Source organism: Haladaptatus sp. DJG-WS-42 (assembly GCF_037198285.1).
Lineage (GTDB): Archaea > Halobacteriota > Halobacteria > Halobacteriales > Halococcaceae > QDMS2.
The window spans coordinates 2,431,959-2,486,705 of record NZ_CP147243.1; the positions used below are offsets into that span (position 1 = coordinate 2,431,959).

General features: G+C 61.6%; 57 protein-coding genes and 1 tRNA gene (1 of these 58 cut by a window edge). 19 read left to right on the forward strand and 39 right to left on the reverse strand.

Annotation, left to right across the window (positions count from 1 at the left end):
• From V5N47_RS13205 to V5N47_RS13220, 4 genes are all read left to right on the forward strand, one after another.
• On the forward strand, positions 1-301 hold the 3' portion of the coding sequence (locus tag V5N47_RS13205) for an acyl-CoA dehydrogenase (protein ID WP_338728155.1). Its footprint begins 842 nt before the window's first position; 301 of the gene's 1,143 nt are visible here — the last part of the coding sequence; the start codon falls outside the window, past its left edge; the stop codon is at positions 299-301.
• 45 nt (positions 302-346) lie between these two features.
• Positions 347-622 (forward strand): hypothetical protein, encoded by a 276-nt coding sequence (locus V5N47_RS13210; RefSeq protein ID WP_338728156.1) that lies wholly within the window; start codon positions 347-349, stop codon positions 620-622.
• A 77-nt stretch (positions 623-699) separates the two neighbouring features.
• Positions 700-1,866 (forward strand): thiolase domain-containing protein, encoded by a 1,167-nt coding sequence (locus tag V5N47_RS13215; RefSeq protein ID WP_338728157.1) that lies wholly within the window; start codon positions 700-702, stop codon positions 1,864-1,866.
• Positions 1,863-2,249: an OB-fold domain-containing protein gene (locus V5N47_RS13220; RefSeq protein ID WP_338728158.1), complete on the forward strand. Its 387-nt coding sequence runs from the start codon at positions 1,863-1,865 to the stop codon at positions 2,247-2,249. Before V5N47_RS13215 ends, V5N47_RS13220 begins: the two co-directional genes overlap by 4 nt.
• On the opposite strand, the gene V5N47_RS13225 is transcribed toward V5N47_RS13220, so the two are convergent.
• From V5N47_RS13225 to V5N47_RS13235, 3 genes are read right to left on the reverse strand one after another with little or no spacing between them, the layout of a single operon-like run.
• Positions 2,246-3,148 carry an alpha/beta fold hydrolase gene (locus V5N47_RS13225; RefSeq protein ID WP_338728159.1) on the reverse strand — a complete coding sequence of 301 codons (903 nt, stop codon included), beginning with the start codon at positions 3,146-3,148 and terminating at the stop codon, positions 2,246-2,248. The two genes, V5N47_RS13220 and V5N47_RS13225, sit on opposite strands and share 4 nt — an antisense overlap.
• Before the next feature lie 25 nt (positions 3,149-3,173).
• Entirely contained in the window at positions 3,174-4,145 is a 972-nt protein-coding gene (gene meaB, locus V5N47_RS13230) for a methylmalonyl Co-A mutase-associated GTPase MeaB (RefSeq protein WP_338728160.1), read from the reverse strand.
• Position 4,146: 1 nt separating this feature from the next.
• Positions 4,147-4,566, reverse strand: a complete 420-nt coding sequence (locus V5N47_RS13235; protein WP_338728161.1) for a cobalamin B12-binding domain-containing protein — start codon at positions 4,564-4,566, stop codon at positions 4,147-4,149.
• A 173-nt stretch (positions 4,567-4,739) separates the two neighbouring features.
• Here V5N47_RS13235 and V5N47_RS13240 point away from each other — a divergent pair, with 173 nt between their 5' ends.
• Together V5N47_RS13240 and V5N47_RS13245 are read left to right on the forward strand one after the other, a co-directional pair.
• The gene (locus V5N47_RS13240; RefSeq protein ID WP_338728163.1) at positions 4,740-5,369 is read left to right on the forward strand and encodes a DUF420 domain-containing protein; all 630 of its coding nucleotides are present in this window, start codon (positions 4,740-4,742) and stop codon (positions 5,367-5,369) included.
• A gap of 81 nt (positions 5,370-5,450) precedes the next feature.
• Positions 5,451-6,428, forward strand: a complete 978-nt coding sequence (locus V5N47_RS13245) for a trypsin-like peptidase domain-containing protein (RefSeq protein WP_338728164.1) — start codon at positions 5,451-5,453, stop codon at positions 6,426-6,428.
• Positions 6,429-6,432: 4 nt separating this feature from the next.
• On the opposite strand, the gene V5N47_RS13250 is transcribed toward V5N47_RS13245, so the two are convergent.
• Genes V5N47_RS13250 through V5N47_RS13270 form a run of 5 tightly spaced genes read right to left on the reverse strand, consistent with a single transcriptional unit; the run spans position 6,433 to position 10,480 of the window.
• Complete coding sequence (locus V5N47_RS13250; protein WP_338728165.1) at positions 6,433-7,194, reverse strand: ABC transporter permease; 762 nt, start codon at positions 7,192-7,194, stop codon at positions 6,433-6,435.
• Positions 7,191-8,108: an ABC transporter ATP-binding protein gene (locus V5N47_RS13255; RefSeq protein WP_338728166.1), complete on the reverse strand. Its 918-nt coding sequence runs from the start codon at positions 8,106-8,108 to the stop codon at positions 7,191-7,193. Before V5N47_RS13255 ends, V5N47_RS13250 begins: the two co-directional genes overlap by 4 nt.
• A gap of 39 nt (positions 8,109-8,147) precedes the next feature.
• Positions 8,148-8,381, reverse strand: a complete 234-nt coding sequence (locus V5N47_RS13260) for an Rdx family protein (protein ID WP_338728167.1) — start codon at positions 8,379-8,381, stop codon at positions 8,148-8,150.
• 30 nt (positions 8,382-8,411) lie between these two features.
• Positions 8,412-9,086, reverse strand: a complete 675-nt coding sequence (locus V5N47_RS13265; RefSeq protein ID WP_338728168.1) for a hypothetical protein — start codon at positions 9,084-9,086, stop codon at positions 8,412-8,414.
• Positions 9,083-10,480 (reverse strand): heme o synthase, encoded by a 1,398-nt coding sequence (locus V5N47_RS13270; protein ID WP_338728169.1) that lies wholly within the window; start codon positions 10,478-10,480, stop codon positions 9,083-9,085. The genes V5N47_RS13265 and V5N47_RS13270 overlap by 4 nt, the downstream gene beginning before the upstream one ends.
• A gap of 116 nt (positions 10,481-10,596) precedes the next feature.
• Between V5N47_RS13270 and coxB the strand changes: the two genes are divergently transcribed.
• A complete protein-coding gene (gene coxB / locus V5N47_RS13275) occupies positions 10,597-11,406 on the forward strand; it encodes a cytochrome c oxidase subunit II (protein ID WP_338728171.1) in 810 nt (269 codons plus the stop codon).
• 566 nt (positions 11,407-11,972) lie between these two features.
• Here coxB and V5N47_RS13280 read toward each other — a convergent pair.
• On the reverse strand, positions 11,973-12,827 hold the full coding sequence (locus V5N47_RS13280; protein ID WP_338728172.1) for a heme-copper oxidase subunit III: 855 nt from the start codon (positions 12,825-12,827) through the stop codon (positions 11,973-11,975).
• 100 nt (positions 12,828-12,927) lie between these two features.
• Here V5N47_RS13280 and V5N47_RS13285 point away from each other — a divergent pair, with 100 nt between their 5' ends.
• From V5N47_RS13285 to V5N47_RS13310, 6 genes are all read left to right on the forward strand, one after another.
• Entirely contained in the window at positions 12,928-14,322 is a 1,395-nt protein-coding gene (locus V5N47_RS13285; RefSeq protein ID WP_338728173.1) for a hypothetical protein, read from the forward strand.
• Complete coding sequence (locus tag V5N47_RS13290) at positions 14,319-14,558, forward strand: C2H2-type zinc finger protein (protein ID WP_338728174.1); 240 nt, start codon at positions 14,319-14,321, stop codon at positions 14,556-14,558. The genes V5N47_RS13285 and V5N47_RS13290 overlap by 4 nt, the downstream gene beginning before the upstream one ends.
• A gap of 46 nt (positions 14,559-14,604) precedes the next feature.
• On the forward strand, positions 14,605-15,009 hold the full coding sequence (locus tag V5N47_RS13295; RefSeq protein WP_338728175.1) for a cox cluster protein: 405 nt from the start codon (positions 14,605-14,607) through the stop codon (positions 15,007-15,009).
• A gap of 50 nt (positions 15,010-15,059) precedes the next feature.
• On the forward strand, positions 15,060-15,329 hold the full coding sequence (locus V5N47_RS13300; RefSeq protein WP_338728177.1) for a DUF6684 family protein: 270 nt from the start codon (positions 15,060-15,062) through the stop codon (positions 15,327-15,329).
• A gap of 178 nt (positions 15,330-15,507) precedes the next feature.
• Positions 15,508-17,286, forward strand: coding sequence for a cytochrome c oxidase subunit I (gene ctaD / locus V5N47_RS13305; RefSeq protein WP_338728178.1), 1,779 nt, complete (start codon positions 15,508-15,510; stop codon positions 17,284-17,286).
• 230 nt (positions 17,287-17,516) lie between these two features.
• Positions 17,517-17,777 (forward strand): cox cluster protein, encoded by a 261-nt coding sequence (locus tag V5N47_RS13310; protein WP_338728179.1) that lies wholly within the window; start codon positions 17,517-17,519, stop codon positions 17,775-17,777.
• A 1-nt stretch (position 17,778) separates the two neighbouring features.
• Here V5N47_RS13310 and V5N47_RS13315 read toward each other — a convergent pair whose 3' ends face one another.
• The 19 genes from V5N47_RS13315 to V5N47_RS13405 form a co-directional block, all read right to left on the reverse strand.
• Entirely contained in the window at positions 17,779-19,389 is a 1,611-nt protein-coding gene (locus V5N47_RS13315; protein ID WP_338728180.1) for a long-chain-fatty-acid--CoA ligase, read from the reverse strand.
• Between the two features lie 111 nt (positions 19,390-19,500).
• Positions 19,501-21,495, reverse strand: coding sequence for an acetate--CoA ligase (acs, locus tag V5N47_RS13320; protein WP_338728181.1), 1,995 nt, complete (start codon positions 21,493-21,495; stop codon positions 19,501-19,503).
• A 226-nt stretch (positions 21,496-21,721) separates the two neighbouring features.
• Complete coding sequence (locus V5N47_RS13325) at positions 21,722-23,422, reverse strand: methylmalonyl-CoA mutase family protein (protein ID WP_338728182.1); 1,701 nt, start codon at positions 23,420-23,422, stop codon at positions 21,722-21,724.
• A gap of 60 nt (positions 23,423-23,482) precedes the next feature.
• Positions 23,483-24,283, reverse strand: a complete 801-nt coding sequence (locus V5N47_RS13330; RefSeq protein WP_338728183.1) for a CBS domain-containing protein — start codon at positions 24,281-24,283, stop codon at positions 23,483-23,485.
• Positions 24,284-24,322: 39 nt separating this feature from the next.
• Positions 24,323-25,801, reverse strand: a complete 1,479-nt coding sequence (locus V5N47_RS13335) for a DHH family phosphoesterase (protein WP_338728184.1) — start codon at positions 25,799-25,801, stop codon at positions 24,323-24,325.
• Positions 25,802-25,905: 104 nt separating this feature from the next.
• The gene (locus V5N47_RS13340) at positions 25,906-27,381 is read right to left on the reverse strand and encodes an NADH-quinone oxidoreductase subunit N (RefSeq protein WP_338728185.1); all 1,476 of its coding nucleotides are present in this window, start codon (positions 27,379-27,381) and stop codon (positions 25,906-25,908) included.
• Positions 27,382-28,905, reverse strand: a complete 1,524-nt coding sequence (locus V5N47_RS13345) for a NuoM family protein (RefSeq protein WP_338728187.1) — start codon at positions 28,903-28,905, stop codon at positions 27,382-27,384.
• A complete protein-coding gene (gene nuoL / locus V5N47_RS13350; protein ID WP_338728188.1) occupies positions 28,906-30,921 on the reverse strand; it encodes an NADH-quinone oxidoreductase subunit L in 2,016 nt (671 codons plus the stop codon). It lies immediately after the preceding gene.
• A 2-nt stretch (positions 30,922-30,923) separates the two neighbouring features.
• Complete coding sequence (gene nuoK, locus V5N47_RS13355) at positions 30,924-31,226, reverse strand: NADH-quinone oxidoreductase subunit NuoK (protein WP_332898648.1); 303 nt, start codon at positions 31,224-31,226, stop codon at positions 30,924-30,926.
• Complete coding sequence (locus V5N47_RS13360) at positions 31,226-31,573, reverse strand: NADH-quinone oxidoreductase subunit J (protein ID WP_338728190.1); 348 nt, start codon at positions 31,571-31,573, stop codon at positions 31,226-31,228. Before V5N47_RS13360 ends, nuoK begins: the two co-directional genes overlap by 1 nt.
• Positions 31,570-31,836, reverse strand: coding sequence for an NADH-quinone oxidoreductase subunit J (locus tag V5N47_RS13365; protein ID WP_332898650.1), 267 nt, complete (start codon positions 31,834-31,836; stop codon positions 31,570-31,572). The genes V5N47_RS13360 and V5N47_RS13365 overlap by 4 nt, the downstream gene beginning before the upstream one ends.
• A gap of 52 nt (positions 31,837-31,888) precedes the next feature.
• Complete coding sequence (locus tag V5N47_RS13370) at positions 31,889-32,350, reverse strand: NADH-quinone oxidoreductase subunit I (protein ID WP_276247853.1); 462 nt, start codon at positions 32,348-32,350, stop codon at positions 31,889-31,891.
• On the reverse strand, positions 32,347-33,411 hold the full coding sequence (locus tag V5N47_RS13375; protein ID WP_338728191.1) for a complex I subunit 1 family protein: 1,065 nt from the start codon (positions 33,409-33,411) through the stop codon (positions 32,347-32,349). The genes V5N47_RS13370 and V5N47_RS13375 overlap by 4 nt, the downstream gene beginning before the upstream one ends.
• The gene (locus tag V5N47_RS13380; protein WP_338728192.1) at positions 33,411-35,081 is read right to left on the reverse strand and encodes an NADH-quinone oxidoreductase subunit D; all 1,671 of its coding nucleotides are present in this window, start codon (positions 35,079-35,081) and stop codon (positions 33,411-33,413) included. The genes V5N47_RS13375 and V5N47_RS13380 overlap by 1 nt, the downstream gene beginning before the upstream one ends.
• On the reverse strand, positions 35,078-35,776 hold the full coding sequence (locus V5N47_RS13385) for an NADH-quinone oxidoreductase subunit B (RefSeq protein ID WP_338728194.1): 699 nt from the start codon (positions 35,774-35,776) through the stop codon (positions 35,078-35,080). Before V5N47_RS13385 ends, V5N47_RS13380 begins: the two co-directional genes overlap by 4 nt.
• Positions 35,776-36,183, reverse strand: coding sequence for an NADH-quinone oxidoreductase subunit A (locus V5N47_RS13390; protein ID WP_332898655.1), 408 nt, complete (start codon positions 36,181-36,183; stop codon positions 35,776-35,778). Before V5N47_RS13390 ends, V5N47_RS13385 begins: the two co-directional genes overlap by 1 nt.
• A 106-nt stretch (positions 36,184-36,289) precedes the next feature.
• Positions 36,290-36,910, reverse strand: coding sequence for a 5-(carboxyamino)imidazole ribonucleotide mutase (gene purE / locus V5N47_RS13395; protein WP_338728196.1), 621 nt, complete (start codon positions 36,908-36,910; stop codon positions 36,290-36,292).
• Positions 36,907-38,064 (reverse strand): 5-(carboxyamino)imidazole ribonucleotide synthase, encoded by a 1,158-nt coding sequence (gene purK / locus V5N47_RS13400; RefSeq protein WP_338728198.1) that lies wholly within the window; start codon positions 38,062-38,064, stop codon positions 36,907-36,909. Before purK ends, purE begins: the two co-directional genes overlap by 4 nt.
• A 101-nt stretch (positions 38,065-38,165) precedes the next feature.
• Complete coding sequence (locus V5N47_RS13405; RefSeq protein ID WP_338728199.1) at positions 38,166-39,890, reverse strand: flippase activity-associated protein Agl23; 1,725 nt, start codon at positions 39,888-39,890, stop codon at positions 38,166-38,168.
• Positions 39,891-40,014: 124 nt separating this feature from the next.
• Here V5N47_RS13405 and ribH point away from each other — a divergent pair, with 124 nt between their 5' ends.
• Positions 40,015-40,419, forward strand: coding sequence for a 6,7-dimethyl-8-ribityllumazine synthase (ribH, locus tag V5N47_RS13410; RefSeq protein WP_338728200.1), 405 nt, complete (start codon positions 40,015-40,017; stop codon positions 40,417-40,419).
• Positions 40,416-41,561 (forward strand): pyridoxal phosphate-dependent aminotransferase, encoded by a 1,146-nt coding sequence (locus V5N47_RS13415; RefSeq protein WP_338728202.1) that lies wholly within the window; start codon positions 40,416-40,418, stop codon positions 41,559-41,561. The genes ribH and V5N47_RS13415 overlap by 4 nt, the downstream gene beginning before the upstream one ends.
• An 89-nt stretch (positions 41,562-41,650) precedes the next feature.
• On the opposite strand, the gene V5N47_RS13420 is transcribed toward V5N47_RS13415, so the two are convergent.
• The 4 genes from V5N47_RS13420 to V5N47_RS13435 form a co-directional block, all read right to left on the reverse strand.
• On the reverse strand, positions 41,651-42,190 hold the full coding sequence (locus V5N47_RS13420) for a PH domain-containing protein (RefSeq protein ID WP_338728204.1): 540 nt from the start codon (positions 42,188-42,190) through the stop codon (positions 41,651-41,653).
• Complete coding sequence (locus V5N47_RS13425; RefSeq protein WP_338728205.1) at positions 42,187-42,714, reverse strand: PH domain-containing protein; 528 nt, start codon at positions 42,712-42,714, stop codon at positions 42,187-42,189. The genes V5N47_RS13420 and V5N47_RS13425 overlap by 4 nt, the downstream gene beginning before the upstream one ends.
• 371 nt (positions 42,715-43,085) lie before the next feature.
• Positions 43,086-43,514, reverse strand: a complete 429-nt coding sequence (locus V5N47_RS13430) for an adenylyltransferase/cytidyltransferase family protein (RefSeq protein ID WP_338728207.1) — start codon at positions 43,512-43,514, stop codon at positions 43,086-43,088.
• Positions 43,511-43,990 carry a Mov34/MPN/PAD-1 family protein gene (locus tag V5N47_RS13435; protein ID WP_338728209.1) on the reverse strand — a complete coding sequence of 160 codons (480 nt, stop codon included), beginning with the start codon at positions 43,988-43,990 and terminating at the stop codon, positions 43,511-43,513. The genes V5N47_RS13430 and V5N47_RS13435 overlap by 4 nt, the downstream gene beginning before the upstream one ends.
• A 102-nt stretch (positions 43,991-44,092) precedes the next feature.
• Between V5N47_RS13435 and V5N47_RS13440 the strand changes: the two genes are divergently transcribed.
• Both V5N47_RS13440 and V5N47_RS13445 read left to right on the forward strand, forming a co-directional pair.
• A complete protein-coding gene (locus V5N47_RS13440; RefSeq protein ID WP_338728211.1) occupies positions 44,093-45,229 on the forward strand; it encodes an acyl-CoA dehydrogenase family protein in 1,137 nt (378 codons plus the stop codon).
• A 78-nt stretch (positions 45,230-45,307) separates the two neighbouring features.
• A complete protein-coding gene (locus V5N47_RS13445; protein ID WP_338728213.1) occupies positions 45,308-47,221 on the forward strand; it encodes an OB-fold nucleic acid binding domain-containing protein in 1,914 nt (637 codons plus the stop codon).
• On the opposite strand, the gene V5N47_RS13450 is transcribed toward V5N47_RS13445, so the two are convergent.
• The 3 genes from V5N47_RS13450 to V5N47_RS13460 are packed head-to-tail and all read right to left on the reverse strand — an operon-like array spanning position 47,218 to position 50,858.
• A complete protein-coding gene (locus V5N47_RS13450; protein ID WP_338728214.1) occupies positions 47,218-48,804 on the reverse strand; it encodes a phospholipase D-like domain-containing protein in 1,587 nt (528 codons plus the stop codon). The two genes, V5N47_RS13445 and V5N47_RS13450, sit on opposite strands and share 4 nt — an antisense overlap.
• 42 nt (positions 48,805-48,846) lie before the next feature.
• Positions 48,847-50,127, reverse strand: a complete 1,281-nt coding sequence (locus V5N47_RS13455; RefSeq protein WP_338728216.1) for a HEAT repeat domain-containing protein — start codon at positions 50,125-50,127, stop codon at positions 48,847-48,849.
• Between the two features lie 47 nt (positions 50,128-50,174).
• Positions 50,175-50,858, reverse strand: a complete 684-nt coding sequence (locus V5N47_RS13460; protein ID WP_338728217.1) for a protein sorting system archaetidylserine synthase — start codon at positions 50,856-50,858, stop codon at positions 50,175-50,177.
• Positions 50,859-50,949: 91 nt separating this feature from the next.
• Here V5N47_RS13460 and V5N47_RS13465 point away from each other — a divergent pair, with 91 nt between their 5' ends.
• Entirely contained in the window at positions 50,950-51,378 is a 429-nt protein-coding gene (locus V5N47_RS13465) for a plastocyanin/azurin family copper-binding protein (RefSeq protein ID WP_338728218.1), read from the forward strand.
• Positions 51,379-51,425: 47 nt separating this feature from the next.
• On the opposite strand, the gene V5N47_RS13470 is transcribed toward V5N47_RS13465, so the two are convergent.
• The 4 genes from V5N47_RS13470 to V5N47_RS13485 are packed head-to-tail and all read right to left on the reverse strand — an operon-like array spanning position 51,426 to position 53,951.
• Positions 51,426-52,097, reverse strand: a complete 672-nt coding sequence (locus V5N47_RS13470; RefSeq protein ID WP_338728219.1) for a 30S ribosomal protein S3ae — start codon at positions 52,095-52,097, stop codon at positions 51,426-51,428.
• Positions 52,090-52,323 (reverse strand): KEOPS complex subunit Pcc1, encoded by a 234-nt coding sequence (locus V5N47_RS13475; RefSeq protein WP_338728220.1) that lies wholly within the window; start codon positions 52,321-52,323, stop codon positions 52,090-52,092. Before V5N47_RS13475 ends, V5N47_RS13470 begins: the two co-directional genes overlap by 8 nt.
• Complete coding sequence (locus tag V5N47_RS13480) at positions 52,320-53,483, reverse strand: exonuclease RecJ (RefSeq protein ID WP_338728221.1); 1,164 nt, start codon at positions 53,481-53,483, stop codon at positions 52,320-52,322. Before V5N47_RS13480 ends, V5N47_RS13475 begins: the two co-directional genes overlap by 4 nt.
• A gap of 3 nt (positions 53,484-53,486) precedes the next feature.
• A complete protein-coding gene (locus tag V5N47_RS13485; RefSeq protein WP_338728222.1) occupies positions 53,487-53,951 on the reverse strand; it encodes a 30S ribosomal protein S15 in 465 nt (154 codons plus the stop codon).
• A 236-nt stretch (positions 53,952-54,187) separates the two neighbouring features.
• Here V5N47_RS13485 and V5N47_RS13490 point away from each other — a divergent pair.
• A tRNA-Ala gene (locus V5N47_RS13490) sits at positions 54,188-54,259 on the forward strand.
• The last annotated feature ends 488 nt before the right edge of the window (positions 54,260-54,747 follow it).

Consider the following 54,747-nt stretch of genomic DNA (forward strand, 5'->3'; position numbering starts at 1 on the left):
GATTCAGCACAAACTCGCGGACATGGACACCAAGATTTCTGCCGCACGGATGCTCATGCACCTCGCCGCAGATAAGAAGATTCGCGGCGAGAACTTCATCAAGGAAGCCGCACAGGCGAAACTCTACGCCAGCGAAATTTCCCGCGAAGTCGCAAACGAAGGCATCCAAATCCACGGCGGCTACGGCTACACCAAGGACTTCCCCGCAGAGCGCTTCTACCGCGACGCAAAGCTGAACGAAATCTACGAAGGCACCTCTGAGGTGCTTCGCAACACCATCGCCGCCCAGTTGCTCAACTGAGGCAGAACCGATAGCTTCGACTGGGTTCGGCCGTAGCGTTTCACAATGACCGAAACGGAACTCACGGAAAACGAGATTACGGCGCAGTACTTCGAAACTGACCACGAGCGCGTGCTCACCTTCGAGAAAGGCGGCGTCACGGCCGCGATAGCCCAGAACAGAGAGGGCTACGCCATGCTCAAAGTGCGACCAACAGCGGACGGCGACGAACTCGAACGTTACTACGGCTTCGACATGGCGTTAGACCACGCCGCAGAGCTGCTCTCGGTGTCGCCCCACGACCTGCCGATTCCCGAGGCGGCGGCCGACATGGGGATGTAACGCGGCCTCTCACGATTCCTTTTCAGATATTGGGGCCTCCGGCAGGGCTTTATCTCGAACAGCGCATATGTCAACATATGACAACCGTTCGTGTTGCAGGGGTGGGTCTGACGCCGTTTGGCGAACAGCCAGAACGAACCGCCCGCGACCTGTTTGCTGAAGCCGGTCTCGCCGCAATCGACGATGCTGGGGTCGATTCCGGAGACATCGAAGCGCTCTTTTATGGCAATTTCATGGGCGAAATGGCAGAACATCAGGGTCACCAAGGCCCGCTGATGGCAGAAGCCGTCGGCCTCGACGTGCCAGCCACTCGCTACGAAGCCGCGTGTGCGTCGTCGGGCGTCGCCATGCGACAGGCCGTGCGAACCCTCAGAAACGGCGAAGCAGACGTGCTGCTCGTTGGTGGGGCAGAGCGTATGAACAACCTCGGGACGGCGGGCGCGACGGAGGCACTCGCCATCGCCGCAGACGACCTGTACGAAGTGCGCGCAGGGATGACGTTCCCCGGCGCGTACGCCCTCATGGCGCGCGCATACTTCGACGAGTTCGGCGGGACGCGCGAAGACCTCGCACACATCGCGGTGAAAAACCACGAAAACGCCCTCCCGAACGAGTACGCCCAGTTCAGAAAGGCGATTTCCGTAGACCAAGCCCTTACGGCACCCATGATCGCCTCGCCGCTTGGCTTGTTTGACGCCTGCCCAATCACCGACGGCGCAAGCGCGGTCGTCCTCGCAAGCGAGGATTACGCGAAGAACCACGACATCGAAGCGACCGTCGCCGTCACCGGCACCGGCCAAGGAGGCGACAAAATGGCGCTCCAAGACCGCGGCGACCTCGCCACCTCACCGGCCGCGGACAAGGCGGCGAAACAGGCCTACGAGGACGCAGACATCTCGGCGAAAGACGTGGATGTCGCCGAGGTGCACGACTGCTTCACCATCGCGGAAGTGCTCGCAATCGAGTCGCTCGGCTTCTTCGAACGCGGTGAAGGCATCAGTGCTGCCCGGGACGGGAAAACCACGCGAGACGGCACGCTCCCGGTCAATCTGTCTGGTGGATTAAAGGCGAAAGGCCACCCAGTCGGCGCGACCGGGACGGCACAAATCGCGGAGATGACCAAGCTCCTGCGTGGCGACCACGCCCGAAGCGACGCAATTCCCGGTGCAGACGTCGGCGTCTGTCACAACGCGGGGGGCACCGTTGGCAGTGCCGTTGTCCATGTCTTGGAGGTGGTCGAATGAGCGAGAACGTGCGCGACGCTGGGTTCGACGACCTCCTCGACGCCATCGAGGCGGACGAGGGGTTCTACCTGCGCTGTGCGAACGGCCACGGGTCGCTTCCACCGCGCCGGGCGTGCCCACATTGTGGCGACCAGCACCTGACAGAGGAGCCACTCGCCGAATCTGGGGAAATCGAGACCTATACCGTCATCAACATCACAACACCAGAGTTCGAAGAAGACACGCCCTACGTCACCGCGATTGTCGATTTCGGACCGGTTCGGCTCACCGGTCAGGTGCGTGGCATCGACCCAGACGACGTTTCGACTGGTCTCGTCGTCGGTCCAAGCATCGAACAGACCGCAACAATGGGCGAGCGACTCGTCGTGTTCCGCCCGCGTTAGGCGAACACGTTTTCGAGGACCTTCTCCGCGCGTTCGACGTGCGGCAGGAGTTTCGCGCGTTTGAACACGAACAGCGTCGCGTCCGCTTTGTTTGCCAACGCTCGTCCCTCTGAGACGGGCGAAATATCGGCGTCTGCTCCCCAGACGATGGATACGGGAATGTCGAGCGCGGCGAGCGTCTCGCCTAAGTCGATATCGCTGTCGAGTCCGCCGGAGACGAACGACGCAGGGGCGAAGCGCGCGCCCGGTTGGTGGGCGGTCTGCCACTCATACTCGGTGCGCTCGTCGGTGATTTCGGCCTCATCGTAGTAGCTGTGGTCTGCGCTGAAGTGGCGAATCGACCGTTTGGAGGCGATGAGATTGAACAGCGTCTGGCCGAGGACTGGCGCGCGAAGCAGTGATTTAACCCACGAGCGCTCGCCCATCGTCGTGGCCGTCGGGCAGATGAGAATGAGTTTCTCGCAGTCGGAATCGCCCGCGGCCTTGGCGGCGTAGGCACTCGTCAGCGAGGAAGCGACCCACGTGGCGTTTTCGGTCGTGTCTGCGGCAAAGTCGCTGACGAACGCCGTGTAGAACGCGGCGTCGTAGTCCACGGGATGACGCTCCGACAGGCCGAAGCCGGGCAGGTCGGGCGCGATGACGTGGTAGGATTCGGCGAGCGTGGAGCACAGTTCTTGCCACTCGGCGCTCGAAGCGGCGGCGTTGATGCCGTGAAGCAAGAGAAGGTCCGGGGCGGCTTCGTCGCCCGCTTCGGTGTAGGCCACGTCGAACCCGCGCCACTGGTAGGTGTGTTGGGTTCCAGAGAGGGCCGGTTCGAGGGCTGCTGCGCGCATGGCGAGATACTGGTTTGCGAGGACGGGCGAGGCGAGGGCGGTTGCTCCGGCGAGGAGACGCTTCATACGCGAAAAAACGGGCGGCGGGCGTTTAGGACTGACGGCGACCGGTGCAGTCTTCGAGCGGTTCCATGATGCGGTCTGCAATCGTATAGGGGTCTGCCTCGCGGGCGACGACCTCGTCTACGAGGCTGTCGATGCCGCCCTGTTCATCAATCTCTTTTGCGATGAGCGTCCCCATGTCGGCGCGAAGCAACGCGCGAATCTCCTCTGCGTAACGCGTCCGCGCTTTTTCGTCGAGGAGGCCGGAGGTTTCGAGGTGCTCGTAGTGGTCTTCGAGCACAGACAGGAACTCCTCGATTCCCGCACCAGTTTTGGCGACGGTTTCGACGACGAGTGGCTCCCACTCGTCATCGGAATCGCGCATGTGAATCATCTCTTTGAGTTCCTGAACCGTCCGGTCTGCGCCGTCTAAGTCGGCTTTGTTCACCACGAACACGTCGCCGATTTCGAGAATTCCGGCTTTCAGCATCTGGATGTCGTCGCCGCTCGCGGGCGGGACGAGGACGGCGACGGTGTCTGCGGTGCGGACGATGTCGATTTCGTTCTGGCCCGCGCCGACTGTTTCGATGATGATTTTGTCCTTGCCGAAGGCGTCGAGTGCTTTCACGGCGTCAGCAGTGGCCGTCGACAGCCCGCCGAGGCTGCCGCGGGCGCTCATCGACCGGAAGAACACGTCCATGTCGCCAACGGTCGACGCCATGCGGATGCGGTCGCCGAGGACGGAGCCACCGGTATAGGGCGAGGAGGGGTCGACGGCGATGACGCCGACGGTGTGCCCCTGCTCACGGTAGACCTTCGCCATCTGGTCGACGAGCGTCGATTTACCCGCACCCGGACTCCCCGTGATGCCGATGACTTCGGCGTCGCCGGTGTGGGCGTGAAGCTGCGAGATGAGCTCGCGGTAGCCCGGCGAGCGGTTCTCGATTTTCGTGATGGTGCGTGCGAGCGCCCGGTGTTTGCCAGCCAGTAGGTCGTCTACGAGACTCGCTGTTGCGTTCATGTTAGTCGCGGGCGGGGACGTTGTCGCGGACGAACGTAATCGTCTCCTCCATCGCCGCACCCGGACCGAAGACGGCGTCGACGCCGGCTTCTTTCAGCTCCTTCTTGTCCTTGTCCGGGATGATGCCGCCAACGAGAATGAGGGTGTCATCGAAGGCGTCGTACTCTTTCAGACCGGCGATGATTTTCGGGACGAGCGTGTTGTGGGCCCCAGAGAGGATGGAGATGCCGAGGACGTCGACGTCCTCTTGGACGGTCGCCTGAACGACTTCTTCGGGTGCTTTGTGGAGTCCAGAATAGATGACCTCGAACCCGGCGTCGCGGAAGGCACGGGCGATGACGTGCGCCCCACGGTCGTGACCGTCGAGTCCAACTTTCGCTACGAGACACCGAATCGGTCGCTGTGATTGCTCTGTACTCATGGTGAATCATTCTGTATCGGGCAATTTTACTCTACCGGAACCGACATCCGGTGGTCGGAATGAGCCAAAATTCCACGGACGGCAAGCTTCAGGGGGCGTGCAGTGCGAGCGTGTGCCACTCGAGAAGCCACAAACGCAAAGACACATAGCCTCCGCGTCGTTACACACGGCCAATGGCCACCGCCAGCGGAACCTCCTGGGCAAAGGAGAATCCCCGAACGCTCACCATCGTGTTGTCGATCGTCGGCTACGCCCTCGTCATCGGCGTGTTCGCGGGCGCAATCGACATCTTCCCGCAGATTAGCAACGAGACGGTCATCCTGCTCTCTGACATGATTGCCGTCATCAACTCTGCGGCGCTCATCGCGCTGCTCGCCGGATGGCGCTTCATCAAGCGCAACGAGATTCAAAAACACCGCGCGGCAATGCTCACCTCGTTCGCGCTCATCTTGCTGTTCCTCGTCGTCTACCTGCTCAAAGTCGGCGGCGGGTTCGAGAAGGCGTTTGTCGGCCCCGAACTGGTGAAAATCGCCTACCTCATCATGCTCGCCGTCCACATCCTGCTTTCCGTAGTCTCGGTTCCCGTCGTCATCTACGCCGTCGTGCTCGGGCTGACCCATACCCCAGAGGAACTTAAACGGACGAACCACGCGAAAATCGGCCGTATCGCTGTCGCGGCGTGGACGCTCAGCCTCGGACTCGGCATCGTCACCTACCTCCTGCTCAACCACATCTACGCGTGGGAGCCGCTCCACCGCGGCGCACTGTTCGTGGTACCGACCCTCGGCCTGCGCCGTCCGTGACACGTCCACGCACGGCTTATCTTCTTCGCCACCCTAACCACAGGTAAAGGCATCGGGGCCCGCCGCCTCGGTGTCCCTCCCATGACGCACAATCACACCTACGAAACGCTGTACAGTGAGACGATTCCTTCTGTCGTGTCGCTGTACGTCCTCCACGGCGGGCGCTACAACGGTTCCGGGTCTGGGTTCGTCTACGACGTCGTCGATGGCACCGGGCACATCGTCACGAACCAACACGTCGTCACCATCGCGAAGGAAGTCGATATTCGCTTCAGCGAGGGCGACTGGCGGGTCGGAAAAGTCATCGGCAAAGACGCCTATACCGACCTCGCCGTCGTCGAAGTCGCAGACCTCCCAGAGTACGCAACCCCACTCCCCATCGCCAGCGAGAACCCCCGACCCGGCCAACCCGTCGCCGCACTCGGCAACCCAATGGGACTCGAAGGCTCGATTACCGCGGGCCTCGTGAGCGGCGCGAACCGCTCGATGATAACCCAAGACGGCTTCTCGATTCCCGATACCGTCCAGACCGACGCCCCCATCAACCCCGGCAACAGCGGCGGCCCGCTCGTCACGCTCGCGGGCGAAGTCGTCGGCGTGAACCGGGCGCGCGGGGGCGACAACATCGGCTTCGCCATCTCCGCAGAAATCGTCAATCGCGTCGTTCCCGAACTCATCGAAAATGGCGAGTACCGCCACTCGTATCTCAAGGTTCGCACCATCGATGTGTCGCCGACGATTGCGGAGGCGAACGACTTAGCCCACCCAGAAGGCGTCCTCGTCGCGGATGTGAGCCTCGGCCCGGCGAGCGGTGCGCTCATCGGCTGTCACGCCACGAAAGAGATTCGCGGCCAAGAAGTGCCCGTCGGCGGCGACATTATCGTCGGCGTGAACGGCCACTCCATTAGCTCCCACGAGCAACTGATGCGCTACCTGATTCTCGAAACCCGCCCGGACGAACCACTCACCGTCGAGATTATCCGGGACGGAGAACGCCTCACCGAGTCGATTACGCTCGGCACGCGCCCGAAACCCGCCCGCCGGATTTCGGTCGCCTGAGCACTCAGTCCGTCGTCGGGATGAGCACCGCGCCAACGGCGAAGATGACGACGGCGAGCACCGAGAGAATGACGAACGATTCTATCCACGCTGTTGACCCGCCGCTCACTGGTGCGTAGGTGACTGCGCGAACGCCACGGGCGAAGTAGGTGAGCGGCGAGATGTCCATGACCGGCCGGAACCACGCGGGCAGCAAGTCCGGCGTGATAAACGTCTCTGAGAGAAACAGCAGTGGCAGGGCAATCCCGTTACTCGCCGCGATGACGCCGTCCTGCGAGCCAGCGGTGCTCCCGAGAATCGCCCCGAGGCCACAAAAGAGCGCCACGCCCACCGCGAGGAACGGGATGATGATGGGTGAGAGAACGATGTCCGCACCGGTCGTGAGCAGGATGATACCGAGCAACAGGAGCGCGGCGATGCCGATGATGACGACGTTCACGAGCATCTGTCCGGCGAGCCACTCCCAGCGTCTGAGTGGGGTCGTCGCCAGCTTTTCGAAGCGGTTGCCCTCGCGATGGCGGGCGACTTCACTCCCAACCCGCGAGAGCGGGGTGAACAGCACGACGACGGCGAGGTAGCCCGGCACGTAGTAGCCTGCGGGCTCTGCGAACAGGCCGCCGCCGGTCGGCTGGGTTTGGACAAGTGCGCCGAAGATGAGTACGAGCAACGCCGGGAAGAAGAACGTGAAGAACACGGCCGTTCGACGCCGGGTAAAGGAGCGCCACGCAGCGACGAACTCGGCCGAGACACGGCTAACGGCGCTCATTGGGCCATCTCCACTTTCTCGTCGTCGTCGGCAAACGCAGCGCCGGTGAGTCGGAGATACACGTCTTCGAGCGTGGGTTGACTCCACGACAGGGCGTCGTAAGTGACCCCGCGTGCTTCGAGTTCTGTGACCACGTCGCCGATTGCTTCGGGGGGCACGTCGAAGATGGTGAGTTGGTTCTGGCTCGCTTCGACGCGATACCCCGACCCCGCGAGGTCGGCGGTTTTGACGCTCGTCTCGAAGGTGAGGCGACTCTCACCGCCGTGTTCTGCAACGAGCTCGCTTGGTGAACCGACTTCGACGAGTTTCCCCGCAGAGAGCAAGCCGACTCGGTCTGCGAGTCGGTGGGCTTCCTCCATGTAGTGAGTCGTGAGGAAGATGGTGGTTCCCGAGGCGACGAGGTCTTCTAACAGGTTCCAGAGGTCGCGGCGTCCCGCCGGGTCGATGCCCGTCGTCGGTTCGTCGAGGAACAGGAGGTCGGGGTCGTTTACGAGCGAGATGGCGACACAGGTGCGCCGTTGTTGCCCGCCCGAGAGATTTTCGTACCACGTGTTCGCTGCTCCCTCGATGCCGACCAACGCGAGCAGGTCGTCGGGGTCGTTCGAGTCGTCGTAGAGGCCCGCGTAGTATTCGAGTAGCTCTCTGGGTGTGAGGCGCTCCGGTGGGTCGAACGACTGGGGGAGCACGCCGATGCGCGCGTGGTCTACCGCGTCGGGTGGGCTTCCGAACAGCGAAACGGTTCCCTCCGCGTCGGTGGTTCCGGTCAGGGCGCGCACGAGGGTGGTCTTGCCCGCGCCGTTCGGCCCGATGAGCGCGAACACCTCCCCTTCGGCCACAGAAAGCGAGACGCCGTCGAGAGCGACCGTGTCGCCGTATCGACGTCGGACGTCCTCGCAGACGAGTACGTCGGTCATACGTAACCCCACTCCCGTCCCTGTCGTAAGGGGTTCGATTTAGAAAATGTGCGTGCGACAGGCGCGCACGATGGAATCTACGTCGTACTCGTCGTCGGCCTTGTCGTAGACCACTTCGCCGTCAACCGTCACACGGAGGACGCCGTGGTCGCCCATGCGGAGGGTGAGGGTATCGAGATACCCTTCAAACGAGGTGCAAATCGCGTGTTGCAACTCCTCTGCCCGCGGGAGGTAGCCACAGGGGACGCAGTAGGTGATTTCAACGTCGGTCATACTCGAAAAACGAAGTTCGCACGGTTAGGCTCACCGCCCGAACGGTCGCCAATAAAGCAAGCCCACGGTGAGCACGAAGATGGCCGTCGAAAGGCCGTAGGACTGCACCGTGACCGCGCCCGCAATGGCCGTCCCGCCACCAACGAAGCCACTGATAATCGAAGCGAGGATGGGCCACGAACAGGAGACACACGACAGCAGGCCAAGGATGCCCGTAATCGCCGAACTCGCCGCGTCGATGACCGTCGCGTAGACGAGGTAGGCGAGCGCGAGGTAGCCAAGCAAGTTGTACGGCATGAGGGCGAACCGGAGGGTTTCGCCGCCGTAGAGGAGCGCGGGACTCCAGCCTGGCGGAATCGACAACACGGCGAGGCGCAGGCCGGTCGGTTCGAGGCCCGCCGCCGGGCCAACGATGCCGCCTGCAATCGCAAGGATGACGAAGTAGCCAACTGCGACCCCCTTGGCGAGCCGTCTGTGCTCGGGGCTCGTCGGCGCGGGTTTGGTGCGCACGAGCGCCCAGAGCGCGACATTAATCCAAACGAACGGGTAGACGTAGTACTTCGCTGAGGCCAGCGTCGGCTCGACGGCAGAGAACTGGAGGTACGCGGCGATGAGGAGCAGCTCGGTGTTGACGAGCAACGCGCCCCACAGCAGTGTTGACTGGCGCGGGCGCGGCAGGCTGAAAGTACGGTTGGTGAGACTCATAGGACGAGGGCGTCGACGATGATGGCGAGCAGCAGCATCCCGAGGTAGGCGTTCGATGCGTGGAACGCGCGGAACGCCGCGCCGGTGGTGCGCTCGCGGTGGAGCCGGACAACCGCCCAGAGGAACACGCCGCCGAGCGAGACGGTCGTGAGCGCGTAGAGCCACCCGAGCGTGGTCACGGTTCCGAGGACGCTCGCGCCGATAAGCGTGGCCGCGAGATACCAGAGAATGTGTTTTCGGGTGAGCGCGTCACCGCGCACGACGGGCATCATCGGGAACCCGCCGCGCGCGTAGTCGTCCTTGTACGCCAGCGCGAGGTTGTAGAAATGCGCTGGCGTCCAGAGGAAGATGACGCCCGCGAGCGCGAGGCCGGGGAGGCCGATGTCGCCGGTGACGGCGGCCCAGCCGATGAGTGCCGGAAGCGCCCCTGCCGCTCCGCCGAGCACGGTGTTCTGGACGGTGTTCGGCTTGAGGATGAGCGTGTAGATGACGCTGTAAAACAGGATTGCGGTGAGGCCGAGAGCGGCCACGAGCAGGTTGACCTGTGCGAACACCCACAGCGAGATGCCAGTGAGCGCGAAGCCGAAGATGAGCGCGTTGCGGACGGGCACTTGGTGGGTGGCGAGCGGGCGCTTTGCCGTGCGCTCCATCTTCTGGTCGATGTCGCGCTCTAAGACGTGATTGAACGTGCCGCTCGCACCAATCGAGAGTACGCCGCCAGTAAGGGTGTACACGACCGTTTGAATGCTGAGTCCGGGGCCGGAGGCGAGCGCCATGCCCGCGGCGGCGACGAGGGCGAGCAGCCACATGAGCCGCGGTTTCATGAGTTGGAAGTACGCCCAGATGGTCGCCTTCGCGCGGGCGGCGAGCGGGCGGTCTTTGAGCGGTGTGACGGCCTCCGGCGACCGCGCTGGTTCCGGGTCGTCAGCTTCGTGTGGCTCATTGTCGAACGCGGCGGTCTCTTCTTCTAACGTCCACGCGAGCGCAACGACGATGCCGGTGAAAATGCCCATCCCAACGAGGAGGTGGGCGGTCGGGAGCGTGCCGACGCCGCCGGAGTTGGCAACGAGCGCGCCGATGCCAACCTGCAGCGGATAGAGCGCAAGGACGCCGACAAGTGCGCCTTTGACGCGGCGCGAAGCCGACCCGCGCAGGCCGCGGACGACGGCGAGCAAGACGAGCAGGCCAACGAGTGCGGCGACGAGGCGGTGAGAAAGGGCGACGAGAAGGGCTGGGTCAGAAAAGTCGAGTGGGCGGCCACAGACGGGCCAGCCGGAACATGCGGCGGCCGCGTCGGTGAGCGACGCGGTTGCGCCGACGACCACCAGCAAGTAGACACCCATCGCTGCACCGGTGAGCAGCGTCGTAAACTTGGGAACGGTGGAGTCGGCCACGATAACGTAACCTCTTAGCCGTCTGTTCCATGCGAGCCTATTTATTCCCCGCGCTTTCAGCGCACGGAGAGGGGAAAGTTAGGTATTTATGCCCCTCTTTCTAAGCCCAACCAAGGATGAATTACAAGCGCATCGGGTTCGGGACCCTGCTCTCCGTGGCGCTTCTTGCGTTGGCTGTCGAACCAGTGGCAGCACAAGAGGCAACATCGGTAACACGGGGGCTTATCGATGGGTTGAACAGCAAACTCCTGTTCGTCGCGATTCCGATTACGATTCTGACCGAAGGAATCCTCATTTACACCGTCTACAAATTCCGTAAATCGGAGGAACCGAAGCCAACCCAGGAGAACCGCCGCCTCGAAATCACGTGGACCGTCGCAACCGCGATTATCCTCCTGTTCGTGGGTGTTGCCTCCTACCAAGTGCTCGGAAACGAGTTCGTCACCACGCCGGAAGACCAGATAGACAACATCCCAGAAGACAATGCCGTCGTCGTTGAGGTCACCGCCCAGAAGTACTTCTGGACGTTCCACTACCCACAACACGACGTGAACGCCTCTGACACGATGGTCATCCCATCCGACCGGCCGGTGTATCTCAAGATAACATCCACAGACTGGTTGCACGCCTTCCACGTGCCGGGACTCGGGCTCAAACAGGACGCGTTCCCAGGCGAATCACACACCCTCAAAACGAAGGTGAACCCGTCCGGTGAAGGCACGTACCAGCTCTACTGTGCAGAGTACTGTGGGGTTGGCCACTCGGCGATGCTCGGCGAGGTCAACGTCACCGACGGCGAAACGTACGACCAGTGGATTGAGAACCAGCAGGCAGCCGCTGAGTCAGAATCCGGTGGCAACAACACGACGGCTGGCTCAAACAACACGACCGCCAGCAACAACACCACCGCGAAACTCGCGGCATAATCTCCGTTCTTCTCTGTTTATCGCACTGGTGAGCAACTGCGCTATCGCTCGTCGTTCGTGTGCACTGGCCGTGTCTGACAGCCTGTACTAGTCGCGGTATTTGGTTCTCGGATTCGTTTTCGTGGCTCCAACTTGGCTGCGCTCCGCCGCGCTCCATCTGCCCACATGACGCGGTGGTACACCACAACCCACACGCCAGCCACTGCCTGTCAGCTCCCGGTGGCTCTGATAGACTCGTACTGCGACAGAACACTGGCGTGGCTGTCAGCGCGCTCGCTCTTGGTGTGCGCTGTTGAGTCGCAACCACTCCGTGTTCGATGGGCGACCCACGGTCCGACGACGTGCCTCACAATAGCCAGCGTCGTACACATTCTCTCTGCGCCCCTTCCGCGTGCGCTCGATTCTGAGTGTCCTGCTGGACCATCGAGACGCCACACTGTGTGCAGGGGCAATAGCTACGAGCCACGTTTTGCACTCCACAGTTTGGCAGTATCGCACTCCCGGCAGGTCGTCAAAACAGTCGCAGCTGCTCGCCTGAGTGTTGCTGGTGAAAAGTGGAACGCAGGTTAGATCGAGTACACTGCGCCGACGTACAGTACGACGACGAGGAAGACCCACACTGCGTCAACGAAGTGCCAGTACATGGAGACCGTCGAAACTGACACGTGCCGGTCTGCGCTGTACTGTCCCTTGAGTCCACGCACGAAGACGATGCCGATGAGGACGGCACCGAGCGAAACGTGCAGGCCGTGCAGGCCGGTCAGGCCGAAGAAGGCGCTCGCGAACACGCCTTCGGTGAGGGTGAACCCTTCGACAACGATGAACTCGTAGTACTCGTACACCTGCCCGCCAAGGAACACAATCCCGAGCAGGAGGGTTGCGCCGAGCAGTTGGAGGAACCGCGTGCGGTTGCCCTTCCGGAGCGCGACGTGCGCGTAGTGGAGAGTGACACTGCTCACGAGGAGCAGTGCGGTGTTCGCGATGACGAGTGTGCCGAGGAACCCATGTGGGATGTGCTCCGGCGGCCACACGCCTGCGCGGATGAAGAAGTAATAAACGAACCCTGCGCCGAAGGTTGCGACTTCTGTCCCGAGGAACGACACCATCCCGAGGCGCAGGCCTTTGCTGTGGCCGTCTCCATCCCAGAAGTTGACGACGAAGGCGTGATACAGCCAGCCGTACAGCCCGGCAAGGAAGAGGAACGTGCTCGCGACGAACACGCCCGGTCCGGCCATCGGGTCAACGAATGCATTTTCGCCCCGGGCGAGCACGAACAGGGCCGCGCCAACGTACAATCCAGCTCCGCCGAGGGCGGTGATAAACGGCCACCAACTTGCCTCGCCGAACCCACGTGGCCAGTCCTCGACCGCGGGGAGGTGGTGGTGACCACCATGGTCATCCGATGCGTCTTCTACGCTCATGGTCGGACGTTTACAGTGGAATACCAAAAACCCTCCCAACCGCATCCGCCGGTAACTGTTTTCGGAAAGTACAGGTTCGTGCCCAGACTACCGCCGGTAAATGAGCGACCGCACCCCGAACACAGGTCGCAGCCTGCTCCGTCGGGCCACCCTTGCCCTCCTCACGCTCACGCTCTTTGCTGACCGTGCACTCGCTCACGGTGGGAGCCTTCGCGCCGCGACCCCAGAACAACTCGCCATCCCGACGTGGCTCTTTCTCCTCACTGGTGGCGGCGTGGTCGGTGCGTCGTTCTTGCTCGCGAGCTTCGTCACGAACCGAGCGTTCATCAACGCCGTACACGACTGGCACCGACGCCTCGCCGTCCCGCGCGCCACCTTGGCCGCGGGAACACTCAGGTTCATAGGCGTGCTTGGCCTTCTCGCCGTGCTCGTCGTGGGATTTATCGGCCCGCAGTTTCCCCTCGGCAATCTCGCCATCCTCACCGTCTGGGTTGGCTGGTGGGCGGGCTACACCATCTCCGTCTACCTCGTTGGCAACACGTGGGAGACGCTCAACCCGTGGCGGACGATTGCAGCGGTCCTTCCGACGGTTGGCGCGACCTACCCCGACCGCTTTGGTGCGTGGCCGAGCGTCGCCGGGTTGCTCGCCCTCGTCTGGCTCGAAGTCGTGAGTCCGCTCGCAGACCAAGCCTCCCTTCTCGCAACGGTCGTCCTCGGCTACACCGTCGTCACGCTCGCGGGAGCCATTGTCTATACGCCGGACAAATGGTTTTCGACGGTTGACCCCGTCTCGCGCGTGTTCACGTACTACGGGCGAGTCGCCCCACTCAGACGCACCGACGACGGGCTCAAACTCCGTCTTCCCGGCGCGGCGCTCTCGGACACCCGGTTCGTAGACGGTGCAGACGAGGTTGCCTTCGTCATCGCCCTGCTCTGGGTCACGACCTACGACGGATTCGTCACCACGCCCGCGTGGACAGACCTTGCGACGTGGCTCGTAAACCTTGGTGTTCCTGCTTCCCTGCTCTACCCAGCCGCGTTGTTTGCGGGGTTCGGCGTCTTCCTCGGTGCGTACCGCACGGCGACCCGCCGGAGCATCGGTTTCGCAGAAACGTACCTCCCGGCGCAGACGCTTGCAACCAGATTCGCGCCGTCGCTGCTCGCCATCGCCGCTGGCTACCACCTCGCGCACTTCCTTGGCTACTTCCTCTCGCTGTCGCCCGCGCTTGTGACCGTCGCGTTCTCCCCGTTTTCCCCACCGGCGAACGTGCCCGTGATTCCGCTCCCGGGATGGTTCGGCGGCCTCGCGCTCACGTTCGTGCTACTTGGCCACCTCGTCGCGATTTGGGTGGCCCACGCGACCGCCTACGACCTGTTTCCTTCCCGGTTGCAAGCCATCAGGAGCCAGTACCCCTACATCGCTGTGATGATGTTCTACACGATGGTTAGCCTCTGGATTGTTGCTGAACCAGACCTCACACCCCCATTCCTATGACCGACGACGCACCCATTTCGTGTCCGTACTGTGACCAGCGATTTGCTCGCGAACAGTGGCAAGCGCTCCATCTCGGGCTCGACCACAGCGACGTGTTGTCCGAAAAAGAACGCGAAGCCGTCGCTGTCGCCCGCGAAGAAGAAGTAGCCGACCTGAAAACGTTCCGCCTGAAGGCGCTCGCCGCGCTCGTGTTCCTCTACTTTGGGTTTCTCTTTGCCTACTCGCTTTTCGCCTGAGGCGAGTTCCGATGCCCCTTTCTATCGCCACTTCATACGCCCGGCCATGGACGAACAACCGGGATTGAGCGACCAGTACAGCCGTGCCAGCCCGTGGCCGGTGTTCGTCGCCCTCGGCCTCGCGCTCTCTGAGGTCGGTATCGTCATGGCGCTGTTCCCCCTCGCCGTCGGTGGCCTCCTGCTGTTTGCGGGAAGTGTGACCGGCATTTTACAAGAATCAGATTACGTGCAGTCACCGTGGCCACTGCTCTCTGGCTTTGGAGTTCTCCTGCTCGTCCTCGGCGGCGGCCTCATGCTCTCACAGGCGGCTGCATCCACGCCTGACGCCATCCTCTCTGCCGTAAGCGAGATGAATGGACTTGTCTTCCGTGGCCTGTCGATTTTCCTCTCCGGAATCATTCTCGCCATCCTCGGCGTCGTCGGGAAGGTCGTAGAACCGACTCGGTTCTAAGCCGAAAACCAACAATCTATTTATTCCGGTGGCCATAGCATCTCCCAACAATGACCGAGCGCCTCTTCGACCGTGACACGATGCTCGACCTCACGGTGAACATGATTCCGATGGGTATTATCCTGTTTTTCATTATCGGGTTCGCCGTCTTCAACCCGTTTGGCTTCGACCTCGAAAAATCGAGCCTCCAGTACGCGCTTCTCATCGCCCCGTTCGCGGCGATGGCGGTGTTGACCTACTACGCGGGGAAGGCAATCGCAACCGGCGAGCGCGAAATCGAGAACGATGCGAACATGGACAACCCGTACGAAACGCACTAACGGTCGTCACACGCTGTTGTTTTCGGTAGTCGCCTGCTGAGCCACGCAACCGACACGCTGACACACGTTCTCACAGCGTGTGTGAGACACGGAAATTACGACGTATTTTGCCGGGTTAATCGTCACCCGCGGACGCGGAACCTAACCATTCTTTACCCTGTGGTTCCGAGGGTCGGACATGGCTACTGGACAGTTAGCATTGACGGTGCTGATGGGGGTGTTCCTCATCGCCGTCGCTGCCTGGCTCTCTCGCGTCGAAGATTGGCGCTCGTATGCTCCGCTATCGGGTGGCGGCGGCTACGGGAGGGAGACGGGCACCGCTCACGAAGAGAAGCCTGCGGGACTTATCCGCTGGCTGACCACGGTTGACCACAAAGACATCGGGATTCTGTACGGACTCTACGGGACGATTGCCTTCATCTGGGGCGGTCTCGCGGTCCTGCTCATGCGCGTAGAACTTGCCTCGCCAGCACAGGACGTCATCGAGATGTCCTTCTACAACGGCTTGCTCACGAGTCACGGCATCACGATGCTGTTCCTGTTCGCAACGCCCATCATCGCGGCGTTCTCGAACTACTTCATCCCGCTGCTGATTGGCGCAGACGACATGGCGTTCCCACGCATCAACGCCATCGCCTTCTGGCTCCTGCCACCGGCGGCCGTGCTCATCTGGGCTGGCTTCTTCTTAGACCCACTCACGGGTGGCCAGATTCAAGCCGCACAGACGAGCTGGACAATGTACACGCCGCTGTCCGCAGAACAGGCCAATCCCGGTGTTGACCTGATGCTTCTCGGGTTGCACTTATCTGGGGTTTCTGCGACCATGGGGGCGATAAACTTCATCGTCACCATCTTCACAGAACGTAATAACAAGGTCAACTGGGCCAACCTCGACATCTTCTCGTGGACGATTCTGACCCAGTCCGGTCTCATCCTGTTCGCGTTCCCACTGCTCGGCAGCGCGCTCATCATGCTGTTGTTAGATCGTAATTTCGCCACGACGTTCTTCACCGTCGGCGGCGGTTCACCGATTCTCTGGCAACACCTGTTCTGGTTCTTCGGCCACCCAGAAGTGTACATCCTCGTCCTCCCACCGATGGGGATGGTCAGCTACATCCTGCCGAAGTTCGCCGGACGGAAGCTGTTCGGCTTCAAGTTCGTCGTCTACTCGACGCTCGCCATCGGCGTGCTCTCGTTCGGTGTGTGGGCCCACCACATGTTCTCGACGGGTATCGACCCACGCCTGCGTGCCTCGTTCATGGCCGTCTCATTGGCCATTGCGATTCCGAGCGCCGTCAAGACCTTCAACTGGATTACCACCCTTTGGAACGGGAAACTCCGGATGACCGCACCGATGCTGTTCTGCATCGGGTTCATCTCGAACTTCATCATCGGCGGGGTCACGGGCGTCTTCCTCGCAGCGGTTCCGGTTGATCTCGTGCTCCACGACACCTACTACGTCGTGGGTCACTTCCACTACATCGTGATGGGCGTCATCGCGTTCGGTGTGTTCGCCGCGGTGTACTACTGGTTCCCAATCTACACCGGTCGGATGTACCAGCGCACGCTCGCAAAGTGGCACTTCTGGCTCGTTATGGTCGGGACGAACCTGACGTTCTTTGGCATGCTCATCCTCGGCTACCTCGGCATGCCGCGGCGCTACGCCACCTACGACTTCAACCCGGCAATCACGCCGATGCAGGCAATCACGGCACTCCACCAGCTTGCAACCCTCGGCGCGTTCATCCTCGCGATTGGCATGGCCATCTTCGTCTGGAACATCGTCATGTCGTGGATAGAAGGCCCAATCGTCGAAGACGGCGACCCATGGAGCCTCAAGGAGACCAACCAGCACGGCCACGAATGGCACTGGCACGAAAACCGCGTCAACCGCTCCATCGTCGCTGCTGACGGCGGCGAGGAAGAAGTAGCAACTGACGGCGGCGAAGACGAATAACCCGGTAGCGACTTTTGTTTTTTACGTGTTCACCGCTCTGAGCAGTGAGCACTGTCGAAAAAATCGAGTGATTGGACGCCGGTACTAGAACATAACGAGGACGAACCCACCGAGGAACATCAACGCGGCTATCGCGCCGAGAATGAGCATCAACAGCTCTTTGTCGGACATACTCGGCGTTGACACCGCGAGGTCAAAAGGCTAATCGTCGGCGATTCCTAAACCGGGATATGGGAAAGACGCAGACATTCACCGGCGGTCGGCGCGTCGTCCTCACCATCTACGTCGTCGTCGTGGCTATCGCGGCGCTCACAGGGCTGATTCTCGGCACCTTCGTCGAAGGAAATCTGCTCGCGCCAAAATTCCTCGGCCTCATCGAGTTCCCCGCAACCCCGCTCGGGCTCGCCGCCTACGGCGCGCTGACGCTTGCAACCGTTCTCGGCGTCCTTCTCGGGTTGGTCATCTACGTCTCAGATCGCTACGCAGAGTAACCTATCCTTGTCCGACCATCGAATCTTGGTCGTCCCACTCCTTCTTGCGCAGTTCGTATTTTTGCACCTTCCCGGTCGCCGTCGTCGGGAGCGCATCCACGAATTCGACGGTGTGGACGACTTTGTAGCCCGCGAGCCGTTCGCGACAGAAGGATTCGATATCTTCGACGGTGACGCCGGGGTTATCCGGGTCGCCGTTTGCAGGGACGATGAACGCCTTTGGCGTCTCGCCCCACTTCTCGCTTGGCGCGGGAATCACGGCGACGTCGGCGATGGCGTCGTGGTCGAACAGCGTGTCTTCGAGTTCAATCGAGGAGATGTTCTCCCCGCCGGAGATGATGATGTCCTTCTTGCGGTCTTGAATCGAAATCATACCGTGTTCGTCCACAACCGCGAGGTCGCCCATGTGGTAGTAGCCCTCGACGCGGTCTGAGAAGGCTTCTGCAGTCTCCTCGGGCTTGTTCCAGTAGCCTTCCATGATTTGATTGCCGCGGACGACGACTTCGCCGAGCGTTTCGTCGTCCCACGGCACGTCCTCGCCGTCTGCGTCCACGACGCGGATTTCGGTGCCGAGATAGCCAATGCCTTGGCGCTTCTTGAAGCGAAAGCGGCCGTCATTGTCGTCATCGAAGAAGCTCCCGAAGTCGGAGGTGGTGATGAGCGGACCCGTCTCGGTCGCGCCGTAGACGTGCATTAAGTACCAGCCGAACTCGTCCTCAACGACACGAAGGGTTGCCTCTGGCGGTGCGCTTCCGGCGGTGGCGACGCGCACGTCGTTGTCACCGACCGTCTCTGGCTCTGCCTCGTCGTAGTACTCCATCAGCAAATTGAGCACCGTCGGCGCGGCGCACATGTACGAGACGTTCTCCTCGCGGACGGTGTCGAAAATCCCCTCGGCGTCGATGCCACGGGTACAGATGTGGCGCGCGCCGTTGCCGGTGATGGCGAAGATGTGTCCCCAGCCATTTGCGTGGAACATCGGGAGCGTCCAGAGGTAGACGTCCTCGTCTGCGATGCGCTGGTGGTAGCTGATGAGATAGGCGTGGAGCGTCTCACAGCGATGGGTGCGCATCACGCCCTTCGGGTCGCCGGTCGTCCCGGAGGTGTAGTTGATGGTGATGACTTCGTCTTCTGCCATCTCGGGGCGGTCGTACTCACTCGATTCGGCGATAACGTCGTCGAACTCCTCCCAATCACCCTCCACCGCAGCCGCGTCGTTGGTGATGAAAATCTCGGTGGGGATGTCGTCGCGTATCTCCTCGATTTGCTCGGTGTACGCGTGGTCTGCATAGATGGCTTTCACGCCCGCGTCGTTCAGGATGTACTCAAACTCGCGGGGGACGAGCCGATAGTTGAGCGGCGTGTGCACCCCGCCGAGTTGCATGATGCCGTAGGCCGCTTCGAGGTGGTAGTGCGTGTTCGGGTCGAGGACAGCCACGCGGTCGCCCTTTTCGACCCCGCGAGCCTGCAAGGCCGCGGAGAAGCCGTCTGCCCGGTCACCAATCTCGGCGTAGGTCAGTCGCTCCCCCGTGGTAGCGATGACCCCTTCTTTGTCTCCGTAATAGGTTCGTGCCCTATCTAAAAACTCGGTGACGAGTAGCGGTTTTTCCATATGTCATGATAAAATTAGGGAAACCACTGATAGGTTTTTCGCCCGCGGCAGATGTTTAGTCTTACCAGCCTGCGAGATTATTCCAATAAAACGGACGTTGAGAAATTTCGGCTACTCTGACTTGAGCTGGTCACGGATTTTCTCCGGGACCGAGGGGTCGCGGAGCGTCGTGGTGTTGCCGAGTTCTTCGTCGTTCGAGATGTTTTCGAGCAAGCGACGCATGATTTTCCCGGAGCGCGTTTTCGGCAGGTCGTCGACGAAGAGGACGTTTGCCGGTCGGGCGAACTTCCCAATCTCTTCTTCGACCGCGCCGACGATGCGTTGGCGCACGTCGTCGCCCGCTTCGATACCCTCTCTGAGGATGACGTACACGTCCGGCACTTCACCCTTTGCCTCGTCCTTGCGCGAAACAACAGCGGCTTCGGCCACGTCTTCGACTTCTGCGACGGCGCTTTCGAGTTCCATCGTCCCGAGGCGGTGGCCCGCGACGTTCATCACGTCGTCCAACCGCCCGAGGATGCGGAAGTAACCGTCGCGCTCGTGGACCGCACCGTCACCGGCTTTGTACATCCAGTCGCGCCAGTCGTCTGAATCGGTGTCAGAGAAGTCAGCCCAGTAGGTGCTGATGAAGCGTTCGTCGTCGCCGTACACCGTCTGGAGCATGCCGGGCCACGGCCGGGTGATGACGAGGTTTCCGGCCTGTCCCGTCGCCGGTTCGAGGAGGTCGCCACTGTCGTCTACGAGCGCGGGTGTGATGCCGGGACAGCCAACGCCCGCGCTGCCGGGTTTCATGTCCTTGAGCGCCGGGAGGTTCGTGATGAGGTGGCCGCCGGTCTCCGTTTGCCACCACGTGTCTACGATGACGGCCTCCTCGTTGCCGACGTACTTGTAATACCAGAGCCACGCTTCCGGCTGAATCGGCTCACCGACCGTCGTCATGTGCCGAAAGGAGAAGTCGTAGTCTTCGAGATACTGCTCGCCCCACTTCATGAACATCCGAACCGCGGTCGGCGAGGTGTGGAACACGTCCACGTCGTACTTCTCTGCAATCTCCCACGTGCGACTCTTGTGCGGGAAGTCGGGTGCGCCTTCGTACATCACCGAAGTCGTCCCGAGCGCAAGCGGGCCGTAGACGATGTACGTGTGACCGGTAATCCAGCCAATGTCTGCCATACACCAGTAGGTGTCTTCGGGTTTGATGTCGAGGACGTACTTCGAGGTGCCCGCGGCGTAGGCGAGATAGCCGCCTGTCCGGTGTTGACAGCCCTTTGGCTGGCCTGTCGTCCCCGAGGTGTACATCAAGAACAGCGGGTCTTCTGCGTCGCGGGAAACAGGGGCGACGCGCGCTCCGCGGTGGTCTTCGAGGAGGTCTTCGACGTGGAGGTCGCGGCCGTCTTCGAGTTCCACGTCCGGGTGCAACTCGTCCTCGCGCGTCCAGACGAGGACGTTCTCGACGTCGTGGTCTGCGAGTTCCATCGCCTCGTCTGCTTTCTGCTTGTGGTTGAGCAGCTCACCGCGGCGGTAGTAGCCGTCGATGGTGACGACGTAATCTGAGTTTGCGTCATCGACGCGGTCTGCGAGTGCTTGTGCCGAGAAGCCGCCGAACACCTCGCTGTGGGGTGCGCCAATCCGCGCGAGTGCGAGCATCGTGACTGGCAGGGCTGGAACCATCGGCATGTGGAGCGTGACGATGTCGCCCTCTTTGACGCCGACCTCGCGCAGCAGCGACGCAAACTCGTTTACCTCGCGGTAGAGGTCTTGATACGAGATGTTTCGCTGCTCGCCGTCTTCGCCCTCCCAGAGCAGTGCCGTCTGGTTCTTTCGCTCATCGAGGTGGCGGTCGATACAGTTGTACGAGGCGTTCAGTTTCCCACCGGTGAACCATTTGAAAAACGGCGGGTTGCTCCCGTCGAACACCTCGTCCCACGGTTCGTCCCAGTCAAGGAGTTCTGCGTACTCGGCGAACGCGTCTGGATACCCCTCGTCAAATCGGTCGTAAATCTCGGGGTCGGTCTGATTCGCCTGACCGACGAACTTCGGAGACGGTCTGAAATAGTCCTGTTCTCGGAGTCGTGCCTCAAGTGCCTGTGAAGAATCCTTCGTCATATGGTGCCACCGTTCACCCGAAATTGGGGACACGGTGTCATAGTTCTACCGTCCGAGTAACATATGAACGGAAACTGGGATGAAAATTTCGAGAGGCCGGTGAATATCCGCGTGCGGCGTTCGAATTACGATTCACACACCGCGCCCGATAAATATGTTTACTATTGGATAGTTGAGCGAAAAGAAGCGCCACAATATCGCCCACACGTGGGTGAGCGGTCCCAACTTATGCGAGACCGATTTTCTCCGAGTATGCGCCGTAGTGCTGTTTGAACACGTCCATAATCTCGCCCATTGTGACGTAGGCTTTCACCGCGTCGATGATGGCTGGCATCACGTTCTCGCCGTTTTCGATCGCCTCGTCGAGCGCGGAGAGCGTGGCTTCGACTTCTTCGTCGTCGCGTTCGTCTTTGACCGCTGCAAGTCGGGCAAGCTGTTTTTCTTGGACCTCGTCGGAGACGTGGAGCAGTTCCGGTTCGACTTCCTCGTCGAGTTTGTACTTGTTCACGCCGACGACGATTTCCTCGCCCTTGTCCACGCGCTTTTGGTACTCGTAGGACGATTCTTGAATCTCGCGCTGGAAGTAGCCTTGGTCGATGCCTTCGAGGACGCCGTCGCGCACCGAGCCATCGCCCATCTCTTTGATGTGCGTAATGTACTCCATCGTCTTTGCTTCCATCTCGTCGGTGAGCGATTCGACCGCAAAACTGCCACCGAGCGGGTCGATAATGTCTGCTGCACCCGACTCATCTGCGATGATTTGCTGGGTACGAAGTGCGACGCGGACGGCTTCTTCAGAGGGCAGCGCAAGCGCCTCGTCGTAGCTGTTGGTATGCAGGCTCTGGGTGCCACCGAGCACGCCAGCGAGCGCCTGAATCGTCGTCCGGATGATGTTGTTGAGTGGCTGTTGGGCCGTGAGGCTCTGGCCTGCGGTCTGGGTGTGGAACTTGAGTTGCTTGCTCGCGTCGAGTTCTGCGCCGTACCACTCACTCATGACGTGGGCGTAGATGCGGCGGGCGGCGCGATACTTCGCAATCTCCTCGAAAAACGAGTTGTGCGAGTTGAAGAAAAAGGAGAGTTGTGGCGCGAAGTCGTCCACGTCGAGACCGCGGTCCATCGCGTCTTCGACGTAGGCGAAGCCGTCTGCGAGCGTGAAGGCGAGTTCTTGGACGGCGGTCGAACCGGCCTCACGGATGTGGTAGCCCGAGATGGAGACAGGCTTCCACTTTGGCGTCTCTTCTGCCGCGAACTCGATGGTGTCGGTCACGACATCAAGCGACGGCGCGGGTGGGATGACCCACTCTTTTTGCGCGATGAACTCTTTGAGCATGTCGTTTTGCAAGGTGCCCCGAACCTGGTCGCGTGGGACGCCCTGTTTGTCTGCAAGCGCAATGTACATCGCGTAGATGACGGCGGCGCTTGGGTTGATGGTGAAACTCGTAGACACCTCATCGACGCGAATACCGTCGAATAGAATCTCCATATCCCGAAGTGTGTCCACGGCCACGCCCTCTTTGCCAACCTCGCCGTCACTCATCGGGTGGTCTGAGTCGAGCCCCATGAGCGACGGCATGTCAAACGCCGTCGAGAGCCCAGTTTGCCCCTCTTTGATGAGGTAGTGGAAGCGTTCGTTCGTCTCTTCTGCAGTGCCGAACCCGGCGAACTGGCGCATCGTCCACGTCCGGCCGCGGTACATCGTCGGGTAGACGCCACGGGTAAACGGTGCTTCGCCCGGCATGCCGAGGTCGTCTGCGAAGTCGATGTCTGCAACGTCGTCGGGCGTGTAGAGGTTGTCCACCTCGAGGTTCGAGACCGTCGCAAACCGGTCTTTGCGCTCGCCGTAGGCGGAGAGGACGGGTTCTAAGGTGTCGTCCTCCCAGCGGTCGCGCGACTCACGAATTTTTTCGAGGTCGGCATCGTCGTACATACTCGTAGGTCTGTCCGGAAATTCATTAAGATTCCGGGGTCAGACGGCGGATTATGAAAACTATTGGAATCGTTTGGTCGATTCGATGAGCGGATGGCGAGCGTAATCGACCACGTCGATGTCGTCGATGGTGTTGAGTCCCTCTTTCTCTGCGGTTTTCGCCATCCCAAGGTCAACCGGCGTGTCGAGGACGATGACATACGCGTCCATTTCCGGGATGCCAAGACGGTCTGCGGCTTTCGAGCGGTGGTGGCCGTCTGCGAGCAGTAAACCACCGTCGTTGTCGATGACGACCAGCGGTTCTGCAAGCCCGCGTTCGAGTTCGTAGCTCCGGCCCTCGAGTTCGTCCGCATACACGCGCCCTTGGGTTGGCCGGAGTTCTGCGAGTTTCACCTTCCGGCGTTCCTCGCTCACCGTGACGCCGTGGATGTTTTCGAGGGTGCGCATCAGTTTCCCCACCTTCTCTGGGGTGGCGCGTTCGATTTGACTGCGGATCACGTCCGCGTTCGAGATGATGCCCACGAGGTTCCCGGCGTCGTCTACGACAGGGAGCTTTTGAATCCCCGACCGGAGGATGACGCGCGCGGCGTCGGTGAGGTCCATCTCCGGATGAGCGACGATGAGATCTTGGCTCATCACCTTGAAGATGAGTTCGCCATCGTCTGCGAGCAACAGGTCGCGTGCGCTCACGAACCCTTCGACGCGACGGCCGCTACACACCGGAAAGCCGCTGTGCTCGTCGCTCTCTGCAATTCGCACTGCGACCGCTTCGACCGTATCATCGGGCGAAACGGTAGCCACGTCACGAGTCATGTAGTCTTTGACGCGGGGTTTCGTTCCAGCCGATTCAGGGTCTTCCATTACCCCGACTGACGGCCGCCCGCCGCAAAAGTGTCTCGCTCACTCCTCGCCATCGAAAAACTGCTTGCCGAACTCGGGAATCGAGTACACTGATTCCACCGGTTGGCCGGGTCGCGAGGTGAGCGTATCGAAAAAGCGGTCGGTGATGACGTCGGTGAGAATCTGGCGCAACGAGTCTGCAGAGCCTTCCTCTACGTCGCCGAGCAAGCCGAGTGAAATCTGCGCCCCGGCCATGTCTGCGTGGCCGCCCGCAGAGCCAATCTGTCCGAACGCATCGCGGAGCGTCTCCCCGAGGTCGAGGTCGGTCCCGCGAGCGCGCGCCGAGACGTAGACGGTGCCCTCTTTGAAGCCATACACGAGCGTCGTCGTGATGCCCTCCATGTTGAGTAAATGGTCTGCGGCCTGCGCAAGCGCATCACGGTCTGAGATGGGTCCAACGCCGCTCAACAGCACGTCACCTCGCATCTCGCGTTCACGGATGGCGCGTCCGATAATCGACAACGTTTCTGCGCTCATGCTCGGCGTTTCGAACTGGGCGAGCAGGCTGCTGTCTGCCCGGGGAACAAGGAACTCAGCGGCCTCGAAATCTGCGGGGGAAATGTCGCGCGAGAAGTCCTTCGTATCGACGCGAATCCCGTAGAGAAGCCCGGTTGCAACGGCTGTGTCCAGTTTGTAGCCGAGTTGCATCAGATAGTCCGTAAGCAGCGTACTTGTCGCCCCGACGTCGCTTCGAACGTCCACAAAGCGAGCGTCAATCGGCGCACGCGGTGGGTGGTGGTCGATGACCACGTCAACGTTCGTGTCCGCTGGCAACTGGTCGTTGACGCCGGGCCGCGAGTGGTCGACGAGCGCGAACCCCGCAAACTCAGCGAGGTCGTCGCCGCGCTGTAGATTCCGTAAATCGAGGTCGAGCAGGTTCACGAACGCGCGATTCTCTTGATGGGTGATATTACCGAAGTAGACGACCTCCGCGTCACAGCCAACGGCCTGTGCAATCTTCTGGAGCGCCACAGCACTCGCAAGCGCGTCCGGGTCAGGATTGTCGTGGGTGACCACGGCGAGTTTGCCAGAGAGCGCCCGAAGCATCCGAACCAGCCGCCGGAGGCGCAGTCCCTTGTCGCCGACGCGCTCGATGATGTAGTCGGTCACTGCCACACTCGGGTCGATGAGCGTGTCTGCGACCGTCGAAAGCGCGTCTGTTGTCTCTGGTCGTGGTTCTTCGCCCGTAAATGCGGTCAGCTGTGCCCCGGGGAACGCTCGCCGGGCGGCTTTCGCGCTTGCGAGATTCTGTCGGGGGTCGTCGCTCGCAACCACGATAACATCCACCTCGTCTGCAGCTTCGGCTATCGCCGTCGCGTTCGTGGGGTCAACCAACTGTGCGTTAATCGAATCGCCACGGAGCGTTTCGACGCGCCGCTCTTCGCTCGTGAGCACAAGCAGGCGACCCGGGTCGTGGCGGATGGTCTCGACTAACGAATGGCCGAACGAGCCACAGCCGAGCACCAACCGGAAAACCATGTGCCACCGTACCCCTTCATTGGTCTAAAACCCTCCGCCTGAACAACGACGTGTCGCTGACGCTATTGCTCACCGACAGAAAAACGAAAGAAAGTGAAGGCGATTCAGCCAAAGAGGACGCTCGCGGCGTCCACGGCCGTGCTTGCGACCGGGTTGAACGCCGGGAGCAAGACGATGGTGATGATTGCGGCACCGACGATGGCGGCGTAGAGGCCGGTCGGGTAGCCGCTCAGTTCACGCTCTTCTGTCGATTCTTCTATCCACATCGCCTTGACGACGCGCGAATAGTAGTAGAGCGACAGCGCGCTGTTGACCGCACCGAACGCGGCGAGCCACCAGAAGCCCGCGCCGACGGCGGCGGCGAACAGCACGTATTTAGACAGGAAGCCCGCGCCGATTGGGAGTCCCGCGAGGCTGAACAGGAACACGGTCATCGCGGCGCAGGCAAGCGGTGCCTGCTTGCCGAGGCCGTTGAAGTCCTCGAATTTGCGACCAATGCCCCAGTGCTCGGTCATGGCGATGAACAGGAACGCACCCGTGTTCATGAAGCCGTAGACGAGCAGGTGCATCATCGACGCCCCGAGGACGAGGTCGTTTTGCCCGCCGCTCGTAAGCGCGGCGAGGCCGATGAGCACGTAGCCAGCGTGGCCAATCGAAGAGTACGCGAGCATGCGCTTTACGTTCTCTTGGACCGCGGCGGCGAAGTTCCCGAGCGTCATCGTGACGATGGCGAGAATCTGGAACGCGAGCACCCAATCGACGGGCACCGTTTCCACCGGGAAGGCTTCGACGAACACGCGGAAGGCGACCACGAACCCGGCCGCCTTTGAGGCCGACGAGAGGAAGCCCGAGATAGGCGCAGGTGCGCCCTCGTAGGCCTCCGGTGCCCAGAAGTGGAACGGAACGCTCGCGGTCTTGAACGCAAAGCCGCCGAGCACCATCAGCACGCCGAGGCCGAGGATGCCAACGAACTCCGTGTTCGCGGCGGCCTCAGCGATTGCGCCGAACTGCAGTGCGCCGGTCGCAGCGTAGACGAGGCTGATACCGTAGGCGAACACCGCAGACGACAGCGCGCCGATGAGGAAGTACTTGAGGCCTGCTTCGACGCTGCCACGGTTCTTTTTCAAGAACGAGACGAGCGCGTAGGACGGCAGGCTGGCGAGTTCAAGTGCGACGAACGCCGTCGCAAGGCTGTTCGCAGACGCCATGAGCGACATGCCCATCGCGGCCAGCAGGACGAGGATGTAGTACTCGGCCTGGTTGCGGTGGCCACGGAGGTAGTCGTAGCTTGCGAGCGAGACCATCGCGGCGACGCTCGTGAAGATGAACCCGAAGAACAGGCTCATGCCGTCGATAACGAGCTGGTCGCCGTAGAGCGACAGCGGCTGGGTTACGATGTCAGTCGCCGTGAACAGGTAGCCCGTTCCGGCGAGCGACAGCAACGCACCGGCCGTCGCAATGCCTGCGAGGCGACCGTCGTCGGCCTTATCCGGCGTCAGGCTGTCGAACAGGAACAACAGCGTCGCGGCGACGCCGAGGATGAGGACTGGCGAGAGTGCCAGTGCGGTAGAGACCGCCATTTAGGCACCCCCTCCGACGACGAGAATCGGACGAATTGCGTCTTGAATCATCTGCATGAAGATGTCTGGTGCGACTCCGAGTGCGATGATGAGGATGAGGAGCACGGCGAGCGGCGCAACGTCGTGGAACGGCGCTGGCGTGACCTCATAGTCTGTTTCGAGCCGGAACTGGCCGAACAGGGTACGTTGCATCGCGAACAGCAGGTAGCCTGCGACGATGACGATACCGAACATCGCAAGCGACGTGAAGAGTGGCGACCCCGGGAACGCGTTGAACGCGCCGATGAAGATGAACAGTTCGCCCGCGAAGCCAGCCATCAGCGGCAGGCCCATGTAGGCGAACGCGGCGGCGACGAGGATGCCAACCGTCCACGGCATCCGGTCTGCGAGCCCGGACATGTCTGCGACCATCCGGGTGTGCGTGGTGTTGTAGATGACACCGACCGCCATGAACATCAGCCCCGAGATGAGGCCGTGTGCAATCATCTGGAACGTCGCGCCACCGACACCGTAGACGGTGTAGGCAACGAGTCCGAGGATGACGTAGCCCATCGAAGACACAGAGGAGTACGCGACGATGCGTTTCAGGTCTTGTTGGGCAAGCGCGAGCATCGCGCCGTAGATGACGCTGACGACCGCGAACACGGCGATAATCGACGCCGCGCCGCGAGCCACGTCAGCGAGCATGGTGAAGTTGAATCGGAGCAGGGCGTACGTCCCCATCTTCAGGAGGACGCCAGCCAGCATGACCGATACAGGGGTGGGGGCCTCGACGTGAGCGTCGGGCAGCCACGTGTGGACCGGAACGACCGGAACCTTCACCGCGAAGCCAGCGAACATGGCGAAGAAGGCGAGCGCCTTCAGCGTGCCCGGTTGGATGCCTCCAACCGAGCCGAGTTCACCGGCGCGAAGCGCTTGGGCGACTTCCGGCAGGCCGAGGGTGGTGACGGAATCACCGAGACCGAACACCAGCGCCATGAAGCCGATGAACATCACCAGCGAGGCGACGTTGGTGTAGACGAAGAACTTGATTGCGGCGTACTTCCGGCGTGGGCCGCCCCAGACGCCGATGAGGAAGTACATCGGGATGAGAACGGCCTCCCAGAAGATGAACCAGACGAAGAAGTCCAGTGCCGCGAATACGCCGATGAGGCTCGCTTCCATGAGCAACATCAGGCCGTAGAACTGCGACTGGCGCTCGTCGATTGGCGTCCACGCGCTCACGATTGCGAGCGTCGTGAGCACCGTCGTGAGCACGAACAGCGGCATGCTGATGCCGTCTAAGCCGACGTGCCATGTCAGGTCCCACGGACCGAGCGATACCCACTGGGCGTTCGTCTCGTAGGCGAGCGTCCCGCCGAGCAGTGCGTTGCCCGAGCCGTCGAAGTTCAGGTACATCCAGAGACTGCCGACCACAGGGAGCAGACTGACGGCGAACGCCAGTTTCCCTGCGACCTTATTCGGCGCGAGGAACGTCAAGAGCGCGCCGACGAGCGTTACGCCGAGTAGCAATTCAATCATCATCTAGAACCAACCTCCTGTGATGCCGAGGACGACCAGCAGGGCGACCAACCCAACCGTGAGCAAGGTCGCATAGTTGCTGACCACACCCGTCTGCACCCGGCGGACGCGATTACCGGAGAACAGACTCACGCTGGAGACCCCGTTGACGACGCCGTCGACGACGCCGTTGTCGAACTTGTCTGCGGCGCGAGCGAGCGGGAGGGTGAGACCCGTTGCGAGCCAGACCTGGTACTCGTCCTGGTAGTAGTTGTTGTACAGGAGCGTCTTGATGCTCCCGAGTTTGTCGGTGTGCTCGACCGGTTCGGGCACGTTGTAGAGCGTGTACGCCAGCCCTGCGCCTGCGAGGGCGAGGGCGAGCGAGACTGCGCCTGCTGCGAGCGACGAGAGTTCTGCCGCCTCGTAGCCAGCGAAGTCGTGGAGCAGTTCACTGTAGTGGTGCGCACTGAGCGCACTTGCGAAGCCTTCCTCTAAGTCGAGCCAGCTGTGGAGGTACTCGATGTGCAGGCCGGTGAGTTCGGCCACTGGAACCATGTTGACGAAGCCGATGGTCGCGGCGAGAATCCCGAGCACGACGAGCGGAAACTTGACGTTCCAGCGGATGCCGTGTGGATTCTTTGCGATGTCAGAGCGCGGCTTCCCGTGGAAGGTGAGGAACACCATCCGGAACGTGTAGAAGCCGGTGAAGAACACCGCGATGAGCCCCATCGCGTACGCGAGGAGCAACACCGGGCTGTTCAGGCCGTGGACGAGCGCCTCGTAGAGCACTTCGTCTTTCGACCAGAAGCCCGAGAACGGGACGATGCCCGCGAGGGCGAGTGACCCCGAAAGGAACGTGTAGTACGTGACTGGCATCTTGTCTTTTAAGCCACCCATGTCCCACATGTTCTCGTTGTGGTGCATCGCGATGATGACCGCACCAGCGCCGAGGAACAGCAGCGCCTTGAAGAAGGCGTGGGTGAGCAGGTGGAAGACACCGGCGACGTAGCCACCGGCACCCAGTCCGAGCATGATGTAGCCGTACTGGGAGATGGTGGAGTACGCGAGCACCTGCTTGATTTCGCGCTTTACGACGCCCATCGTCGCCGCGAACAGTGCGGTGAAGCCACCGACGAGCGCGATGACGGCGAGTGCCGTCGGCGAGAGCGCGTAGAAGCCGTACATCCGGGCGACGAGGTACACACCGGCTGCGACCATCGTCGCTGCGTGGATGAGTGCAGAAACAGGGGTTGGGCCTTCCATCGCGTCTGGCAGCCACGTGTGGAACGGGAACTGCGCAGACTTGCCCATCACGCCACCGAGGACGAGCAGGCCAAGGATGGTGAACCACATCTCAGGCGAGAAGCCGAACGTTTCGACCGTCTCCTCACCGAGGAGTACCTGTTCTGCGATGTGCGGGAAGCTTTCGGAGCCGGCGAATGCCGCCGTCCCGAAGGTTGCGAAGATGGCGACCACGCCGATGAGGAAGAAGTAGTCACCGAAGCGGGTGACGAGGAACGCCTTCTTCGCGGCGGATGGTGGCCCATCTTCGCGGAACCAGAAGCCGATGAGCAGGTACGAACACAGCCCGACCAGCTCGAAGAACATGAACGCCATGAGCAGGTTGTTCGCGAACACGAACCCGAGCATGGACGCGGTGAACAGGCCGAGACTGGCGTAGTAGCGCGGGAGGCCGGTCTCGCCCTCGTCGTTCATGTAGCCCAGACTGAAGAGGTGGACCAAGAACGCAATCGTCGAGACGATGACGAGCATCATCGCCGACAGTGGGTCGAGCAGCAAGCCGAGGTGCAGGCTAAAGGTGTCCTGTCCCGCGACGAACGTGTAGAGGTTTTCGTTGAACGCTTCGCCGCCTGCCACCGTGAGGAACACCCACAGCGACAGGAGCAGCGACCCCGCGGTCGCAAAGATCCCTGCGAGCGCGCCGCCCTTTGGCATGTACTTGCCAAAGAACAGTGCTACGAGGAACGATGCGAACGGGAGTGCCGCAATTGCCGGAGCAAATTCGAATACACCTGCCATAATTACCACCTCATCGTCGTCGCTTTGGTCACGTCGACGTCGCGGAAGTTACGGTAGAGCACCAGAATGATGCCGATACCGACTGCCACTTCCGCGGCGGCGAGGGCCATCGTGAACAGGCTAAAGACCTGCCCCGTGATGTTCCCCCACTGCGCCGAGAACGCGACGAAATTGATGTTCGCGGCGTTCAGCATCAGCTCGACCGACATGAGGAACACAAGTGCGTTCCGCCGGGTGAGAATGCCGAACAGACCGATACAGAAGACGGCGGCCGAAAGCAGGAGGTAGTACTGGGCCGGAACCATCAGTCGTCACCCTCCTGTTCTGTCTGTTTGCCGCCGGGCTTGAACGCGCGGCCGAAGGCTTCACCTTCGTCGCGGCGTCCGAGCATGACCGCGCCGACGAGCGCCGCCACGAGCACCAAGTCGATGATCTCGAACGCCACGAGGAAGCTCTCACTGTCGTGGGCTGCGAGGTCGACGAGGTCGAACATGGCGTAGCCGATAGACGCCGTAATCGAACCGTCACCAAAGCCGGTTGGCTCTGGGAAGGTTGCGGTCAGGAAAACGGCAGCCATCACGCCAAAGAGCGCGACGGCCGCCAGCCCCGGAGCAAGGTGTGAACCAAGCTTGAAGCGGGGTTTGCTTGTCATGCGTTACTCACCTCCGTTTGCTGTGCCCGCGTGAGCATGACGGCGAACGTGATGAGGATGAGGACCCCGCCGACGTAGACGAGAATCTGCATCGCTGCAAGGAACTCTGCCTGCAGCATCACGTAATGGACCGCCACACTCAACAGCGCCATCCCAAGCAGGAGTGCAGAATGCCACACGTCCCGCGCGAGGACAACGCCAAGGCTGCTGCCCACGGTGATGAGGGCGAACAGCGCGAACGCGAGTGTCTCGTAGATTGCCATTGATTTGTTGTGCGTGTTTGCGTCCGTTAGCCACCCGGACGCGAGGTGTGGTTTACTGGTAGTCGACTTCGCCCTCGCCCTCGCCAATCCAGACGCCACGGTCTGGTTCGCGGGACTTGAGGGGGTCGATGTCCTTGTACCACGGGACGTTTTTCAGCTGTTCCATGTTGTACGCCAGGTCGTCTTTCGTGTCACCCGTGAACTCGAAGTTCTGGGTGAGAATGATGGCGTCAACGGGGCAGACTTCCTCGCAGAGTCGGCAGTAGATACACTGGCCGATGTGGAGGTTGTACTGCTCGCCGTTGCGCTTGTCGTCCGTGACGATCTGAATCGTGTCGTTCGGACAGACGTTCTCACACTGGCGACACCAGATACAGCGCTCCTGGCTGAACTTGTGAACGCCACGGAATCGTGGGCTCACTTCTGGTTCGACGTCCGGATATTCGACCGTGAACGTCGAGCCGTCCAGGGCGTGTCTCATCGTTGCTGCCATCGATTTGAGTAAGCCAATCATGCAATCACACCCACAATGACGGCGGTCAGGACGAGGTTCGCGAACGAAAGCACGAGCATCCCTTTCCAGCCGATTTCGATCATCTGGTCGATACGGACGCGCGGAATCGCGGCGCGGAACCACTGCGTGAGCAAGAACACTGCCCAAATCTTCACGACGAACCAGATGAACCCAAGACTCTCTGGGCCGGGGCCTGCTGGACCGCCGAGGAAGAGCGTCGCGATGATTGCGCCGCCAAGGAAGATGTGCAGGAACTCACCGAGGTACATCAGCACGAAGTACACACTGGAGTACTCGGTCTGGTAGCCTGCGACGATCTCGGTCGGTGCTTCCGGCGTGTCGAACGGGTTCCGACCGACTTCTGCGAGGTTCGCGATGATAAACAACACGAACGCGAACGGGTTCAGGAAGGCGTACCACGCCGGAATGTCGAAGCCGCCGAGGGTGACGAGCGTCTCCTGTTGGGCGGCGACGATGCCGCTCATCTGGAGCGTGCCCGCGAAGATGACGACGGAGGCCGCCGTCACGACGAGCGGAATCTCGTATGCGAGGTTCTGCGCGACGGCGCGAAGGCCGCCGAGCAGGGAGTATTTGTTGTTAGACGCGTAGCCGGCCATGACCAGACCGAGCGACGCGAGCGAGGAAACGGCAAACACGTACGCGAGTCCCGTCTCGGGGTCTGCGAGTTGAATACCGCTTCCCATTGGGATGACCGCGAAGCCGAGCAGCGCAGAAGAAGCCATGATGATGGGCGCAAGGTCCCACGCCGGGCGGTCAACGCCCTCGGGGACGATGAGCTCTTTCGAAAGCAGGCGCACAGCGTCTGCCACGATAATGAGCAGGCCAAATGGCCCCACACGGTTGACTGCAATGCGGTCGGTGAACGCGGCCGTAATTTTCCGTTTCGCCCACGGCCCTGCGAGTGCTGTCATGCCGAGCATGATGTTCCCGATGAGGAACGCGGCGAGCAGCGAGGCGATGAAGTCCTGTCCCGGCCCCATCTCGGAGCCAAAGCCGAGCAGTTGACCGACGGTATCTGGCAGGGTCTGCAGCAGATACATTACCGGTCCACCTCGCCGAGCACGATGTCGAGGCTGCCAAGTGTCGCAATCAGGTCAGGGATGTACTCCCCGTTGGACATCTCGGGCAGCGCCTGCAGGTTCGAGAAGCACGGGCTACGAATCTTGAACCGGGCTGGCTTGTCGGTGCCGTCAGACCGGATGTAGATGCCGAGTTCGCCCTTCGCGCCTTCGACGGTGCGGTAAATCTCCGCGTCTTCCTCGGGACGGAGGGTACGTGGCACGTTCGACTGAATCTCGCGGTCGTCCTCTGGCCAGTCGGCCAAGAGTTCGACACACTGGTCGATGATACGTGCGGACTGCTCGACCTCGCCCATGCGGACGAGGACGCGAGCGTAGTTGTCACAGCCGTCCATCGTCACGACGTCCCAGTCGAGCTTGTCGTAGTAGCCGTATGGGTCGTCACGACGCAGGTCGTAGTCAATACCGGAGCCACGGGCGACCGGACCGGTCACGCCGTACTGCTTTGCAACCTCGGGTTCGAGGACGCCGGTGTTGACACACCGAAGCTGGAAAATCTCGTTCGAGGTGAGCAGGTCGTGGTACTCTTCGACTTTCTCTGGCAGCTCATCGAGGAAATCACGAATCTTGTCGAGGAACTCCTCGCGTGGCTCTGGGAGGTCCCACGCCACGCCGCCGAGGCGGAAGTAGTTGAACATCAGCCGCTGACCGGTGAGGTCTTCTAAGATGTTCTGGACGATTTCACGGTCACGGAACGCGTACTGGAAGATGGCCGTGAAGTCGCCGTACACGTCGAGTGCGAACGTCCCGAGCGCGAGCATGTGGGAGGCGATGCGACAGAGTTCTGCGCTCATCGTCCGGATGACTTGCGCGTACTCTGGCACGTCTAAGTCAGCTAAATCCTCTGCGGCGCGCGCGTAGGCCCACTCGTTTAAGAGCCCTGCAGAAATGTAGTCCCAGCGGTCTGGGTACGGCATAATCTGGTGGCGGTAGGTGCCGTTCTGGCAGAGCTGCTCCTCACAGCGGTGGAGGTAGCCAATGTCGGGTTCGACGTCTGCGACCTGTTCGCCGTCGAGGACGGTTTTCAGGTGGAGCACACCGTGGGTTGCCGGGTGGTGTGGCCCGATGTTGAGGAACATCGTGTCCGACTCGCCGTCTGCGTTGTCCGGTTCGAGCGGATTTTTGTGTTTGTCGAGGGTGACAATCTGCGGCTTTTCCTGGTTGTAGTCGAGCCCAAGTGGGTGGCCTTGCCAGGTCTCAGGGAGAAGAATACGCCGCATATCCGGGTGATTCTCGTAGTTGATGCCGACGAGGTCGTACGCCTCGCGCTCGTGCCAGTCAATCGTGCGAAATGCCTTGCTTCCGGACTGACTTACGGGATTGTCTCGGGCCGTCGGGACGACGACGCCGACTTCCTGCATCGGTGCGTCGTACTTCCGGAGGTGGTAGATGCTCTCGAAGCGGTCTTCGTACTCTTGTGCGGTGACACACGAACAGTGGTCGAAGCCTGCTTCCACGCGGAGCGTCTGGAGCGTCTCCTCGACGGCGTCCGGGCGGACGACGAAGGCGGTCGCATTCAGATGCTCTTCGCGTCGGAGCACCTTCTCGCCGAGCAACGCTTCGAGCGCGTCGTAATCGACGTCGCCGCCGGGCAGTTCACCAACGTCTGGGGTTGGTTCCTCCAAACTCATGGTGAATCGGCCCAGTTGTAGCGCATGACGAGTTGGTCTTCGTCGATTTGTTCTGAAAGCTTGTCTACGATTTCGTCACGCTCTAAGTCGCCGAACTGTTCGAGTTCGTACGGTTTGACTGTGACCGGGCTGGTCTCGCCGTTTGCGATGCGCTCTTGGAGCTTTGCAATGCCGTAGATGAGCGCTTCTGGACGCGGTGGGCAACCGGGGACGTGGATGTCCACCGGGATGACCTCTTCTGCGCCCTTGATGACGTTGTAGCCATCTTGGAACGGTCCACCGGAGATGGTGCACGACCCCATGCCGACGACGAACTTCGGTTCTGGCATCTGGTCGTAGACACGCTTCATCCGGGGAGCGAACTTCGAGACGATGGTGCCGGGGACGATAATCACGTCCGCCTGACGCGGCGACGCACGCGGCACACCCGCACCGAAGCGGTCAAGGTCGTGCTTGATTGCGTACGTGTGCATCATCTCGATGCTGCAGCAAGCGATACCGAACTGCAGCATGAACATCGAAGAGCCCCGCACCCAGTTCATGAACTTGTCGAACTTGGTGAGGATGAACGGGGTCGACCCGAACGCTTCACGAAGGGTAGAATTGAAGCGAGCGTCAACGCCGTCGCCCATGCGGGCCTCCTGGGTTGTTTGCATCTCTGTACCTGTCGCCGTGTTCTGTGGCTGATTACTCATTAGTGGTCCACCCGCGATTGTTCAGCCCGTGGGCTTTTGACCCACTGCACTGCGCCCTTGCGCCACGCCCACGCGAGGCCGACGACGAGGACCCCGATGAAGACAAGCATCGGCGCGAGCGCTTTTGCCAACCCGGCGTTGGCGACGGCGTCGCGGTAGATGACCGTCCAAGGGAAGATGAGGACAGTCTCGATGTCGAAAACGACGAACAGCAACGCAACCATGTAGTACTGTATGTTAAACCGGATGCGTGTGTTCCCCGTCGGGATCTCGCCGCTCTCGTAGACGGCGCGTTTTCCTTGCTCAGGCACACTGGGGCGAAGGAGGCTCGACACTGCCATCATACCGAGAGGAATGCCGACCCCGACCACCGCGAGTGCGCCGATCGCTATCCATGGATTGCTCATACCGTTATCTCCTATCGTTCGGCGGTTGGGAACGCACCCATATAAGGGTTGATTCTTGCGTTCTCCCCGAAAAAACAGTACTCAGCAACCCGTGTCGAGAGGTGGCTTACTCAGCGTCGCGAGCCGCCATGAACGCCGGAGTTCCCTGCTCGTGCAGTTTTCGAGAGACGGCGGCCACATCGGTCTGTAAATTGTCGTGGTACTCGACAAGTTTTTCTTCCAACTTCGGCGACGACCGGGCGAGCAGCTGGGCCGCAGACAGTCCGGCGTTGAACGATTTCCCGGCATCGACCGCGACGATGGGTGCGCCCGTTGGCATCCCAATCACCGAATCGACGGACTTCTCTTGGACGGGGACGCCAATCACCGGAATCGGATAGGCGAGCGAGGCAGTCATGTTCGGCAGGTCGGCCGACTTCCCGCCAGCCCCGGCGATAATCACGTCAAGGCCGCGCTCGCGTGCGGTCTGGGCATACGCGTACATCAATTCGGGCGTCCGGTGGGCAGAAATCACGTACGTTTCGAAGGTAAACTCCGCCTCCGGGGGGTTCTCGTAGTCGGTGACTTCTTCGAATCCGAGGCCCGTGAGCGCCTCGTGCGCACCGGCCATCACGTCTAAGTCGGAGTCGGAGCCCATGATGATGCCCACGTCGGGCGTGTGTGCTTGGTCGCTCGCTGCTTCGCGTTCGAACTGGTCGATGAGGTCTTGGATTGCGTCAACGGTCATTTCGTGAAGGTGAGGGTGTCGCGGATGGTTCTGATGTGGTCTAAGAGGTCGTCTCCGGCTTCGGAGTCGTCGCCAATCACGGTGAGATGCCCCATCTTTCGGAGTGGGCGAACTTCGCGTTTCCCGTACCAGTGGAGGCTGACGCCGGGTTCTGCGAGTGCGGTCTCGACACCCGATAGCTCGGCGGGTTCCGGTTCGGCAACATCACCGAGGATGTTCGCAGAGACGGTCGGACAGCGAAGTTCGGTCGAGCCAAGCGGGAGGCCGAGGACGGCACGAGCGTGCTGCTCGAACTGCGAGGTCACTGCGCCCTCGATGGTCCAGTGCCCGGAGTTGTGCGGGCGCGGGGCGATTTCATTTACGAGAATCTCGCCGTCTGCAGTTTCGAACAGTTCGATGCCGTACACGCCGCGCCCTTCGAGGATTTCGAGGACGGATTCGGCTACGTCGTGGGCGCGCTCCAGTACGGCATCGGGGGCACGTGCAGGCACGACGGTTTCACGAAGAATCTCCTCCTCGTGGACGTTCTCGCCTGCGGTGTAGGTCGCCACCTCGCCGTTGCCTTTCACGGCAATCACCGAAATCTCGCGGACGAATTCGACCATCTCCTCGACCAGCGCGTCGCCGCCGACGTCAGCGAGCGCTTCCTCTGCGTGGTCGGGCGATTCGACGGGCAAGTTTCCACGGCCATCGTAGCCGCCCTGCCGGGCTTTCACCATCGCGGGGTAGCCAAACTCCGCACAGGCCTCACGGAGTTCGTCTGCGTCAGCGACGGCTTTAAATGGAGGCACGGGAACACCGTGCTCTGCGAGGCGGGTGTTCTGGACGAACTTGTCCTGAATCATGCGCAGCGTGTCCGGCGTCGGGTGCACGGCGATGTCAAACTCCTCGCGCACGTCGTCTAACACGTCCGGGTCTGCGAGTTCGATTTCGAAGGTCAACACGTCCGCGCGGCGGGCGAGTTCGCGCACCGCTTCGGGGTCGTCAAAGTCGCCGACGAGCGTGTCACGGACGGTCGGTGCTGCCGGGGGGTCTGGGGTTGGGTCTGAGACGATGACCTCAATGCCGAGTGGGGCCGCTGCCTCACCGATCATGCGCCCGAGTTGCCCACCGCCGACGATGCCGAGCGTCGGGCCGGGTGACGTGAGTTTCATCAGTTATCCGGCGTTTTCGATGCAGGTAGAATAAGCGTTGCCACCTCGGCCTGCGTGACGAGGTGAGGCATCCGCCCGAGGCTCGCGCGCACCGTGAGTGGCTATTCGAGATACGATTCGTCGATGAAGATGACGATGGTGTCGGCCCAGAGGCGGAACTCGTGTTCGTGGGCGGTGTAGCCGTCGAGGTGTGGTTCGAGCTCTTCGCGGTCCCACTCGTAGGCGATGACGACGGGTGGCATGTCCTCTATTTCACCGGGTTCCGTGCCGGGTTCCGTACTCGTCACCTCAGCGCCGTCGGCTTCGAGATACCACGGCAGGGGCAGGCGGGTGTGCCACGCCGGGCCGCCGGGTGGCGCATAGAGCGTACTCGACTCGTTTTCGACGTAGAAGCGCGTCTCGGTGCTCCCTGACGGCCGCGTCCCGTAAAACAGCACGTCAGCGCCCTCCTCGTGGTTGTCTGCGACGACCGCGATTTTGTCGAGACTCTCGCGGAGGTCGTTGTGTGGTTGTGCCCACTGGAGGAGCTCTTTGTTCTCCTCGCTCGCCGAGTTGATGTAGGCCACGTCAACGGCCGTTCCGACGCTGAACCCGGCGACGAAGAGGATGATGACCGCGGTCATCGCAACGCTCACGGTGTCTTCGTCCTCGAAAGCTTCCTGTCCCCAGCGGATGATGAGCGAGACGCCAACCGCGGCAGGAATGGCGAGCGGAACAATCGCGTTTATCGTCGCCCACGGAGCCATGATGTCCGTCACGATGGGGTAGCCAAGCACCGAGACGAACCCCCAGTACGCGCCGAGCGCGACGACGTCTCGGGGGCCGCCTTTCGAATAGCGGTCTGCGACGAAGCCAACGATGGCGAAGGCGACGAGCGGTCCGGCACCGTAGAGGAGCGTCTCTGCAAAGTCACCGAGATACGGGAGATAGGCGTGTTCTTGATGGCCACCGGCAATCCAGAGGCCGTAGAATTCTTGCCACGAGCCGACCGTCGCCCGTTCGACGACCGCCGGGAGCAGCGCGGGATTCGAAAGCATGGTGTCGAAGCCAACCCCCGTACCGCCGACGCGCGGGGCGTAGAACACGACGATGATGACGAAAAATTCGAGCAGGCCAACGGCGAGCGGGATGGCCCACGCACGAAGCACGTCGCGGAGCCAGAAGCCGTGATCAACGAGCTCCTGTTTCCACGAATGTGGGAGGCGGTCCCGAGCGCGAAACAGGCGGTGGTCGAGGAGCAAGACGGCCGCCCCGGCCCAACAGACGGGGTAGAGAATCGCGCTCTCTTTGGTCGTAAAACCGAGCGCAAAGGCGAAGACGCCGACGTAGAAGTAGCGGTGGCGACCCGTGTCGTACGCGCGGACGAAAAAGCCGAGCGCGATGAACATGAACGCCGCGACGAGCAGGTCGTTGCGCATGAACCGCGAGTAGTAGAGCAGGAGCGGATTGAGCGCGAGCAGTCCGGCTAAGACGGCGACTTCGAGGTCACGGAGGTGTTCGCGGAAATTCCACGCCGAAAGTGGGAGTATCCCGCCAACGAGCGCCACGATGAGGCGCATCGAGAAATCAGACGGGCCGAGCAGCGCGAACATGTATTTGTTCACGTGAAACAGGAACGGCCCGTGGACGATGGGGCGATACTCCCAGACGCCGGTTTCTGCGTAGCGGAGTGTCCAGTAGGCGACGCGGCCTTCGTCCCAGTGGGCAACGCGGTCACCGAGGAAGATGAGGCGCGCGATGAGTGCGACGGCGGCGATGGCGACGACCGCGAGCAAGAGCCGTTGGCGGCCGTCAGAGCGAGAGCGAGTGTCGTCAACCGTTGCCATTGCCCCATCAGAGCGTGCGAAGGGGTTAGAATCCTTCTGTTTGTCAAGCGTGCATTTCACCTATCGGCTCGCAGTCGATACCGGGAACGGTACTTCTTTTAATGCCCTGCTCCACCGCGAACACATGGTAACGCTTGGGTTGGTGGTCGCGCAGTTCAACCGCGCACTCACCGAGCAGATGGAGGAGTTGGCGCGCGAGGCCGCCGCAGACCGCGGCGCGGAAATCGCAGACACCCTCGCGGTGCCGGGTGCGTACGACACGCCCCTCGCCGCAGACCGCCTCGCCCGCCGCGACGACATCGACGCGGTCGCGGTTCTCGGGTGTATCATCACCGGCGAAACGAGCCACGACGAAGTGATTGGCAACGCCGCCGCCCGAAAGCTCACCGACGTGAGCATCGCGCGCGACACGCCCGTCACCCTCGGCATCGCGGGGCCGGGTATGTCAGCAGACCAAGCCCGAGCACGTACCGACATGGGTGCCCACGCAGTCACGGGTGCCGTAGACCTCGTGGAGGAACTACAATGAAATTCGCAGACAGAGTCCAACGTGTCGAACCGAGCGCGACCCTCGCCATCTCGAATCTCGCTTCCGAACTGGAAGCAGACGGCGTGGACGTCGTGAACCTGAGCGTCGGTGAACCCGACTTCCCCACCCCGGAAAACGTGATTCAAGCGGGCAAAGATGCGATGGACGCCGGCCACACCGGCTACGCCCCAAGCAACGGGATTCCACAGCTCAAAGCTGGGATCAAACAGAAGCTCGATGCTGACGGCCTTTCCTACGCGGAAGATGAAATCATCGTCACGCCTGGCGCGAAACAGGCACTCTATGAGACCATCCAGACGCTCATTCAAGACGGCGACGAAGTCGTCCTGCTCGACCCGGCGTGGGTCAGCTACGAAGCGATGGTCAAACTCGCCGGTGGCGACCTGACGCGCGTCGACCTCGCCCCACACGACTTCCAGCTTGAAGCGGGCCTCGACGACCTCGCTGAAGCCGTCTCTGATGACACCGACCTGCTCATCGTCAACTCCCCGAGCAACCCGACGGGCGCGGTGTACTCCGATGCCGCCCTCGAAGGCGTTCGTGACCTCGCCGTCTCCCACGACATCACCGTCATCTCCGACGAAATCTACGACGAGATCACCTACGGCGGCGTCTCCCAGACGAGCCTCGGCTCCCTCGACGGGATGGCAGACCGAACGGTCACCATCAACGGCTTCTCGAAGGCCTACTCGATGACCGGCTGGCGGCTTGGCTACCTCGCCGCGCCGAAAGCCCTCATCTCTGAGGCGGGCAAACTCCACTCGCACTCGGTGTCCTCTGCGACCCACTTCGTCCAGTACGCTGGGGTCGAAGCGCTCGCCAACACCGATGAAGTCGTCGAAGAGATGCGCGCCGCGTTCGAAGAGCGCCGTGACTTCCTCGTGGACTTGCTCGCAGACCACGGCGTCGAAGTGGCTGTGCCAGACGGTGCGTTCTACATGATGCTCCCAGTCGACGACGACGATTCGGCATGGTGTGAAGGCGCGATTGAGGAGGCTCACGTCGCCACCGTCCCCGGCAGCGCGTTCAACGCACCGGGCTACGCGCGGATCTCGTATGCGAACAGTAAAGACCGACTCCAAGAAGCCGTAGACCGCCTCGTCGAAGCGGGCTACCTCTAACGACACCCGCCTCGCCGTCTGATTTTCACCGGAAATGCGGTGTGCCTTCTACTAGCACTGGCGAGTAATACTGCCCAGTAAAACTGGCGTTATTGGGTCGCCTCAAACGCCGCGCGCAGCGCCTTCACTTCGGCTAGCACGGCTTTCCATTGGGTAAGTGTACCCGGAATCTCATCGACGGTGGCGTGTTTGTCCACAAGTGCCCGCACCTCGCGGGGGTTTTCGATGTTCGAAAATCGAATTGCGCCCCCTCCTGCGGCTTCGACGCCGACCGACCCGTAGCCAAACAGCGACCCCAACACGCCCTGTGTGAACGCGCTGTTTTGCACCCGCGACATCGAGACGCGCCGGACGTTCCGCGAGAAGATGCCCGTTTTGCGGTACAGCGCGGTGTTTGTCACGACGTATCGGGTGTTCACGACGGCGAGGTACGCCCCGCCCGCGAGTGCCACCCCGATGAGCGAGGGCACGACGATGAGCGGTTCGTTGAACGCAATCGCCGCGGCGACGAGGCCACCAACGAACACCGCGGCGATGACGAGTGCCGGGAGCACCGTTGTCAGGCGTGGGTGGCCCGACCACAGCACGTCTTCGCCCGTGTCGAGCACCAGCCAGTCGTCGTCGCTCATGGGCGGTTGGGTGGGGAGTTCGTCTCCATCGCCTGCCGCATGGCGCGAAGCTCGCCGAGAATTTCATCGAGTACGGCGGCTTTGTCGTCTGCTTTTCCGCCGCGGCCCTCGCGCTTGTTGATGCGCTCGTTGATGAGCGACTGGAGCTGCTGTGGCTCTGCGACGTTTTGGAAGCTGAGTTCGACGCCAGCCCCACCGGCCGTCGAGATGTCCACCGCGCCGTAGCCGAACTGCGACCCGAAGAACGTCTGGCGGTAGGAGGTGTCTTGGACCTTGTCGAACTCGATGCGTTGGACGCTTCGTGAGAGAACACCGGTTTTCTTGTAGAGCGCGCGGTTCGTCACCACGAAGTGCGTGTTTTTGTGCGTGAGATACGCGCCGACGACGATTGGAATGCCGACCAACACGAGCATCAGCGGGATGCCGACGATGAGCGAGGGCACGAGGCTGTACGGGTGGGGCGTGTCAGCCCAGAGAATCTCCTCACCCTCGTCTACGGTGAGCCAGTCGAACTGTTCGTTCATGGCTGGGTATATCACGTTACGGGGATAACTGTTGGCTGTGACAGCGGAGGAGAAGCCTTACTGACTCGCGCCGGCCCATGTGAACTATGAGTGCCTCACCGCCAGCACAATGTCCCGAATGTGGCGCGCGCAACTCGTTTCGAAAACGAATGGAGACTGGCGGTGGGTGGCGAGCAGTGTATCGCTGTGCTGAGTGTGGACACCGATATCGACCGTAACCTCCAGTCATCTGTCTGTGATTTTATCAGACCAGTCTCCGCCGTTTCGGTAATGCCCTCCAGACGATAGATTCTCGCGGCTTCCACGAATCCCTGATTCGCAAACCAAGCGTTTCGTGCGCGGCACGGAGGCCGCGCACCCAAAAAGGTGCCCTAGCAGCGCTCGTTACAGATTTTCTCGATAATCCGGCCTGTCGAGAGCAGTTCGCCCTCGAATTTTGTGTCACGAATCGTCGCCCGGCGAACCTCACACTCGATGCCGCGTCCGGCGAGGGCATCTGCGATTGCCGCCTCGTCGTGGTGTTGGTCATGGCCGAGGACGATGATGTCCGGTTGGATTCTCTCAATCGGGACAAAGATGTCCTCTAAGTGGCCAAGGACGGCGTGGTCAACGCAGTCGAGTGCGGCAATCATGTCGCGGCGCTGTTCGTCGGGGAGGATGGGTTTCTGTTTGTGCGTCACGTTCGCCCGGCGGGCGATGATGACGTAGAGTTCGTCACCCATGGCCGCCGCTTCGCGCAGATAGTGGAGGTGGCCGGGGTGGAGAATATCGAACGTACCCTGTGCAATTACCGTCGTCATTTGAGTTCCTTATCGATGTCTTCCTGCGTGAAGTCGAAGAACGGTTCGTCGGGGAGGGCAACGTCCAACACCGGGAGGTCACGAGGCTCTCCCTCGCGGTCGAACGCCTGCCAGTCGTCGCGCCCGTAGGGCGCACCGATGATGATGTGTGCTTGGCCATTCCCGAAGGTTGCGAGGTCTGCGTCACTCGGTCTGAGGACGCCGTTTGGGTGGGAGTGAACCGACCCGATGGCGCGCATATCGTTTGGAATCATGCTCGTCCGGACGGTCGCGCTCACCGAGTTCGACTCGGTTCCCGGGATGACGAGCACGTCGGTGATGACAACGCCTTCGTCGTCCAGCCCGAGGTCGGCCGCGCGCTCGCCTCGCAGGAGGCCCATGTACTCGTTCGGGTGCGTCTCTCTCGACGCTTCGAGCACGAATTCGAGCGTTGCCTCGGCAATACCGAGTAGCTCACTCGAACGGAATAGCCGCATGGCTTTCACTCGGAGAGCGCGCCTTCTAAGCGTTCCGGAAGGGGTACGCACGCCGTTGCCGAGTGCCGTAACGCTATCGGTCAGTGAGATGAATTGCCACGCATGGACTTTCGACTCACTGCAGACCAACGCGCCCTCCGTAACACCATCCGCGAGTTCGCCACGGAAGCAATCGAACCGCACGCCCGCGACCTCGACGACGCCGGTGAGTACCCTGTGGATATTCTCGCCGCCCTCGGCGACCAGCGGCTCACGGGACTCACGCTCGCAGAAGAATACGGCGGGCGAGACGAGGGATTCGTTGAACTCTGTCTCGTCGTCGAAGAACTCGCGGCGGCGATGATGCCCGTTGCAAGCGCCCTCGCGCTCCACCTCGGGGTGGCCACGGTCGTCGAACGCTTCGGGAGCGAGTCGCTCAAAGACGATTTGCTCCCAGAAATGGCGCGCTTCGAGACGGTCGGCGCGCTCGGTCTCAGTGAAGCAAACGCTGGAAGCGACAAACTCGCGATGGAGACGGAGGCGACACGAGATGGCGACGAGTGGGTCATCTCCGGGCACAAACAGTGGGTGACGAACTTCTTCGAGGCGGACTATGTGCTCACCTACGCGAAAACTGGCCCCGACGACGAGGCTCCAGAGAACATCAGCGCCTTCCTGATTCCAGTTGAAGAATTCGAGGTCGAAACCGTCTGGGACACGCTCGGTGCGCGGAGCGTTCCCTCACCAAAAGTCACCCTCGACGCGGTTCGCATCCCCGACAGCCGCCGGGTTGGCGACGTTGGCATGGCCTACGTCCAGCGAAAGACGGTCAACAACGGCGTCAACGTCCCGGCTCGCGGCGTCGGCATCGCCCGCGCCGCCCTCGAAAAGACGGTTGCCTATACGAGCGGGCGCGAGCAGTTCGGTGGCCCGCTCAGCGAGTTCCAGGGGCTTCGCTGGCGTGTTGGTGAGATGGCGACGCGCGTGGACACCGCCCGCCTGTTGACGCTTCGGGCGGCAGACCGCGCCGACCGTGGCGACCCCCTCGACGGCGCGATGCACATGGCGAAAATCTACGCGACCGAAGCTGCCGTCGAAAACGCGAACGAGGCGATGCAGTTGCACGGGGGCCTCGGCTACACCACCGAGTGTCACGTCGAACGGTATCTCAGAGACGCGAAACTCCTCACAATCGCAGGTGGGCCAAACGAAGGCCACCGCGACGCACTTGCGTCTGCAGTGTACGATTCGGAGCGGTAGGCCCTTCGACCAACCCTCGCGTGCGAGAGAGACCGTTTGCAAAGCGTTAAACGGAGCAAAGCCAAACGGAAAATAAGAATGTCATCACCACCCGACGCCGGCGATTCTGCCGGAACAGGTTCTTCTGACCGGGTTGTTGTCTATGACCTCGCCGCGGAATGCACGCTTTCAGACGTCACCGCCGAGGAGTACTACCACGCAACCGTAAACGGAGTCGTCGATTACGGCATCTTCGTCGATATTTCCGACGACGTGTCCGGCCTCGTCCACGAATCACAACTCAGTGCGACGTACAACGTCGGCGACGAACTCGTTGTTTACCTCACCGAGATCCGTGAGAACGGCGACCTGAGCTTCACCGTTGGCGACCTTCCTGAGTACGAGACGGTCAAAGTCGCCCACGATTACGAGATTTCAGACGCTGACTCACTCTCGCCGTCTTCGACGGACACCGTCCACTTAGAAGGCGAAGTCGTCCAAATCAAACAGACTGGCGGCCCGACCATCTTCCAGATTCGCGACGAGACAGCCGTCGTTCCGTGTGCCGCCTTCGAAGAGGCTGGCGTTCGTGCCTACCCCGACATCGAAGTCGGTGCCGTCGTCCGCGTCACGGGTGTCGTCGATTCGCGCGACGACGCCGTGCAAGTCGAAGCGTCGAACATCGACGCACTCGCAGACGAGGAAGCCGAGGAAGTCACCGCTCGCCTCGCCGCCGCTCTCGACAAACGGTCACAGGCAACTGACATAGAGCCGCTCATCGACTGGCCCGCATTCGAAAAGCTTCGGCCCGACCTGAAGCGCGTGGCAACCCTGCTCCGCCGGACAGTTCTCGAAGGGCGTCCAATCAAGATGCGCCACCACGCAGACGGTGACGGCATGTGCGCAAGCGTCCCCGTCCAGTTGGCCATCGAGCGCTTCATCGAGGAGACCCATCAAGACCCATCGGCCGCCCGTCACCTGCTCAAGCGCCTGCCGAGCAAGGCCCCGTTCTACGAGATGGAAGACGTCGTGCGCGACCTGAACTTCTCGCTCGAAGACCGCGCGCGCCACGGCCAGAAACTCCCCCTCCTGCTCATGCTCGACAACGGCAGCACCGAGGAGGACATCCCGGCCTACCAGAACCTCGCTCACTACGACATCCCAATCGTCGTCGTTGACCACCACCACCCTGACCCAGAAGCGGTCGAACCACTCGTCGAAGAGCACGTCAACCCGTACATGCACGACGAGGACTACCGCATCACGACGGGCATGATGTGCGTTGAACTCGCCCGGATGATTTACCCGGGCATCAAAGACGAGCTCAACCACGTGCCTGCTGTCGCGGGCCTCACCGACCGCTCGAAAGCAGACGAGATGTCCCAATATATCGCCCTCGCCGAAGCGGAAGGCTACTCAGAGGAAGACCTCTGGAATATCGGCGAAGCCCTCGACTACGAAGCCTACTGGCTCAAGTATAACGACGGCCGCGACCTCATCAACGACATCCTCAACGTCGATTGCGACGACGACGAGCGCCACCGCAAACTCGTCTCGTTCCTCTCCTCGCGCGCAGAGCGCGACGTGGACATCCAACTCGATTCGGTGATGCCGCACGTCGAACACGAAGTGCTCGACAACGACGCCCACCTCTACCGCATCGACTTAGAGCACCACGCCCACCGCTTTACCTACCCCGCACCGGGGAAGACCACGGGCGAAATCCACGACCGAAAGGTGCAAGAAACGGGCGAGTCGGTCATCACCATCGGCTACGGGCCGGACTTCTCCGTGCTTCGGTCTGACGGCGTCCGTCTTGACATCCCGAACATGGTCCAGGAACTCCAATCGGAGGTCAAAGGTGGCGGCGTCAGCGGTGGCGGCCACCTCGTCGTCGGGTCTATCAAGTTCGTCAAAGGCATGCGCGAAGAAGTGCTCGACGCGCTCGTCGAGAAGATGGCAGCCGCGGAAATCGACGAAGAACTCCGCAGCACCATCGTTACCCACGACTAAGCCTCGAAGCGGATTTTTCTCCCTGCTGCCCCTGCACCGAGTGCCGACAGTGCGACAACCACACCGAGGCCAACTGAGAGGTGCCACGCTCCGCCACGCCAGTCTGCGTCGAAGACATCGACATAGTATGCGCCAACGTCGGTTCCGTGGAGTACGACGACGACCTCTCGATTCTCACGCAGCGCGTGGTCGTTCCAGTTCAAACTTCCGAGGACGACGGTGTTGCCGTCGATGATGGCGCCTTTGGCGTGGATTTTCTCAAACCGACCGCGCGGCTCCGCAACCCGTGCTTCGAGCGACAGTCTGTTTGCTGTGGCGCGCTGGTTGAGCCATCGGGCAAGCTCGCGGTTCTCCTCGCGGACGTACCACGCCCCACTCAACAGGATGCGGACGTCAACCCCACGTTCTGCGGCACGCAGTGTGGCGCGCAAAAGTGCGTGGTCACGACTCCCGATGGTGACCTGTTCGACACGGAGCGAATCCGTCGCGTTGTCGATGTGGGCAACCAATTTTGTCTCTGCGTTGTCGGGCGTGACGAGTAGTTCGACGCGTTCTGCGCGTATGTCTGTGGGTGCAAACCGAGACAGATACGACCCGTTTGCGGGCGGCGCAGCGACGAACTCGCGGGTTTTCCGTGCCTCGGCCCACGAGGTAGTATCTCGCCATCCGCTGTCCGCAGCGAACGTTTCTGCGAGCGCCGCTGCGAGCGTTGCATTCCTGACTTCGACGCCCCAGCCGCGACTCGCGTTGCCGCCAACGCCCGCTGGTTTCCAGTTCTCAGTGAGGACGAGCGCCTGAGAATCGACGACGGCATACTTCGCATGGTGAAACGAGTAGCGGGCGCGGTCACCACCGATGAGTTTTACTGGAATCCCTGCACCGGCGAGTCGGTCGAGTGCGTCGCGTTGCTGGGTCGTCATCCCACCCACCGGTTCGCGGTCGAGCAACACGCGAACCGTGACACCGCGTCTTTTTGCGGCGATGAGCGCGTCGGTGATGCGAGGTGACGAGAAGGTGTAGCCTGCGAGGAGGATACGGTGGTCTGCAGAGTGGATGGTTTCAAGCGTGGCGTTCGGCGCATCCGGCAGGACGAACGTCGTGACCGTCGTGTTTTGAACAGAAACGGACGAGAAGTCGGTCGCCCTAAGCGGTTCCCACGCCCAGCCGCGTTCGGTGCGCACCCAACGCTCGCTCTCTGGGGCGTTTTGATAGCGTACCTGTGCGACGCGATTTCCATTTTTCCGGAGCGTCAAGATCTCACCGCTGTTTGCGAGTTCGAGGGCGCGAGGGAGCGCGAGGATTCGGTGGTCGGTGAGCGTTGAAACGTGGGTGGGGTGCACTGTCAGCGCGACGGTTCCGTGCAAGTTCTCGGTGGGCAGCGAAACGGTGTCTTCGCCGTCAGAAAGCGTCCAATTGCCGGTGGTGTGTTCGGGAACCGTGATGACGACGAACTCGCCCGCGTCATCGTCGGTGACTGGATTCGGGTAGACAGCAACGAAACTGGGCGCTTCACTACCCGGCACAGCCGCGGCTGGAAACGCGGTGAGAACGAGTGCGAGCACGAGAACCACGCGGGCGAACACGCCCCGGAGTGGCCTCGGCTTCGTTCAAAAAGGTTCGGCTGATTAGGCTGCCGGTTCGCTCTGCACTGCGAGTGCGTCGTCTGCCTTCTCGGCTTCGACCTGCACGATGTAGGACTTGTCTTCGTTGTAGCGGGCGACTTCCTCTAACGCAGCCTTCGTGCCAATCTGGTTGAGTGCCCACGCGGCGCTCGCGCGAACCGTGTCCGATTCGTCGTCGTCGAGCACGTCGCCGAGCGGCGAGACGGCACGGGTGTCTCCGAGGAGGCCAAGGGCGCGGGCGGCCTGACTGCGGACGCCTTCGTTCTCAGAGACGAGGTTGTTGGCGATGACTTGCGTGGCTGCTTCGTCGCCAATCTCGCCAAGCGCCTTCATCGTGACCTTCTGAAGCTGTGGGTCGTTGTCGGCTTCGACGTATTCGAGCAGCGTGTCGAGAGCCTCTGGGTTGCCGATTTTCCCGAGCACCTCGATCTGTGGCTTCTTGCGCTTCTGGGCCGGGCCGAGCATGGCCTCGTAGGCTTCCGGCGACCCCATGCGCTTCAGCGCGTCGATGCAGTGTTCCTGCATGAAGTTCGATTCGAGCATGTCGAGCGCGAGGAGAATCATCTCCGGGTTGTTCCCCTGCTCGTAGATGCGAACCGCAGTGAGTTCCGGTGGGTAGTCTTTGCGGTTTTTCGGGGTCAGCACGTCGTAGAAGTCCTGTGCGTCGAGCTTTTCGACGACGGTGAGGTCGTCCCACTCTTGGGCGTCTTCTACGTCCTGTTTGAACGCCTCGGTCGCTTCGACGAGGGCTGCGATGGTGTCTGCGTCCTCGTCTGCGTCGAGGTCGGCGCTCGAAATCGCCTCTGCGATGTCGTCAAGCGCGCCGAGCACGTCGAAGTGGGATGGACTTTTGACGCTAACGGAGGCGTCGAGAATCTCACCCATCGCGTCGGCGTAGGACTCAGCGGCTTCGACGACTTCGTCTTCGCCCTGTTCGGTCCACTCGCCGTCTTCGATTTTGGTCTTCGCGTCCTCGATTTCGCTCACGACGTCTGCTGCGTACGGGCCGCGAGCGTCTTCGAGTGCGTCGCGCAGGTCGCTCAGTGTCGATTCCAGTTCCTCGCGGGGGTCGTCCTCGTCGTCGTCCTCCGGTTCTGGGAGGTCTGCGGCTTCGAGGTCGGCTTCGATGGCGTCGAGCGTTGCTTCGACGTCGTCTAAGTCCGACTCGGTTTCAGCCGCGTCAAGGGATTCCTCAGCCTCGGTGAGGCGGTCCTCGAACGACTCGGGTGTTACGGCGGGTGCGTCCTCCGCGGGGGTCTCGGGTTCCTCGTCCCCGTTGCTCATATACGTGAACTTCCGGCAGGTCAACCTAAGAGCGTTTCCCTTCGGGCTTATCGCCAGTAAAAGCGTGGGGCCAACACGAGGTAGGCCACAGCGGCTACCAAGAGGGCTTTCGGGAAAATCCGGTCTGCGACGAGCGGCGCGAGAATCGCAAGCGCTTGAATCACGCCCATCGCAATCGCGTCGCGGGCGTACAGTTCTGGATACTGAATCGTCGTCACCATCAGATACGCAAACAGCCCGGCAAGCGCGACGAGTAGCGTCGCTTGCTGGAATCCAGCGAGGTAGACAACTGCGAGAATCGTCCCCGCGAGCGTCGATTGGACGCCTTCCGTGGTGTGTTTCGCCACGTCGTAGGCGGTGTAAAGCCCGAGTCGAATGACTGCGGCGGCGACGAACAGCGCGGGGAGACCGAGCGCTGCGATGCCCCGCACCGATAAATCGCCGAGTACCAAGCCCCACTGGGCGTTGGCGACGCTCACGACGAACAGTGCGGGGGCAACGCCGAATGAGGCCACGTCCGCGAGCGAGTCGAGATAGTCACCGACGGGTGTTCCGCCCATTTTGCGGGCGATAACACCGTCTAAACCGTCGGCAACGGCGGCGAGCAGTATCAGTCGCGCGGCGAGTGCGGGGTCGACCATCGCCACGGCCGCGGCGAGAAAGCCGAGTGCCGCGTTGGCGACCGTGACGGCATCGGCGAGACCCAACCGCCCGACGAAACGGGGCTGCATACTCGGGCGGTGGAGAGGTTCGGCCTTACCTCTTTATGTTCGGACACGAGCAATCAGCGAACATATATTGTTCCGGCGGTGAGCCTCAGGTATGCACCGGCGTGCGTTCCTCTCCACCGCCGCAACCGCACTGACCCTCTCTGTGGCTGGCTGTACAAGTTCCGGCCAGCCAGAAGGAGGCGCTGACTTCGACATTGGCATGTCGGCAAACCGATTCGAACACCCCAACAATCCCTACGAAGTGCCGGTCGGCGAGCCGATTGTGTGGAAGAACACGGGCGGGCGAACCCACACCGTCACCGCCTACGAGGCCGACATCCCCGACGACGCAGCCTACTTCGCCTCCGGCGGCTTCGAGTCAGAGCAAGAGGCCCGCGACGCGTGGATGGGCGACCTTGGCGGCTCGATCGCACCGGGTCAAACCTTCGAATACACGCCCGAAGTGCCCGGCGAGTACACCTACTTTTGTGTCCCGCACGAACCCGGCGGGATGATTGCAACATTCGTCGTCACCGAGTGACCGCGGTCGGCACTCAGGATTTGCGTTTATAAAAGAAAGAGTACGGTTTACTCTTCGAGGGCTTCGTCGTCGTCCGCTGCGACTTCGTCTGCAACGTCGTCTTCGTCAACGCTGACGGACGCTTCCTCTTCCGCCTCGACTTCGTCGGGGCGGGCTTCGAGGGTGAACTTCTGGACTTCGACGCGACGGAGCGGGTAGATGGTCTTCGCCTCTGCGTAGATTGCAGAGGAGATGCGACCGTCTACGATGCTGTCGACAATCTGCTCGTAGGTGTGATCTTCGATGGTCTCCTCGACCATCTCGATCATCTGCTTGCGGATTGCGTGTTCCTGACTGTGGTCTGCGCGCTTCGTCGTGAGGGCGAGTGGCTGAATCTTGACGCGGTAGCCATCTTTCGTGATGGCCGTGATGTTCGCGTCGATTTTCGAGGCACCGCGGCGGACGAGGCTGCGGAGGTAGTCGCGGGTGAGTTCGTGCTTGACGAACTCGGTGTACGCGGCGTCGCTGCCGACGTCGTTCACCTTGAAGGTGAGTTTGGTGTTGTTCTTGCTGGCGTCGTTCGTAAGTTCGCCAAGCGTCGTTTCGATGGTTCGGTCGTAGACCTTCTCGGGTTCGTCAGCAGGCGTCTGACCGAGCTCTGCGCGGTCGAACTGCTCAGGTGCGAGCACCTTGTACCAACGCTTCTGCTGCTTTCGCCGAGAGACGGATCGTTCACTCATTGTTGGATTCTGATTTCGGGTTGTTCGTAAGCTGTGCTGCCACCGTGAGGTTCACCACGTAGTCGTCAACGGTCGATTGCAGGCCGCCGGTCGTCTCGCGTTCGACGGTCAGCTCGATGGTATCATCGGTGACCGTCATGTGCATTTCAGGCGTGTTGTCTGGCGAGAGCGCCGCCGCGATTGCGGAAGCGTTCTCGTGCGTCGTCCGGATGGTGGCGCGCTTCATTGCGCCTCCCGGAACGCCGTGACGAACTCCGAAGCCGACACGTCGGCCCCGAACTCGGCATAGCCCTGTCTGTCGCGGCCGCCGCCGGTTCCAGAGACGGCGGTCGCGGCGGTTGCCATTCGCTCACCAAGCTGTCCCTGTTCCTCGGTCGCGCACGCGGCGGCCTTCCCGTCTGAAACGACCAGCGAGACGGGTTCCGGCGAGCGGAAATCCCGAAGCAAGCGGGCCGTCGTGCGGACGGGAGCCGTCGCGTTTTCGGCGTCGATGCGCGCGACGTACAGGCCGTCGTACCGGCCGGTCGTCGCCCCGCGAAGGGCGGTGTGCGCACGCTTTGCGTGTGCGCGCCACGCTTCCAGCGCGGGCGTTTTCACATCGTGGCCGAGCGCCAGCGCAAGCGCCGTCCCGGGCGCTTCGCGGGCGACCACGTCGAGGACGTCTGCGAACCCTTCGACCGTGGCAAACGGGCCGTCGGTCGCGTGGGGATGCAAGGCGCGCTCGACCGCCTCCGCGGCTCGCGGGGTCGCGCCGTCAGCCGAGACGGTGGCGAGTGCGAGCAGCGAGGCGAGGCGTCGCTGTGCGCGCGTGTCGAGGTCAACAGGCAAATCGAGGTCAGCCAGCGACGCAGTCACGGCTCCTTCGTTTCCGGAGAACGAGGCGTGAGCGAGCGTCGTGTGCGCAAGACCGTTCGCGAGGTCGGCGGTCGGAATCCCGACGCCCGGGCGCTGGGTCACGAGGTCGCGCGACGTTGCGCGTTCGAGAATCCCAGCGTACTCGCTTGGATGCCCCTCTGCGGCCACAACACCCGCGAGGGTGAGGACCGGGTCGGGGTCTGCGGCGAGTTCTCGGGAAACGGCCTCTGCAGTCACACTGGCTGGCTCTGTGTTGGCGGCAATGGAACCGTCGTACGACGGGTTCGACCCGCCGACGAGGAGTGTGGTGACGTCGTCCGTGTTGTCCGGTCGCGCGAGGTTCCCAGAACGGGCGACGCTCGCTTGGAACGGGATGCCCGCATCGCTCAGCGCGCGGGCGATGAGGCCCGTCGCGGCGAGCGCATCACCGTCTGCGTGGGCGACGAACCGAACGAAGTCGGCGTCGCGGCAAACGGCAGCGATTTCACTCGCGTCAGGGGCGTCTGCTCCGGTGCGACCGGTTGCGGACATCGATTATGCGAGAAGCTCTTTGGCTTCTTCGTACTCGTACTTGAAGTCTGCAGCGAGGGCGCCGCCACGGTAGTACGAGACCAGTCGGCGCACTTTCGACTCCGTGTTCTGGAGCGCGCGCTTGTTCTGGTGGTCGTTCGGGTTCTCCGCCATGTGGTCACGGAGGCGCACGGCGCGCTCCATGAGGTTACGGAGGTCTTCGGGGAGGTCACTGGTTGCGTCATTCTCGTCGAGAATTTCGGTGACCTTCTTCCCCGTTGCCAGCTTGACGTTCGGGACAGGCGTGCCCTGAACACCCTCGTCACGGAGTTTGAGTCCGATGACGGCTGGGCTGTGACCTTGTTCTGCAAGTTCGACGACGCGTTCTTCGACTGCGTCTGCGTCGACGTCGCTCCACTCCGGTGGTTCGTCAGCCACGGGTCGGTCCGATTTGGACGAGCCGCGGCGTCGAGTGTGCATTCGTGCCATAGTTGAGGATAGGAACCGCACAGACCGCTCTAGATGATTCGGCGCGGGACGCGCCGGACACTACCGCAATCCCTGAGCCGTGCAAGCGCACGGCGATGTCAGATTTGCGGCCGTGTTGTTCCCACGGGTAGTTCTCCTCCTGAGCCACTAAACGGTTTCTATGCGGATTTCCCGGGCACGCGAGGGTGGTTCGATGGGTTTATGAACAACCGCCGGAAAGCGATTATTGCTGACGCGGGCTTGTAGATCAGGGGTAGATCACTCCCTTGGCATGGGAGAGGCCCCGGGTTCAAATCCCGGCAAGTCCATTTCCTTCCTTCACTTCGTTCAGTCAGTCAATGGACTTGCCGTCCCTCGCAAACACTCTGTGTTTGCTCAGTCCCGGCAAGTCCACTATTACTTTCCGCCGCTAAACCGACGAGCGTAGCGAGTCGCTGGTGGCGCGTAAGTACTGTACGACGCAGTCGGGAATGAGCAGGGCCCTGCCCTGCGAATTCGGTGTGGCTCACGAAGTGAGTTACACGTGAGTTGAAGCCCTGTGAGTCTCGTGAGCGACGCGAACGAGACGACGGCAGAACTCGTTCTGCCGGAAGTCGCAGCACCCGAACGAAGTGAGGGTGACCGTCTCACTCCGGGTTCAAATCTTGAAGCGGCAAAGCCGCTTCAAAGTTCACACCTCCGGAGGCGGTGTTCACTCCCGGCAAGTCCATTTCCTTCCTTCACTTCGTTCAATCAGTCAATGGACTTGCTATACCTCGAAAACACTCCGTGTTTGCTCACTTCCGGCGAACGAGTT

Excerpts from the sequence above, each read along its gene's own strand:
- V5N47_RS13295 (WP_338728175.1), top strand. The coding sequence starts at position 14,605 with ATGGACGAACAACCGGGATTGAGCGACCAGTACAGCCGTGCCAGCCCG.
- ribH (WP_338728200.1), top strand. The coding sequence starts at position 40,015 with ATGGTAACGCTTGGGTTGGTGGTCGCGCAGTTCAACCGCGCACTCACC.
- V5N47_RS13285 (WP_338728173.1), top strand. The coding sequence starts at position 12,928 with ATGAGCGACCGCACCCCGAACACAGGTCGCAGCCTGCTCCGTCGGGCC.
- V5N47_RS13325 (WP_338728182.1), bottom strand. The coding sequence starts at position 23,422 with ATGTACGACGATGCCGACCTCGAAAAAATTCGTGAGTCGCGCGACCGC.
- V5N47_RS13280 (WP_338728172.1), bottom strand. The coding sequence starts at position 12,827 with ATGAGCGTAGAAGACGCATCGGATGACCATGGTGGTCACCACCACCTC.
- V5N47_RS13425 (WP_338728205.1), bottom strand. The coding sequence starts at position 42,714 with ATGAACGAACAGTTCGACTGGCTCACCGTAGACGAGGGTGAGGAGATT.
- V5N47_RS13440 (WP_338728211.1), top strand. The coding sequence starts at position 44,093 with ATGGACTTTCGACTCACTGCAGACCAACGCGCCCTCCGTAACACCATC.
- V5N47_RS13480 (WP_338728221.1), bottom strand. The coding sequence starts at position 53,483 with ATGTCCGCAACCGGTCGCACCGGAGCAGACGCCCCTGACGCGAGTGAA.
- V5N47_RS13245 (WP_338728164.1), top strand. The coding sequence starts at position 5,451 with ATGACGCACAATCACACCTACGAAACGCTGTACAGTGAGACGATTCCT.
- V5N47_RS13465 (WP_338728218.1), top strand. The coding sequence starts at position 50,950 with ATGCACCGGCGTGCGTTCCTCTCCACCGCCGCAACCGCACTGACCCTC.
- V5N47_RS13250 (WP_338728165.1), bottom strand. The coding sequence starts at position 7,194 with ATGAGCGCCGTTAGCCGTGTCTCGGCCGAGTTCGTCGCTGCGTGGCGC.
- meaB (WP_338728160.1), bottom strand. The coding sequence starts at position 4,145 with ATGAACGCAACAGCGAGTCTCGTAGACGACCTACTGGCTGGCAAACAC.
- V5N47_RS13475 (WP_338728220.1), bottom strand. The coding sequence starts at position 52,323 with ATGAAGCGCGCCACCATCCGGACGACGCACGAGAACGCTTCCGCAATC.
- coxB (WP_338728171.1), top strand. The coding sequence starts at position 10,597 with ATGAATTACAAGCGCATCGGGTTCGGGACCCTGCTCTCCGTGGCGCTT.
- V5N47_RS13435 (WP_338728209.1), bottom strand. The coding sequence starts at position 43,990 with ATGCGGCTATTCCGTTCGAGTGAGCTACTCGGTATTGCCGAGGCAACG.
- V5N47_RS13315 (WP_338728180.1), bottom strand. The coding sequence starts at position 19,389 with ATGGAAAAACCGCTACTCGTCACCGAGTTTTTAGATAGGGCACGAACC.
- V5N47_RS13485 (WP_338728222.1), bottom strand. The coding sequence starts at position 53,951 with ATGGCACGAATGCACACTCGACGCCGCGGCTCGTCCAAATCGGACCGA.
- V5N47_RS13430 (WP_338728207.1), bottom strand. The coding sequence starts at position 43,514 with ATGACGACGGTAATTGCACAGGGTACGTTCGATATTCTCCACCCCGGC.
- nuoK (WP_332898648.1), bottom strand. The coding sequence starts at position 31,226 with ATGGTTCCGGCCCAGTACTACCTCCTGCTTTCGGCCGCCGTCTTCTGT.
- V5N47_RS13405 (WP_338728199.1), bottom strand. The coding sequence starts at position 39,890 with ATGGCAACGGTTGACGACACTCGCTCTCGCTCTGACGGCCGCCAACGG.
- V5N47_RS13375 (WP_338728191.1), bottom strand. The coding sequence starts at position 33,411 with ATGTATCTGCTGCAGACCCTGCCAGATACCGTCGGTCAACTGCTCGGC.
- V5N47_RS13370 (WP_276247853.1), bottom strand. The coding sequence starts at position 32,350 with ATGATTGGCTTACTCAAATCGATGGCAGCAACGATGAGACACGCCCTG.
- V5N47_RS13340 (WP_338728185.1), bottom strand. The coding sequence starts at position 27,381 with ATGGCGGTCTCTACCGCACTGGCACTCTCGCCAGTCCTCATCCTCGGC.
- V5N47_RS13210 (WP_338728156.1), top strand. The coding sequence starts at position 347 with ATGACCGAAACGGAACTCACGGAAAACGAGATTACGGCGCAGTACTTC.
- V5N47_RS13225 (WP_338728159.1), bottom strand. The coding sequence starts at position 3,148 with ATGAAGCGTCTCCTCGCCGGAGCAACCGCCCTCGCCTCGCCCGTCCTC.
- V5N47_RS13265 (WP_338728168.1), bottom strand. The coding sequence starts at position 9,086 with ATGAGTCTCACCAACCGTACTTTCAGCCTGCCGCGCCCGCGCCAGTCA.
- V5N47_RS13335 (WP_338728184.1), bottom strand. The coding sequence starts at position 25,801 with ATGGTTTTCCGGTTGGTGCTCGGCTGTGGCTCGTTCGGCCATTCGTTA.
- ctaD (WP_338728178.1), top strand. The coding sequence starts at position 15,508 with ATGGCTACTGGACAGTTAGCATTGACGGTGCTGATGGGGGTGTTCCTC.
- V5N47_RS13290 (WP_338728174.1), top strand. The coding sequence starts at position 14,319 with ATGACCGACGACGCACCCATTTCGTGTCCGTACTGTGACCAGCGATTT.
- V5N47_RS13215 (WP_338728157.1), top strand. The coding sequence starts at position 700 with ATGACAACCGTTCGTGTTGCAGGGGTGGGTCTGACGCCGTTTGGCGAA.
- V5N47_RS13330 (WP_338728183.1), bottom strand. The coding sequence starts at position 24,283 with ATGGAAGACCCTGAATCGGCTGGAACGAAACCCCGCGTCAAAGACTAC.
- V5N47_RS13300 (WP_338728177.1), top strand. The coding sequence starts at position 15,060 with ATGACCGAGCGCCTCTTCGACCGTGACACGATGCTCGACCTCACGGTG.
- V5N47_RS13235 (WP_338728161.1), bottom strand. The coding sequence starts at position 4,566 with ATGAGTACAGAGCAATCACAGCGACCGATTCGGTGTCTCGTAGCGAAA.
- V5N47_RS13380 (WP_338728192.1), bottom strand. The coding sequence starts at position 35,081 with ATGAGTTTGGAGGAACCAACCCCAGACGTTGGTGAACTGCCCGGCGGC.
- V5N47_RS13455 (WP_338728216.1), bottom strand. The coding sequence starts at position 50,127 with ATGAGCAACGGGGACGAGGAACCCGAGACCCCCGCGGAGGACGCACCC.
- V5N47_RS13240 (WP_338728163.1), top strand. The coding sequence starts at position 4,740 with ATGGCCACCGCCAGCGGAACCTCCTGGGCAAAGGAGAATCCCCGAACG.
- V5N47_RS13445 (WP_338728213.1), top strand. The coding sequence starts at position 45,308 with ATGTCATCACCACCCGACGCCGGCGATTCTGCCGGAACAGGTTCTTCT.
- acs (WP_338728181.1), bottom strand. The coding sequence starts at position 21,495 with ATGACGAAGGATTCTTCACAGGCACTTGAGGCACGACTCCGAGAACAG.
- V5N47_RS13385 (WP_338728194.1), bottom strand. The coding sequence starts at position 35,776 with ATGAGTAATCAGCCACAGAACACGGCGACAGGTACAGAGATGCAAACA.
- V5N47_RS13365 (WP_332898650.1), bottom strand. The coding sequence starts at position 31,836 with ATGGCAATCTACGAGACACTCGCGTTCGCGCTGTTCGCCCTCATCACC.
- V5N47_RS13360 (WP_338728190.1), bottom strand. The coding sequence starts at position 31,573 with ATGACAAGCAAACCCCGCTTCAAGCTTGGTTCACACCTTGCTCCGGGG.
- V5N47_RS13220 (WP_338728158.1), top strand. The coding sequence starts at position 1,863 with ATGAGCGAGAACGTGCGCGACGCTGGGTTCGACGACCTCCTCGACGCC.
- purK (WP_338728198.1), bottom strand. The coding sequence starts at position 38,064 with ATGAAACTCACGTCACCCGGCCCGACGCTCGGCATCGTCGGCGGTGGG.
- V5N47_RS13260 (WP_338728167.1), bottom strand. The coding sequence starts at position 8,381 with ATGACCGACGTTGAAATCACCTACTGCGTCCCCTGTGGCTACCTCCCG.
- V5N47_RS13310 (WP_338728179.1), top strand. The coding sequence starts at position 17,517 with ATGGGAAAGACGCAGACATTCACCGGCGGTCGGCGCGTCGTCCTCACC.
- V5N47_RS13460 (WP_338728217.1), bottom strand. The coding sequence starts at position 50,858 with ATGCAGCCCCGTTTCGTCGGGCGGTTGGGTCTCGCCGATGCCGTCACG.
- nuoL (WP_338728188.1), bottom strand. The coding sequence starts at position 30,921 with ATGGCAGGTGTATTCGAATTTGCTCCGGCAATTGCGGCACTCCCGTTC.
- V5N47_RS13345 (WP_338728187.1), bottom strand. The coding sequence starts at position 28,905 with ATGATGATTGAATTGCTACTCGGCGTAACGCTCGTCGGCGCGCTCTTG.
- V5N47_RS13415 (WP_338728202.1), top strand. The coding sequence starts at position 40,416 with ATGAAATTCGCAGACAGAGTCCAACGTGTCGAACCGAGCGCGACCCTC.
- V5N47_RS13390 (WP_332898655.1), bottom strand. The coding sequence starts at position 36,183 with ATGAGCAATCCATGGATAGCGATCGGCGCACTCGCGGTGGTCGGGGTC.
- V5N47_RS13420 (WP_338728204.1), bottom strand. The coding sequence starts at position 42,190 with ATGAGCGACGACGACTGGCTGGTGCTCGACACGGGCGAAGACGTGCTG.
- V5N47_RS13470 (WP_338728219.1), bottom strand. The coding sequence starts at position 52,097 with ATGAGTGAACGATCCGTCTCTCGGCGAAAGCAGCAGAAGCGTTGGTAC.
- V5N47_RS13255 (WP_338728166.1), bottom strand. The coding sequence starts at position 8,108 with ATGACCGACGTACTCGTCTGCGAGGACGTCCGACGTCGATACGGCGAC.
- purE (WP_338728196.1), bottom strand. The coding sequence starts at position 36,910 with ATGACCGTTGACGCAATCCAAGACCTCATCGACCAGTTCGAACGCGAA.